Below are 57,423 nucleotides of genomic sequence, written 5' to 3'. Positions count from 1 at the left end.
ATGAGGAAAAGGAGTTGCCGGCGACCGAGGCCAAACAGGGGCATATGGGACGGCGTGTATTGGCGGTGCTTCTTGTCGCACTTGCGCTGACAGCGATCGTCTGGGCGCTGGCGGAACTATGGGGCGGCAAGCCCACGCAGACGACGCCAGTGACGACGACCCCGGTGACGACCCAAGATCAGACGGCGACACCGAAACCGCCGGCTCAAGGCAATTCCCAGCCGCAATGAATTCGGCCATCAGCCACGATCTAAGCCAATGCAGCGGATGTCTGTATCAGCGCGTTTATTTCAGTATCAATTTTCTTTCAGTGACTGGACTTTCGCTCAACATTTTTTGATAAGAGGAGCATTATACCCGCCGCCAGCGAGCTGGAGGCGCGAAGCATGACGTCCGGGGCGTAGGGAGACGGGCAGGAACGAGATGACGAAAACGGATATCGCCACCCGTGTCTATAACCATACCTGGAAGCTCGATCCGATCATCCGCAGTCTGATCGATACGGATTTCTATAAGCTTCTGATGCTGCAGATGATCTGGAAGCTTTATCCGGACGTCAATGCCACCTTCTCCTTGATCAACCGCACGAAAAGCGTCCGGCTCGCCGAAGTGATCGACGAGAAGGAGTTGCGCGAACAACTCGATCATGCGCGTACGCTCAGGCTTGCCAAGAAGGAGATGATCTGGCTAGCGGGTAACAGCTTCTACGGTCGTGCCCAGATCTTCGAGCCGGAATTCCTGGGCTGGCTGTCGAATTTCCAGCTTCCGGAATATGAGCTGTCCAAGCGTGACGGGCAGTATATTCTCGACTTCCACGGGTCGTGGAAGGAAACCACCATGTGGGAGATTCCGGCCCTCGCCATCATCAACGAGCTCCGCTCGCGTGCGGCGCTGAAGGCGTTGGGTCCTTTCACGCTCGATGTCCTCTATGCGCGAGCCAAGGCGAAGATGTGGGAAAAGGTCGAGCGGCTGAGTGAGCTGCCGAATCTGCGCATTTCCGATTTCGGCACCCGGCGACGCCATAGTTTCCTCTGGCAGCGTTGGTGCGTGGAAGCGCTGAAGGAAGGTGTCAGCCATGCTTTCACCGGCACCAGCAACGTCCTTCTCGCCATGGATTCCGATCTTGAGGCCGTCGGCACCAATGCGCACGAGCTGCCGATGGTGGCGGCGGCGCTGGCCGAGACCGATGAGGCGCTTGGAAAGGCGCCCTACAAGGTATTGCGCGACTGGAATCGCCTTTACGGCGGCAACCTGTTGGTGGTTCTGCCCGACGCCTTCGGCACGGCCTCTTTCCTGCGCAATGCGCCGGAATGGGTGGCCGACTGGACCGGCTTCCGCCCCGACAGCGCGCCTCCGATCGAAGGCGGCGAGAAGATCATCGAATGGTGGAAGAAGATGGGCCGCGACCCGCGCCAGAAACTTCTGATCTTCTCCGACGGTCTGGATGTCGACGCCATCATCGCCACCTACAAGCATTTCGAGGGCCGGGTCCGCATGGGCTTCGGTTGGGGCACCAACCTCACCAATGATTTTGCAGGCTGCGCGCCCACCGAAATCCATGGCCTCAACCCGATCTCGATCGTCTGCAAGGTGATCGAAGCCAATGGCCGCCCGGCCGTCAAACTCTCGGACAATCCGCAGAAGGCAACGGGCGAACCCGCCGAGGTCGAGCGCTATTTGAAGTTCTTCGGCGCCGAGGATCGGGTGGATCAAGAGGTGCTGGTGTAATCATCTTGTTTTCGATAGAGCATGTGACGGCTCTACCGATTGTTGTAAAGCTAGGACCCCACTACCGTTTCGACTCAAGGATCAGCCGTGGTACGAAATCATTATGGCTACGGATTGTTATTGTGCCTTGTCCTCTCGCAACCCGCTTACGCGCAAACGGATGACGGAACAGCCGCATTCGCAAAGCGTGACTATAGATCGGCACTGCTGAATTGGCAGCCACGGGCGGATCAGGGTGACGCAACGGCTCAGTACGGCCTGGGGCGCCTTTATTTCTTTGGACTAGGTGTACCGCCAGACTCTAAGCAAGGCATTTTCTGGTTCCGCAAGGCGGCCGATCAAAACAATCCCTACGCTGAACGTCGCTTGGGTCTCGTTTATTCGGTTGGCGAAGACGATGTAGCTCCGGACCCTGAACAGGCGAATATCTGGTTTCAGAAGGCAGTAGCTGGCTTGAGCAAGGTAGCCGAGGACGGCGATGTCATGGCTCAATATTTGCTTGGCGGTATGTATTCTGACGGCGAAGGCGCGGAGCCAGATGCCGCGAAGGCGAACTTCTGGTTTCAGAAGGCGATGGGTAGTTTCCGCGAGCAGGCAGAGCAGGGAACAACCTCGGCCCAATACTGGCTCGGCCAAATGTATCTTAACGGTCAAGGTGTAAGCCGAGACGTAGATCAGGCAATTATCTGGCTCTCAAAGGCTGCGGAGCAAGGCGATCTAGGCGCCCAACTCTGCCTTGGCGAGATCTACACTTATGCGCAATACGATCGCAAGGATAGCGACATGGCGATTAAGTGGCTTACGAAGGCTGCGGAACAAGGCGACCCAGGGGCGCAAAAGCGTCTTAGTGCCGTCTATGCGGAGCGTGCACATCCCGCTGATGCGTCGGCGTCGGCTTACTGGTATCGCAGGGCGACGGATACAGAAGCGTCATCTGCAGCTAAGGACAGCCCTTCCGAAGCGGTCAAGCCAATCAACCTACCATTTTCTTCCAAAAATTGAATCTGGTGTGGAGGCATTCGTACAAGTGGGCGTCTGTTGACGCTGGTCGGTATTTGTTCGCCCCAGGGGGCAAATCACATGCTACTGCACACTCCGCCCCACCCGTTTGAACAGCGACCACTTGCCGCCCTCCCAGCGATATTGATCCGGCGAGATCACATAGGGCACGTCGCTGAGATCGGCGCTGATCAGTTCGAGGAGTTGCAGTCCTTGAACGTCGTTTTCGTGAGTGAAGAAGACCTTGTCCCGTGACAGGAAGGCCGCGATCGGTGCTGCACCGCCGGATTGGTCCTGTATCTGGGCCCAGAATTTTGGCAGGAAGGCGACGCTGGATTCAAACTGGCCGTCGATCTCGACATATTGAAACCGACTGCGTTTGGCGACCTGTACGCCGGTCTTAGTGAGAAATTTATGGAGATTGGCCTGCGCCGTCTCCGCCAGTTCGCCGACGTCGATGCCCCAGTCGTCCAATGCGTTGGTCATCACATAGCTGACCGCGGTCTCGCCATTGACGACAAAAAGCCTGACAAGATTCTCGGCTTCATCGAGATAGACGAATTGCGGCGGATCGGGTTCGTCCTTKACTGCCTGTATCATCTGCCGCCGTGCGACGTCGACGAAGCTGCGCGATTTCAGCACCGGCAGCACCTTGTCGAGCTCATCGCCGCCTTCCAGGGCTTCGGTCATGTTCAGATAGTTGAGCAGAGCCTGAGCACGCGCTTGTCCCTTCTTTTCACGCAGCGCCAATAGCGCGTTGCTCAAGAATTTCGTCATTGTGTCGCCGTTGCGGCTATGCAGCGTCAGGCTGCCGGCGCCGGGATCATAGTCGACTTTGACCACTTCGCCGAAAAATGGCAGGCGCTCTTGCAGGTAGGCGGCAAAGCGGGCCTCGTCTTGCAGCGCTTCGTCTGGGATGTTGAGATCGAGGCTCTTGATCGCCGACGTCCCGGCGGGCTGTGGGGCTGGCGGCTCAATCTGCGCGTCCGGTCGTTTGGCTCCGCCGAAGAGCTTTTTCAGGAAGTTGAACACGCGAACATCCCCAAACGGTATCGCTGCAAGCCTAGCGTGCCCCCGGCTCATGCGCAATGCCAGCATCTAATTGATTGCATGACTTGCGTAAGCGACTGCTTTTCCGCACTAAAATGGCGTATAGTTTGCAAAAACGGGCCGATTGCGAGAGGGGCAGCGCATATGAGTATTGTCGGGGGTGGCAGACGGTCGATTGGCGCGCTGCTTCTATGTCTTATTGCTTTTTCAGTACCGGCCGTGGTCCACGCGCAAAGCGCGGCTGAGCCATCGGTTGCCGCGCCGCCCCCGGAAAAGGTCCGAGAACTCATTCAGTTGATGAATGAGCCTGACGTCAAGCAGTGGCTTACGTCGCAGCTCAATGCCAAGCCTGCTTCCGCGGACAAGCCTGCCTCCGGCGGCGGTCAGATGTCGGAATTGTCGGATACCCTTGGCCATACGCGGCGGCACTTGGAGCTAGTGTCTGGTGCAGCGATGACGTTGCCTTCCGAGGTGATGACGGCCACTATGAAGCTTGAAAACGAAGGTGAGGCGGCCGGCCGGCTGCGCATCGGCATCCAGGCACTGGTGCTGTTTTTCTTCGGTCTGGTGGCCGAACTGGTGGTGGCGCGCCTGATCAACGCCAAGCATATGCAGCTTACCGAAAGGGCGGCTGGGGTCGAGACCGAATTGCAGGCGGCGCGCTTTCAGTTCATGGGCGGCGTGGTGCCGGCCATCGTCCACGGCGTGGCTATGCTGGTTCCGCTGCTCATCTTCGACTGGCCGCCGATCATCGAAAGTTTTGCGATCGCCTGCGTGATCGCGATTGTCTCCATGCGGCTGGCGGTTTCGCTCGGTAGATTGTTGATGGAGTTGATCGCGATGCGTCGGGCGAGCGATGTTCTCGACGAGGATGGCGGCGCCGCGCGTATCGCCGAGCGGCGGCGGGTTGCGAAATACTGGTATAGGCGAGGCACGCTGTTCGTCATCTATTTTGCCTGCGGCTGGGCGGTGATCCAGGCCATGCTGCCGCTTGGCTTCTCCGATGGCGCCCGCGCTCTTGTCGGCTATACGCTTGGCATCGGCCTGTTCCTGATTGCCGTCGAGGCAGTCTGGGCGCGCCCTGCGCATCCTGGAGCGAACGGCAGAAAGGTCATCTCATGGCTGTTGACGATCTATTTCGCCGCGCTTTGGTGCCTGTGGGTGACCGGCTTTAATGGCCTGCTCTGGCTTGGCATCTACGCCATTCTGCTGCCGCGCGCGCTCTCTGTGTCCTCGCGGGCGGTGGAGGCGCTGCATGATGCGGCCAGCGGCGTTCTTGGTGCCGGCAAGCTTGCGACGGTGATGCTGGACCGCGGCGTCCGTGCGGTCATCATCGCGCTTGCCGCCCTCTGGCTCGGACACATGCTCGGTGTCGAGGCAGCCATGATGATGAGGCAGCCTGAATCCACGATCGACCGCGTGGCCCGCGGCATCCTCGGCGGCATCGTCATTCTGCTGGCCGCCGATTTGCTCTGGCATCTATCGAAAACCTACATCAACGGCAAACTGTCGGCATCCGCGCCGCTCGTCAACGACAGCGAGGAGATGAGGGCCCGGCGCGCCCGGCTGCACACGCTGCTGCCGATCTTCCGCAATATCCTTGCCGTTGTCATCGGCATCATCGCCATCATGATGGTGCTGTCGGGTCTCGGCATCGAGATCGGGCCGCTGATCGCCGGTGCCGGCGTGGTTGGCGTCGCTGTCGGTTTCGGCGCGCAGACCATTGTCAAGGATGTCATCAGCGGCATCTTCTATCTCTGGGACGATGCCTTCCGCATCGGCGAATATATCGAAAGCGGCAATCACAAGGGCGTGGTGGAATCCTTCAGTCTTCGCTCCGTGAAACTTCGCCATCAGCGCGGTCCGCTGGCGACGGTTCCCTTCGGTGCGCTCGGAGCGGTCAACAACATGAACCGCGACTGGGCGATCGACAAGATCATCCTGAAGGTCACCTACGACACCGATCTCGCGAAGACCAAGCGCATCATCAAGGAGATCGGCCAGCGGTTGCTCGACGATCCGGAACTGGCACCCAACATCATCCAGACACTGAAGATGAAGGGCGTCGAGCAGTTCGGCGATTTCGCGATCGAGATCAGGCTGGCGATCACCACCAAGCCCGGCGAAGTTTCCGTCATCCGCCGCAACGCCCTGGCGATGATCAAGCAGGCCTTCGATGAAAACGACATCCATTTTGCGTTCCCGACTGTGCAGGTTGCAAGCGAGAAGGATGCGGCCGCCGCGGCTGCCCGCCAGGTGATCGAGATGCGGACCGCAGGCATCGAAGGCGAACAACAGGCGGGCTAGAGCAATTCCAGGAAAAGAGAGCGGGCAAGCGATTTCGTGAAACGCTAGCCCGCTCTAGCAGTCGGCCTCAGAAGGTCTCCTTATAGGGGCGCAGGTCGATCTCCTGCGTCCAGGCGGAGGGATGCTGGCGGTGGATATGCCAGTAGGTCTCAGCGATGGCATCGATGTTGAGCAGCGTGTCGGCCTGCACGTCCGGCCGCCTTGATCGCAATCTTTCGCCGTCGATGCCGCCATCGATGATGGTGTGGGCGACATGCAGGCCGAGCGGCCCGAATTCCCGTGCCATGCTCTGGCTGATCATCCTCAAGCCTGCCTTGGCGGCGGCGAACTGCGCAAATCCGGCCTTGCCGCGCAGGCTCGCCGAGGCGCCGGTAAAGATCACCGTGCCGCGTCCGAGGGGGACGAGATGCCGGGCCGCCTCGCGCCCGACGAGGAAGCCGCCGAAGCAGCAGATGCGCCAGAATTCCTCGAACTCGGCGGCGGTGACACCGCGAAAGCCGATGTGGCGGTTAATGCCGGCGTTGAAAACGATGAAGTCGGGCGGATCAATGTCGTCCTGCGGCGCAAAGGCATGCTCGAACAGCCGCTTTACTGCCGCCTCGTCGGTCGCATCGGTTTCTATGGCTTCGGCGCTGCCGCCGGAGGCGTTGATGGCGTCGGCGATCTTGGTGATCTTTTCCAGCGTCCGGCTGGCGATGAAGACGTGGTAGCCTTTGTCGGCGAGCAGCCGGCAGAGGGCGGCACCGAGACCTTGTTCCGCTCCCACTCCAACGATGATGGCGCTTGGCGTGCTCATTCCGCTGCCTCCCTGGCGTCCAGTGTCKGATAATCCGTATAGCCCTCCGTGCCGCCGCCGTAAAAGGTCGGGCGGTGATAGGAGTTGAGGCCCGCGCCGCGGCGAATGCGTTCCGGCAGATCGGGATTGGCTATGAACAGGCGGCCGAAGGCGATGGCATCGGCATGGCCGGCGGCAAGGGCCGCCTCGGCGGTTTCGGGCTTGAAATTGCCGGCGGCGATCAAGGTTCCCGACCAGGCGGGGCGGAAGAGCTCGGCTGCCGACGGTACGTTCTTGTGGTCGACTTCGGCTTGGCCTGCACCGCTGGCGCGCGGCTCGATCAGATGCAGATAGGCAAGATGCAGACGGTCGAGCTCTCGAATGACATGACCGTAGAGCCGCAGTGGATCGTCCTCGCCGCTGTCGTTGGCAATGCCGAAGGGAGAGAGGCGGACACCGACGCGATCCGAACCCCAGAGCCTGGATACTTCTTCGATCACTTCGAGCAGCAGGCGTGTCCGGTTCTCGATCGATCCGCCATATTGGTCGGTGCGGTGGTTCGAACGGGCCTGCAGGAATTGTTCGATTAGATAGCCGTTGGCGCCATGGATTTCGACGCCGTCGAAACCGGCCTCCTTCGCATTGGCCGCGGCCTGGCCATAGACGTCGATCAGTAGCGGCATCAGATCGGTATCGATCGCCTGCGGTGTCTCAAAGGGCACGCGTTCGAATGATGCCGTGAAAGCATTTCCGGAAGCCGCGATCGCCGAGGGGGCGCATGGCGGAAGGCCACCGGGCTGATGCGAGGAATGGGAAATGCGGCCGACATGCCAGAGCTGGAGGAATATTCGGCCGCGCTTGGCATGAACCGCATCGGTGACCGCTTTCCAGCCGGCGATCTGCTCCGGCGTATGGATGCCCGGCGTTGCCGGCATGCCCTGTCCGCTCGGCGAAATCTGCGAGCCTTCGGAAATGATCAACCCACCAGGCGAGGCGCGCTGCGCATAATATTCGGCGTTCATGGCGGAAGGCACATTGCCCGGCTGGCTTGCCCGCATGCGCGTCAACGGCGCCATGACGACGCGATGCGCCAGTTCGTAAGGACCGACGGCGAGCGGCGAAAATAAGGTAGCTGTCATGAAATCTCCTGCCTGGAGCGGATTTTGCTCCCTGGGCGGACGGGCCGATCAGCGGCGGTTCGGTCGGGGGAACATTCGAAATATGATGATCATCATTTATCCGAACAATCGGACGCGCGCAACCAAATCCCGCGCAAACAAGACTCGATGGTGACGAACGCTGCCGGAGGCTACGCCGCAATCTTGCGAAGGAAAGCCAATATCGTATCGTTGAACTGTGCCGGCCGCTGCAGCGGCGCGAAATGGCTGACGCCGGAAAGCAGGATGAACTCGGCACCGGGGATGCTGCGGGCGAGATGGTCGGCATGCTCGCGCTTGATGAATTCGTCGTGTTCGCTGTGGACGATTGCGACGGGTACGTCGATCTCCGCGAGATCGGAGGCGGAATAGTTCGGCTCCGTCCGCTGCATCAGGCCGACCGCCTGAACGAAGGCGTCGAACTGATCCGGCGTCGCCGACAAGGCGGCATAATCCTTCACATGCCGGGAAAAGCAGCGGTCGATGATCGGCGTTGGCACGAATCCCTTCGTGCCGCTGGGGTCCATGTTGCATGCGAAATAGAAAACGCCGGCAATGCGCGCCGGATTGGTCCTCGCGAGGATCAAACCGGTGCACGCCCCATCGCTCCATCCGACGACGGCTGCCTTTTCGATGCGCAGCCTGTCCATCACCGCCAAGACGTCCGACGCCATCAGTTCATAGCTATAGGGCCGCACATCGCGCGTGCTGCGCCCATGGCCGCGGCTGTCGATGACGACTGCCCGGTAGCCGGCTTCGATCAAGGCCGGAACCTGGTACCCCCAATTGCCGCTGTTCCCGAGACCGCCATGCAGCAGGATCACCGGCATGCCCGCGCCATAGGCCGCATACCAGATGCGGGCGCCGTCGTGTTCGACATAACCCTGGACATCCGCGGCCGGCAGCGCCGCCGCGCCATCTGCGGCAAATTTTTCGAGATCGTCGTCCTGGAATTCCATGCTGATCCGCCTCCCTGACACCGCCCTTATATCGCATGACGCCGTGAACTCGAAACCCGGAAGAGCGGCTTTGCCGGCCGATGTTGCGCTAGAAGAACGGGCGCAGGGCCAGCTCCGCACCGAGCAGGATGAGGGCTATCAGGAACCATCGGCGAAACGTTGCGGGGCTGACCCTCCGCCGGATCGCCTGTCCCAGCCACATTCCGAGCAGCGCCGGCGCGACAGCGAGAGAGGACATCGCCAGATTGTCGAGCTGAAAAGCACCGCGCGAGGCCAAGCCGATCGCAAGCGCGATGGTCGAAACCGTGAAGGAAAGCCCGAGAGCCTGGATCAGATCGTCCTTGCCCAATCCGAGAGCCTGCAGATAGGGAACGGCGGGAATGACGAGGACACCGGTGCCCCCGGTGACAGCGCCGGTCATCAGCCCGATCAGGGGCGATAGCCAGGGCTCCGCCCGCTTCGGCACGGCCAATTGCCGGGCAAATAGGGTATAGCCGGCATAGATCATCAGGGCGGTCCCGAGCGCCATCGTGGTCCAGCGAGTATTACCGCTCGCCAGAAGCGAGGAGGTGGCAACCGTGCTGATCAGGATACCGAGCAGCATGGCCCAAAGCCTGCCGGCGAGTGCAGCAAAACGCGGTCCGGCGAATAATTGCCAGATATTGGAGACGAAGGACGGCACGATCAGCAGGGCCGCTGCCGCAACCGGCGGCATGATGGTGCCAAGCAACCCCATGGCAACCGTCGGCAAGCCCATGCCGGTGACGCCCTTGACGATGCCGGCGAGAAAAAAGGTCAAGGCGGTGGCGAGGATCAGCCAGGAGGAATGATCGAACATGCCGCCAGTTGTGCCAAGTCTGCAGGCCGCACGCAATGCGGAATGGGTCCCTAATTGAGAATACCACTTGACCTCGATCGAAGATCGTATACGTTATTCACATAAGGATATCGTATACGATATCGATAGTTGACGCCCGGGGGGAACGAAAAGAATGCCCTGCGCCCATCGCGCTACAGGCACTCGTTCCCCACGAAATCAAATGAACACTCAAGCACAGGGATCGGTCGATATGGGGTTCAAAAGAACAATTCACGCTGTTGATACGCACGCCGGCACGCCAATGCGCGTTGTCACTGGGGGCATTCCGCACATCCCTGGGAACTCGGTCTACGAGAAGATGAAATGGCTTGAAAGCAACGACGATCAGCTACGCAAGCTGCTATTGCGTGAGCCGCGCGGCTATTCGGCGCATTGCTGCAATATCATCGTGCCGCCCTCCCATCCTGAAGCGGATGCTGGCTATGTGATCATGGAGCAGATCGAATATCCCGTGATGTCTGGCGGCAATACCATTTCGGTGGTGACCGTATTGCTGGAAATGGGCATGCTTCCCATGAAAGAGCCCGTCACCGAGCTGGTTCTCGAGGCTCCCGCCGGACTGATCCGCGTCAAGGCGGAATGCAAAGACGGCAAGGTCAAGAACGTCACGTTCAAGAATGTTCCGGCATTTGCAGCCCACCTCGACGCTGTAATCGATGTGCCACATCTCGGTAAGGTCACTGTCGATGTTGGCTGGGGCGGGATGTTCTATGCCATCGCGGATGTCCGCCAGTTCCCTGGTCTTGAATTGATACCGGAGTACGGCAGAGAGATTGCGCGCGTTTCATCGATGATCAGGCAGGCAGCCATCGAACAGTTGCCGGTCATGCATCCGGACTATCCGGGCGTGGGCATCACGATCTCGCAGCTTTCCGGGCCGACAGACGACCCGAATGCCGACTGGAAAAATGCGGTGACGATGGCCTCGGGAGATTTTTCCTGGGACAATCCCGCCACCTGGACCGGAGCACTTGATCGCTGCCCCTGTGGCACTGGCACCTGCGCAAAAATGGCCGTGCTGCATGCAAAAGGTGAATTGCCGCTTAATCAGGCGTTTCGACATCAAGGCATTCTGGGCAACATTTATACCGGTCGCCTTGTCGAAGAGGCAACAATCGGGGACAAGCGCGCCGTCGTCCCGACCGTCTCCGGTACGAGCTGGATCTACGGATTGAATACAATTGTATTGGACAATGATGATCCGTTCACCGAGGGTTTCACAGTCGGAGATACCTGGGCCTAGTCTCCAGGCTGGAAGCTGATATTTCATTCTATCCGAACTGGATGCCAGCGCACCAAATGGGGTGCTGGCACAACGCCAAGGCTGCTACAGATTCTAGCCAGCCGGACAAAACGGAATTGGATATTTGACATGAATGAAGAGGTAGAACTCACTCAAGCGGAAGCCGAAGAGCTGGCGACACGAGCATGTCTCGCAGCCGGTGCCGACCCATCAAGTACCCGCTCGCTTGTGAACGCGACATTGTCCGCCGCACTCTACGGTCCAGCCACGCTCGGTTTTCCGCATATGGTGGACTACCTCAACAGCTTTCGTGAAGGGCGCATCAAGTGCGATCCAACGCCCACCCTAACGCGTCCCTTCCCTGCATTCTTTGTCTCCGACGCCGACAAGGGCATAGCGCAACTCGGCTTCGACCTCGCATTCCAGGGTTTAATCGAAGCGGCGCGAAATTTTGGAATTGCCGTCTTCACCCAAACCAATAGCTACACGGCGGGAGAACTAGGTTATTACGTCCGCAGGCTTGCCGAAGAGGGGATCGTTGGGCTCGCGGCGACGAATGCAAACGCTATGGTGGTTGCAAAGGCGGGTGGCCCGGCCGTCTACAGCACAAATCCGATGGCGTTTGGATTTCCGCTGGGGGATCGATCGCTGCCATTGATCATCGACCAGGCTTCGAGCGCGACGGCTTACGTCAACATCGTCGCTGCGGCTAACGAGGGCCGGCCGATCCCGGAAGGATGGGCGGTGGACGAAAATGGAATGGATACCCGCGATCCCGCCAAGGCACTGACCGGAGCCCTATTGCCTTTCGGCGGCCGCAAAGGCGCGAATGTAGCATTGCTGGTGGAAATGCTCTCCGCGGGCCTTTCGGGAGGGCCGTGGTCGTTGGACACGCCAGACTTCAGGTCGGGCGACGCATCTCCGGCAGTAGGATTGACGGTCATTGCCGTCATGCCAGGCCCTGATGGTGATGATCGCGTTGGCCGCGCGCATAAGCAAGCCCTCCGCCTGCAGGATCACGGCGTGTTCATTCCGGGTGTGGACGGCATTCCATACCCTCCGCCGTCGTCACAGGGGCTGAAGATGCCTCGCAGCGTATTCGAGGCGATTTGCGGCTTTTTCTCAGCGTAGGGGTCTCCCCCTACGGTCGACTGTCGCCTTGGCTTAGTCGTACTCCGCTATCACCTCGACAGCGGAGGTTTACGATTTATCGGTCGCTTTGGGTCGATGCGCCAGCAGAGATTCGCAGGCCCGCATGATGTGGGCATGAACCAGCGCAGCCGCCTCATCGACGTTACGTTTGCGGCATAGGTCCAGAATCTGCCTGTGCTCTCGGTCCGCAGTTTCCTGTCCGCTTGAGAGGGAAAGCTGGACCCTCAGATACCGCTCGATCCGGTCATTCACGGATCTGATCATGCTTAGTAGATATGGGCGATCGGCATCCTCGTAGAGGCAGGAATGGAATTGCCAGTTGAGTTCGGCCCACCTTGCGACGTTGGTTTCCAGCGCGAAGGCATCGCAGTAGGCTTGCGCTCGCTCGAACGTAGCCTCGGTCATATTCGGGATCGAAAACCGGATTGCGCTGGATTCCAATATTGCGCGGACCTCGAAAATCTGAACGATTTCGGGTTCGGAAACAGACGTTACAACGGCGCCCTTGTTCCGCTGGAATGCGACGAGCCCTTCCGCTTCAAGCCGCTTCAAAGCCTCCCGCACCGGAATTTTCGAGACGTTKAACATCCGCGCGACGTCATCTTGGCGGATGGGCTCGCCCTCGTCCAAAGTGCCGTCGATAATCGACTCGCGAATGAACTTAAGGATGATGTCGGACGCCGTCGGTGCGGCTCCGAGATTTGGAATAACCTCTGATTTTAGCGGCATTCGAACCCATTTCCACGGCTACGGCACAAGTCCACGAATATCGTAGACGATGTTGGATCTCAAGATATTGGCTTGGAGCATTTATCCTAGATCGTATCCCTTGGCTTGGATGGGTGGTCTATACGGCAATTTGCCAGGAACTGCCTTTAGCAAAATGCCTCTTGGCTCCTTACCGCAGCTCGGAGCGGGTATACGCAGGAATTGCTCCCTATCTTTGAAGTTGAAAATTTCTCGATATCAGTACGTGGATATATGAGTTGGCCGCGACTGCACGCCTATTGTTTGAGATGTACGACAGCCTAGGCGAGTTCCATGAGTCGTCGGCAACAAAATCGCTGCGTCTCCGTCGGAAATCAAGTATAACTTGATCGCTTCTTACTTAGGTTCGCCCTAAAGTTTCAGCCCAAGGTCGCCATTTTAAGCAATGCGATTTCCGACCGGGTAAGGACGGTGGAGTCACTAAACTGGAGTTCCGAGAGTGATCAACCATGTCCTGCAATCCTACGTCGTTCCCGTCTGCCTCTACGCTGAAGAGGGCAGAAAGGCCGGTCTGCGGAGGCTGGTCGGTAGTGCTTTCTTTTGTGGTTCAAAGGGATGTTTTTTAACCGCGCGACACGTAATGGATCAGGCCACCGCCGAAGCCGAAAAAGAAGGTTGGCTAATTGGTTTGTGCGCAAAAGCGGATAACGGGCAATCTGTCGATAGCGTTATCTACCCTCTTTCACTCTGGGAGTTCGCTGCCCATCCCTATGACATCGCGATAGGTCGTTTGGACTACTTTCCGGGCACGCCTTTGTTCGCGAAAAGCGCACATGTTGGTATCTTCGAGGAAGTCCGATCCCTAGGGTATCCTTCATCTGTGCATGTAAAGGACGGTGATGCCCTCTGGCTCAATTTGAGGGGGCAAAATGGACAGGTTCAACGTCTCACTCTTCCTCGGGACATGATCTCATCTCATCCTGACGGTTTCGAACTTAGCTTTCTGTTAAGTCCGGGCATGAGTGGCTGCCCTGTTTATACACTCGATGGAAATGTTATCGGAGTGGGCGTTGGCTCGTTCGGTTCCCGGATCGTAGAGCATGAGCTTTCTGAAGTAGATGACAACGGACACAAATTCACCGAGCAGCGGCTTCGGATCGAAGAATTTGGCTTTGCTCACGATCTTCGGGGGCTCCTTGATTGGACACCCGAATTGCTTGGAGGAATGAAACTCTCCGAGGCACTCGGTTCGTAGGGGCGGTTTCGACACCTACACCAAAGACAAATACATAGAGGAACGGCCCATGGCCCTTAAAGGGGGTGCGCTAAGCGCTGTTATAATCATAGCGTTACTTGTCGGCGCAAATTTTCTCTTCAAGGAGGACCCTACGCCCTCCCAGCAGAAGCTGTCAGCTAGCGAACAACTTTGCGTCAACGCCGCCGCCGAGATATTCAAGCAGACGATTGCTGCCGATGCGCAGCGCGCCAACGAGAGTGTTAACGTCTTAGAAAAATTGCCAAGTAGCACTCAAAATCCAGCGGAGTTCGCAAGTATTATTGCTTCGATGAATGCCCGCGATGTTCAGGCGGAAATTAATGAGGATGCGGCTTATTGCGAAAAACTAGCCTCGTGCTTCTCACAAGTTGACCACCAGAAGCGATTCAACGCTTGTTTTGGTGAAGCACAGAGGCAGCGAGCTTCCGATAAGAACTGACTTCGACCGGTTGTCTGCTTGGTCACAATGGATCGCTTGTTAAACCCGAGCGCTTCTTTTCGAGCGGGTGCAAAGCAGCGAAGTCACGGAATTAATTCCGTAATGAAGGTGAGCTTTGGCACGCATGGAGATTTTGACCGGCCAGGAACGCCAACGCGTTTGGTCTGACGAGCAGAGGCTGGGGATTTTGAGGAACGTTTCGGCGGGCATTGCCGCGGCCGCCGACATCGCTGTCAGCATGAAATCTGTCCAACCAAAGCGGGAAAGTTGCACAAACGAAAGGACAATAAGATGAAAAATCAACCGCTTGTTGATTTGATGGCGGACAGGGAGGGATTCGAACCCTCGGTACGCTTTCACGTACACACGCGTTCCAGGCGTGCGCCTTAAACCACTCGGCCACCTGTCCTTTGGCGTTTCGCAACCGGTCAGGAGGCAAATCGTCGGAACGGCCGCGATATATACCGATGAATTTCTTAGGATCAACCCGAATCTGACAGATTTTTGACTTCCCGACAGAAAACTCCAGACCTTTGGTCCATTGCGCTTGTCTGGCTCTCAACTTATCTAAGAAGAAGGATGGCGCAGAGTGCGGTCGGCCAGTCGTTTATGGCCGATGGAGTAATGAGTATGCGGAGGATACGATGCGCTTTTTGTTGCGTTTTGCCAGCCTTGTCGCGCTGGTCGTTGCGGTGATCGCCGGAACTATCGATTCCATTCAATCGGTTGCTGCCTCCGCCGTCGTGGTGACGCCGATGGAGGACGCTTGGAACGATGTCAGCCCATCCTCGCTTGCAACCGTCCAATCGCTGATTTCCTATTACATCCATCCGCGCCTTTATGATCTGGCCGTGCAGTGGCTGTTGTTCCAGCCGACGTTCGCGGTGTTCCTGGTGATCTCGCTGCTTCTGTGGATGATCGCCTACAAGAAGCCGCCTGTCGCAGGCCGCTTCAGCGTCTGAGACTTCGCTGACGCGTTGAATTCAGTCAACCAGGCGCCGGAGAGGGGAGAAGGAACTTGCTTGACCACGACCTCGGCCCCTTCGGCATAAAGGCAGAGCGCCGGAATTTCACTGCCGGCCTTACATACTTGCCCGCGACACCGTTTCATCGGCTTGGAATTCATATGGGAGCGCCGGTCAACTGTATGACGCCCACAATGCCGGGCGGATCGATGTCGAGCCAGGGGTTGGAGACGTAAGACGAGGCCGAACCAGCCTGCAAGAGGTTCTGGCTTCGATGACGAAAAATCTCTGATCTGGGAATTGGGATCTCGACACGACGGCCGAAGATCGAGCGATCGAGTCATGTTTCAGGCAATCGCGCTGATATAGATCGCGAGGGTATCAAGACAACTGATCGCGAGCGTGGTAAACCTTCGAGGTCGTTCCTGCGACATCTGTTGTCGGCCCTCGCTTGACTAATAAAATTGCAGTTTGAGGGCGAAAATGTTCAGAAATCAGCTCCTTTGAGCGGGTTTTTGGCAATTCCCACAAATCTTTACCAACTGAAAAATTTCTCGTGAATTTTTCCTGCAGCCATGCAAGGATGCGCGCCAGCTTGGCCTCGGGGGAGGCCGGCGGTTCCGCAGACATGTCCGGTCAACGGGCTTGCGGGAGGACCCAACAAGATAGCAACAATAGGGCTGCAACTCATGAAAAAATCCCTTTTGACCCTTTTCGCCTTGGCTGCCATGTCGGCAACGGCGCTTGCGGCCGACATCAAGCCGGCGATCGTTTATGGCACCGGCGGCAAGTTCGACAAGTCCTTCAACGAAGCTGCCTATAACGGCGCCGAAAGGTTCAAGAAGGAAACCGGCGTCGCCTATCGCGACTTCGAGCCGACGGGCGACACCCAGGGCGAACAGGCACTGCGCAACTTCGCCAGCAAGGGCTTCAATCCAGTTATCGCCGTCTCCTTCGCCTGGACGTCCGCTCTGCAGAAGGTTGCCGCTGAATATCCGAAGACCCAGTTCGTTCTGATCGACGACAGCCTCGATCTGCCGAACGTTCGCTCCGTCAAGTTCAAGGAAAACGAAGGTTCCTACCTGGCTGGCGTCATGGCTGCCATGGCTTCGAAGTCCGGCAAGATCGGCTTCGTCGGCGGCATGGACATTCCGCTGATCCGCAAGTTCGAATGTGGCTATGAGCAGGGCGCCCGCGCTGCCAATCCGAAGATCGAAGTCTTCCAGAACATGACCGGCACGACCGGTGCTGCCTGGAACGACCCRGTTCGCGGCGGCGAGCTCACCAAGAACCAGATCGACCAGGGTGCCGACGTTGTTTACGCGGCTGCCGGCGCGACCGGCCTCGGCGTGCTGCAGACGGCCGCCGACAACAAGAAGCTCTCGGTCGGCGTCGATAGCAACCAGAACTATCTGCATCCGGGTTCGGTCCTGACTTCCGTCGTCAAGCGCGTCGACCTCGCCGTCTATAACGCCTTCACCGACTCCAAGAACGGCAAGTTCACCGCCGGCACGCAGGAGCTCGGCCTCAAGGAAGAGGGCGTCGGCGCGGCCATGGACGACAACAACAAGCCGCTCGTCACGCCGGAAATGAAGGCTGCCGTCGACAAGGCGACCGCCGATATCATTGCCGGCAAGATCAAGGTCCACGACTACACGACCGACAACGCCTGCCCGAAGAGCTGATATGAAATAAGGGCGTATGACGTATCCAAAACGTCATACGCCCTTTTCTTATCCGGAAGTCTGATTTCTGGAGCTGCGTAGTGAGCCAAACGCCTGCCATCGAACTCGTGGGCATCGACAAGAAGTTCGGTGCTGTTCATGCCAACAAAGATATCAACCTGACCGTCGCCAAGGGCTCGATCCACGGGATCATCGGTGAGAACGGTGCCGGGAAGTCGACTCTGATGTCGATCATCTACGGCTTCTATCATGCCGACAGTGGCGAGATTCGCATCAACGGCAATCCTATCGCCATCCGCGACAGCCAGACGGCGATTGCCGCTGGGATCGGCATGGTGCACCAGCATTTCATGCTGGTCGACAATTTCTCCGTGCTGGAAAACGTCATGCTCGGCGCCGAGGGCGGCGCCTTGTTGGCGAAGGGTGTCACGGCCGCCCGCGCCGAACTGAGGCGCCTGGAGACGGATTACGGCCTCGATGTCGATCCGGACGCCTTGATCGAGGAGCTTCCCGTCGGTCAGCAGCAGCGCGTCGAGATCCTGAAGGCCATGTATCGTGGCGCCGAGATCCTGATCCTGGACGAGCCGACCGGCGTTTTGACGCCAGCCGAAGCCGACAATCTGTTCCGAATCCTCCGCGTGTTGCGCGACCAGGGCAAGACCATCATCCTCATCACCCATAAGCTGCGCGAAATCATGGCGATCACCGATACGGTATCGGTCATGCGCCGCGGCGAAATGGTCGCCACGCGCAAGACGGCGGAAACCACCGTCGAAGAGCTCGCCGAGCTGATGGTCGGCCGTCGCGTGTTGCTGCGCGTCGAAAAAGGCTCCGCCCATCCCGGAGAGGTCGTGCTTTCCGTTCGCAACCTGACCGTCAAGGATGGCCGTGGCGTGACCATGGTCGACAATGTTTCCTTCGATGTCCGAGCCGGCGAGATCGTCGGTATCGCCGGCGTTGCCGGCAACGGCCAGTCGGAACTGTTGGAGGCGATCGCCGGCATCCGTAAGCCGGCGTCCGGCGAAATCTACCTGCATGGCGAGCCGATCGGTATCGCCGACCCGGCAGCGCTGCGTGAGCTTGGCCTTGCCCATATCCCGGAAGACCGCCATCACATGGGCCTCGTCCTCAAGTTTGAGGAATATGAAAATTCCATTCTCGGCTATCACCGCGACACCAAATATGGGCGCGGCGGCATGCTCGATCTCGACGCCATGCGCAAGGATGCGCTGGAGAAGATCGAGAAATACGACATTCGCCCGCCGAACGCCCGGCTGAAAACAGCCAATTTTTCGGGCGGCAACCAGCAGAAGATCGTCGTTGCCCGCGAGATCKAGCGCGATCCGAAGGCCCTGCTGATCGGCCAACCGACACGCGGCGTCGATATCGGCGCCATCGAATTCATCCATCGCCGCATCATCGAAATGCGCGATGCCGGCAAGGCGATCCTGCTGGTATCGGTGGAGCTGGATGAGATCCGCGCGCTTTCGGACCGCATCCTCGTCATGTTCGCCGGCCACATCGTCGGCGAGAAAACGGCTGACGCCGGTGAACAGACACTCGGCCTGATGATGGCCGGCATTGCCGCATGAGGCCTTGATGAGCACTGCTTCCGTTCCGCTTCCCAATTGGATCAATTATGGCCTGATCCCGGTCATCAACCTCATTATCGCCTTCCTGATTTCCGGCCTCGTGGTCTGGTTCATCGGTGAAAGCCCGCTGGATGCGCTGAACCTGCTGCTGCAGGGCGCGCTCGGGAGCGGCGAGGGCATCGGCTTCACGCTGTTCTATGCCACGAGTTTCATTTTCACCGGTCTGTCGGTGGCCGTGGCCATCCATGCCGGCCTGTTCAACATCGGCTCCGAAGGTCAGGCCTATGTCGGCGGCCTCGGCTGCGCGCTGGTGGCGCTGACGCTCGATAAGTATGTGCCCTGGTACGTGACGATGCCTTTCGCGGTCATCGGTTCAGCCATTTTCGGCGCGCTCTGGGCTCTTATTCCCGCCTGGCTCCAAGCCAAGCGCGGCAGCCATGTGGTCATCACCACCATCATGTTCAACTTCATCGCCTCGGCGATGATGAATTTCATCCTGGTGCATGTGCTGATCGTGCCCGGCAAGATGGCGCCGGAAACCCGCACTTTCCTCGCGGGCGGCCAGCTTCCGAAGCTGGACTGGCTGATGGGCATCTTCGGTTCGACGATCGGTGCGGCGCCCCTTAACGTTTCCTTCCTGATCGCGCTGGTCATGTGCTTCCTCGTCTGGTTGCTCGTCTGGCGTACCAAGCTCGGCTATGAAATGCGCACGCTGGGCTTGAGCCCAACGGCTGCCGTCTATGCCGGCATTCCCTATGCCCGCACGGTCATCATCGCCATGCTGCTCTCGGGCGGTTTGGCCGGCATGATGGCGCTCAATCCGGTGATGGGCGCTTCGGCGCGCCTGCAGGTCGAGTTCGTGCTCGGCGCCGGTTTCGTCGGCATCGCCGTCTCGCTGATGGGCCGCAACCATCCGGTCGGCATCATCCTGGCGGCGATCCTGTTCGGCATTCTCTATCAGGGTGGCGATGCGCTTTCCTTCGACATGCCCAACATTACGCGCGACATGATCGTGGTCATCCAGGGTCTGGTCATCCTCTTCGCCGGCGCCCTCGAATATATGTTCCGGCCCGCGCTGGTGCGCACCTATCAAAAATTCGCCACGACGTGAGGATCGGACGATGGAATATTATGATCTCCTCATCAGCATACTTGGCTCGACCATCCGCCTGTCGATTCCGTTGATCTTCACGGCTCTTGCCGGCCTGTTTTCCGAGCGCGCCGGCATTTTCGACATCGGCCTCGAAGGCAAGATGCTGGCATCCGCCTTCGCCGCCGCCTGTGTCGCCTCCGTCTCCGGTTCGGCCTGGGCTGGTCTCGGCGCCGGCATTGTCATATCGGTCGCCTTTGGCCTGCTGCATGGCTTCGCCTCGATCACCAATCGCGGCAACCAGATCGTCTCCGGTGTTGCAATCAACTTCCTGACCGCCGGCCTGACCATCGTGCTTGGCCAGGCCTGGTTCGGCCAGGGCGGGCGCACGCCGACGCTGCCGGCCGAGGCGCGTTTCGCTTCGATCACGCTGCCGGGCGCCGCCGCCATTCATGACGTGCCCTTCATCGGGCCGCTCTATGCCAACGTCATCTCCGGCAACAATATCCTCACCTATCTCGCCTTCCTTGCTGTGCCGATTTCCTGGTGGATCCTCTATCGCACCCGTTTCGGCCTTCGCCTGCGCGCCGTCGGCGAAAATCCGGGCGCCGTCGATACGGCCGGCATCTCCGTCGAGTGGCTGCGCTATCGGTCGCTGATCGTCGCCGGCATTCTCTGCGGCTTCTCCGGCACCTATCTTGCCATTGCCCAATCGGCTGCCTTCATCAACAACATGTCGGCGGGCAAGGGCTATATCGCGCTCGCGGCGCTGATCTTCGCCAAATGGAAGCCGGTGCCGGTCATGTTCACCTGCCTGCTCTTCGGCTTTCTCGATGCTTTCGCCAATTTCATGCAGGGCAAGGCGGTGCCTGGCATCGGTGAAGTGCCGGTGCAGATTTTCCAGGCGTTGCCCTATATCTTGACCTGTATCCTGCTCGCAGGCTTCATCGGCGTCGCCAAACCGCCAAAGGCGGGCGGCGTGCCCTACACCAAGGAGCGCTGATCCATGTCGCATGATCTGTTCGAGGCCGCTCGCGGAGCGATGGCGTTTGCCCATGCCCCCTATTCGAAATTCCCTGTCGGCGCGGCGATCCGTGCCGAGGACGGCAAGGTCTACACCGGCGCCAATATCGAGAACCTGTCCTTTCCGCAGGGCTGGTGCGCCGAGCCGACCGCGATCAGCCATATGATCATGGCCGGCGCCAAGAAGATCGTCGAAATGGCCGTCATCGCCGAAAAGCTGCCGCTCTGCCCGCCCTGTGGCGGGTGCCGGCAGAAGATCGCCGAATTTGCCAGCAAGGAAACGCGCATCTATCTCTGCGACGAAACCGGGGTGAAGAAGACCATGACCATGGACGAGATGCTGCCCTTCAGCTTCGAAACCGAGATACTCGGATGACCGCCGCCGCCGACCTCTTGGCCGCAAAGCTCGGTGATCTTCAGCCGCGCTACGGCGTCGTCCTCGGCTCCGGCCTTGGTTCCCTGGTCGATCAGGTCAGGGATGCCGTGCGCATTCCCTATGCCGATCTTCCCGATTTCCCCGTCAGTGCCGTCTCTGGTCATGCCGGCACGCTGGTCGCCGGTTATCTCGGCGATGTGCCGGTCCTCATGCTGTCCGGCCGTGTGCATTATTATGAAAAGGGCGACGCCAACGCCATGCGCGTGCCGATCGAGACGCTGAAGGCTCTCGGCGTCGAGACACTGATCCTCACCAATTCGGCCGGATCGCTGCGCGAAGAAATGCCGCCGGGATCGGTGATGCAGATCACCGACCACATCAATTATTCCGGCATGAACCCGCTGATCGGCGAAGAAAGCGACAAGCGTTTCGTCGGCATGACCAATGCCTATGATACCGACCTGATCATGCGCATGCGCAAGGCGGCGGAAAAGGCCGAGATCAAGCTGTCGCATGGCGTCTATATGTGGTTCTCCGGCCCGAGCTTCGAAACCCCGGCGGAAATCCGCATGTCCCGCATTCTGGGCGCCGATGCCGTCGGCATGTCGACGGTGCCGGAAGTTATTCTTGCGCGTCTTTTCGGCCTGAGGGTTGCAGCGGCCTCCGTCATTACTAATTATGGGGCTGGCATGACCGGCGCCGAGCTCACGCATGAAGAGACGAAGGACATGGCCCCGGTCGGCGGCGCTCGCCTTGCCGCCATCTTAAAAGAAATGATTGCGGACGGAGGAAACGACCAATGACGAGCCATTCCCTCAGAGAAACGGCGGCCGTTGCGCTTTCCCTTCTCGATCTCACCAACCTTAAGGACGATTGCACGCCGGCGCAGATCGAGACGCTCTGTGCACGCGCTCAGTCGCCCTATGGCAACACCGCCGCTATCTGCATCTGGCCGCGTTTCGTCGCCCAGGCACGCGGCATTCTCGGAACCGACCATGCGGTGAGGATCGCGACCGTGGTGAATTTCCCGGCCGGCGATATGGAAGTGGCCGACGTCGCCGCCGAAGCGCGCGAGGCGATCGCCGATGGTGCCGATGAGATCGATCTCGTCATTCCCTATCGTGCACTGCTGGCCGGCAACGAGCAGGCCGTCACCGACATGGTTGCCGCAGTTAAGGCCGAATGCACGGGGCCGGTGCTACTGAAGACCATTCTCGAAACCGGCGAACTCAAGGACGTGGCGCTGATCCGCCGTGCTTCCGAACTGGCAATCGAGGCCGGCTCCGATTTCATCAAGACCTCCACCGGCAAGGTCACCGTCAACGCGACGCTGGAAGCCGCCGACATTATGCTGCGGGCGATCCGCCAGAGCGGCCGCAAGGTTGGTTTCAAGCCGGCCGGCGGCATCGGCTCCGTCGCCGATGCGGCTCTCTATCTGAGCCTTGCTGAGACCATCATGGCGCCGGATTGGGCCATGCCCTCGACGTTCCGTTTCGGCGCATCGAGCCTGCTCGACGATATCCTCAATGTGCTCGGCGGCGGGCAGTCCACCGCGGCGGCATCCGGCTACTGAGCGATGATTCCGCAGGAGATCATCCGGCGGAAGCGGGACGGCGGCACGCTTCACGTCAGCGATATCGACGCCTTCATTGCGGCCCTTGCCCGCGATGAGCTGGCCGAAAGCCAGATTGGTGCTTTCGCCATGGCCGTCTGGTACAGCGGCATGACGCGTGAGGAAACCGTGGCGCTGACGCTGGCCATGGCCCGCTCCGGCGATATGCTCTCCTGGTCCGGCATCGACAGGCCGATCGCCGACAAGCACTCGACGGGTGGCATCGGCGATAATGTGTCGCTGATGCTGGCGCCAATCGCCGCTGCCTGCGGCCTCGCCGTACCGATGATTTCCGGCCGCGGCCTCGGCCACACCGGCGGCACGCTGGATAAGCTGGAATCGATCCCAGGCTACGGCATCACCCCGCATGCGAGCCACTTCCGCAAGGTGGTGGACGAGGTGGGGTGCGCCATTATCGGCCAGACGGGAACCTTGGCGCCTGCCGACGGCAAGCTGTATGCCGTGCGCGATGTCACGTCCACGGTCGATTCCGTGCCGCTGATCACTGCTTCGATCCTGTCGAAAAAGCTGGCCGCCGGCCTCGAAACGCTGGTGCTGGACGTCAAGATCGGCAATGGCGCCTTCATGACCTCGCTGGAGGAGGCCGAGACGCTGGCCCGATCGCTAGTCGAGGTGGCGAATGGCGCCGGCGTCAAGACCTCGGCTTTGATCACCGACATGAATCAGCCGCTGGCAGATGCCGCCGGCAATGTCGTCGAACTCCGCAATTGCCTGGATTTCCTCAGGGGTGGTAAGGCGAACACGCGGCTGGAGACGGTCGTGCTGGCCTTCGCTGCCGAGATGCTGACGCAAGCCGGGATCGCAAAGACATTGCTCGAGGCGGAGGCAAAAGCGCATAAAGCACTCTCTTCCGGCAAGGCGGCCGAGCTTTTCGCTCGCATGGTCCAAGCCCTCGGCGGCCCTGCCGATCTGCTGGATCACCCGGACAAATATTTGACGGCCGCGCCGGTGCAGAAGCCTGTTCTTGCGTCTTCGGACGGTTGGCTTGTCGCCTGCGATGCCCGCGCCATCGGCATGAGCGTCATCGATCTCGGCGGTGGTCGCCGTCATCCACAGGACAAGATCGACCATCGCGTCGGCTTTAGCGATATCCTGCCGCTCGGAACAAAGGTCAGCAAAGGCGATCGCATCGCAACCGTTCATGCTGCCGACGAGACGAGCGCTGAAAAAGCCGTAGCCGATCTCAGCGCAAACTATCGGATCGGCGACGCCGCACCTGTTCTGCCGCCGGTGATCGTTGCGCGGATTTAACCGGCAATTATTGCGTCAAACGCAGTGAGCCGTTTTCGGCACTATAGGAATTGAGCTTTTTCAGAAAGCTCATGCCGATCAATGTCGTGCTCAATGCGCTGTCTTTCGCAACCACGGCGTCGACATCGCGGACCTTGATCGTGCCGATCTCGAGACGGTCGAGTTTGACGAGAGCCACCTTGGACGGGCCGTTGGCCGTCTGCGTGGTGTAGCGATAATCGAGATCGCTGCCGCTGATGCCGAGCCGGCGGGCCGTGCTCTCATTGATCGCCACATAGGTTGCGCCCGTATCGATCATGCCATGCACCGGCCGGCCATTGACTTTGAAGTCGCCCTCGTAGTGACCACCGGCGCCTGCGGGCAACAACACGCTCCCATATGCCGCCGGCGTCGCGGCAGGCTGCTGCGGCACGGCAACCTTGACTGCKGGCGCCGAGCTTTCGTTGCTTGCCGTTTGCGTGCCGAGCAACGCGGGAACCTGCGTAGCCGCAGCGGCAATGATACCGGCAAACACAAGAACGCGAACGAGCATCGGCGAGATCCTTCCCATGGGCTTCGCCATGTCGAGCCCATCGATCCAGCCAGTTTAAGACTGCTTCGCTGACAGGCCGCTAAACAGATCAATAAAAAGCCCGGCAGTTGGGGGCTGCCAGGCAAAAAAAGCAGATATGACGGCGGGATTTACTTCGTGCCGTACATCCGGTCGCCGGCGTCGCCGAGGCCGGGAACGATATAGCCCTTTTCATTCAAATGGCTGTCGATCGCCGCCGTGAAGACGGGGACGTCCGGATGCGCCTTGCAGAAATTGGCGATGCCTTCCGGGGCGGCGAGCAGGCAGAGGAAGCGGATATTATGGGCGCCGCGCTCCTTCAGCTTGTCKATCGCGGCGATCGAGGAATTGCCGGTTGCCAGCATCGGGTCGACGACGATGATCAGGCGCTCGGATATGTMGTCCGGTGCTTTGAAGTAATATTCGACCGGCTGCAGCGTCTCATGATCGCGATAGACGCCGATATGCGAGACGCGGGCCGAGGGCACGAGGTCGAGCATGCCTTCCAGCAGGCCGTTGCCGGCGCGCAGGATCGAGGCGAAGACCAGCTTCTTGCCTTCCAGGATCGGCGCGTCCATCGGCTGCAACGGCGTCTCGATGGTCTCGATCGTCAGTTCGAGGTCGCGCGTCACTTCGTAGCAAAGCAGCGTCGAAATCTCGCGCAGAAGCCGGCGAAAGCTTCCCGTCGACGTCTCCTTCTTACGCATGATGGTCAATTTATGCTGCACGAGCGGGTGATCGATGACAGTGACGCCGTCCATGGTTTCAGCCTTCCAATAATTCCGTGATATCGGATGTTTCTTTCACGGAAATCGCCTCTTGTGCAAGAAAATAGGCCGCATTTTGGAACGTCATCCCCAGTCGGCGACCTAAAAATAATGCGGTCATAATCTGGCGAGCAGGGATGCCCGCGTGGCGTCGTCCACAAATGCCGCCTCGACCGCAGTGCGGGTCATGGCATTGATCTCGTCATCGCTGAAGCCGAAGGACGTGGATGCCAGCTCGTATTCGCGTTTCAGCGAGGTGTGGAAGAAGGGTGGATCGTCGGAATTGATGGTGACGCGCACGCCCGCGTCGCGCAGCTTGCGCAGCGGATGCGACGGGAAATCCGGAAAGACATTCAACGCCACATTCGAGCCGGGGCAGACTTCCAGCACCGTGCCGAGATCGGCGAGACGCTTGACGAGGTCGGCATCCTCGATGGCGCGCACGCCATGGCCGATGCGCGATGGGCGGACCAGCTCGACCGCATCGGCGACGCTGAAGGCGCCGCAGACTTCGCCGGCATGGATGGTGAGGCCGAGGCCGGCTTCGCGGGCAATGTCGAAGGCACGCGCGTAATCGGCAACGCGGCCCATGCGCTCCTCACCCGCCATATTGAAGCCTGTAATCAGCGGGTTGTCGCTTCCGGCGGCATATTCGGCGGCCTTGATGACGCGCTCCGGCCCGAAATGGCGTTCGCCGGTAACGAGCAGCCGGGCGACGATGCCGCTCTTTTCTTGTGCCGCACGAATGCCGGCCGAGACGCCGGCCATATAGGCATCCGCGCCAAGGCCGATACGGTCGCCATGGTCCGGCGAGACGATCAGCTCGCTATAGATCGTGCCGATGCCCGCAAGCTCTTCGAGATAGGTCTCAGTCAGCAGCGCGTAATCTTCCTCGGTACGATAGACCTCGGAGACCTTGTCGTAGCAGACGAGGAATTCGGTGAAATCTTTCCAGAGGTAGATACCGTCACGCATGAAGGCGCTGGTGTCGACGTTGTATTTCCGTGCCTGCGCGAGCGTCAGCGCCGGAGGAGCAGCACCTTCCAGATGGCAGTGCAGCTCGACCTTCTTCAAATGCGATGTCACAGAAAACTCCTTCCATGCGGCCCTGCCGCTATTCCCAAATGGCGTGCAACGGTTTCGCCGATATCGGCATAGGTCTGGCGGACGCCGATCGAGCGCGAGCGAACGCCCGGTCCATAGGCGATCACAGGCACGCGCTCGCGCGTGTGGTCGGTGCCGCGCCAGGTCGGGTCGCAGCCGTGATCGGCGGTCAGGATGACGAGATCGCCGGGCTTCAGCTTCTCGTGCACCTCCGGCAGCCTTGCATCGAAGGCTTCAAGCGCGGCCGCATAGCCGGCCACATCGCGGCGATGACCATAAACCATGTCGAAATCGACGAAATTCGTAAAGACGAGATCGCCATCGGCTGCCTCGTCCATGGTTCTGAGCGTCGCATCCATCAGCTTCATGTTGCCGTTGGCCTTGATAACCTTGGAGATGCCCTGATGGGCAAAGATATCGCCGATCTTGCCGACCGCATGCACGGTGCGTTCGGCTTGGACCAGACGGTCGAGCAGGGTCGGTTCTGGCGGCAGCACGGAGAAATCGCGGCGATTGCCGGTGCGTTCGAATGTCGCCTGCGTCTCGCCGATGAACGGCCGGGCGATCACGCGGCCGATATTGTAGGGATCAAGTAGGGTGCGGACGATCTGGCAGAGAGAGATCAACCGTTCCAGGCCGAAATGACGTTCATGTGCGGCAATCTGGAAGACGGAGTCTGATGAGGTGTAGCAGATCGGCTTGCCGCTGCGGATATGTTCCTCGCCATATTTGGCGATGATCTCGGTGCCGGATGCGTGGCAGTTGCCGAGAATGCCGGGGAGATCGGCCGCCTCGCAGATGGCCGCGACCAGCTCCGGCGGAAACGCGTCGCCCTCGGTGGAAAAATAACCCCAGTCGAACATGACGGGCGTGCCGGCGATTTCCCAATGACCGGACGGCGTATCCTTACCGCGCGACACCTCATTGGCGCAGCCGTAGAGACCATAGAGCTTCTCCGGCCGTGGCATGCCGTCCGGATAGCGGCCTGTCGCCGCCTTGGCGATCTCCAGCAAGCCGAGGCCTGACATGTTCGGCAGCGACAAGGGGCCGGAACGCAGGCCCTCGCGGTCTGCGGCGCCAGCCGCGCAGAATTCGGCGATATGGCCGAGCGTATCGGCACCCTCATCGCCATAGGCGGCCGCATCCGGGCTGCCGCCGACACCAAAGGAATCAAGAACGAAGAGAAAGGCGCGCGCCATGGTCCACCCGATAGGATTGCTCAATGCGCGACGTCCAGCGTCAAGCGCATTGGACGTCACCCATATAACGGCGACGTCAACTTGGCAATTTCCAGTTCATCTGGAGAATATAGCAGGGATTCACAACGATACTGTTCAACAATCGCTGCAGGTGACCGAAGTGTCGGTGCGTGGGCGATAGAAATACTCGCGGCTGATGGTGATCTGGCTGCTGCCGGCGGGCAGGAAATCCGAGCCGAAGCTGATGAGCTGATAGGGAATGGCGAGTTCGGTGCGCACCAGAAACGTGCTTGGCAGATCGATATCGCTGGGAACGGTGACGGCGCTGCCGGTCGAATAGGGCTTGCTGCCGTCCTGCGCCCAAGACCAGGCAACGGTGGCGTTGCCGCTTGCATCGAGCTGAATACCGGTGATCTTCAGTGTCAGGCCGGTCGCGTCGTAGGGCGTGAAAATAGCGCTGGCAACCGAAGGCATAGTGGCGAGCACTGTCTTGCTGACGCTGGATTGCTGCGTCACGATATCGGCGATCGATCCGGCCGACCGGCTGGCGCGCTTTTCGACGCTGAGCGCTATGGTGAGCTCGAAGGCGCCAAGATAAAGCATCAGCAGCACGGGGAAGAGAATGGCGAATTCGATCGCGCCGACGCCCTTCTCGTCGCGAACAAAGCGCCGCAGGGGAGCGCAAAGCTTAGCTCTCAGCTCTTTTAGACCCATCGCAACCTTCCTCACGGATAATTCTCGTTTTGGAAGGCCGCCGTCGCGACGATGAGATAGGTCGTCGGCATCKAACCGTCGGATGGCCGAATAGTGGTGAGATAGGGCCGCAGCAGGTCGGTCATCACCTGCCAGCGATAGTAGGCACGCACCATGTTCTTCGACTGGGCGCCGCCGGGTGCAAAACTGAAGCCCGTCGTCTTCAGATCAGAATAGGGGTCTGACGACATGCGCGGCACGGTTGTCGGCATAGCGGCGAAGGTCGCGTAGCTTTCGACGTCGAGATAGAGATTGGTCGGCGTCGCCAACTCGGCCGCCGAACAGACGATGATCACAGAGATCTCGTTGCAGAAGGCCTGGCGGAACTGCGCCGCGGTCATATCGGTCGTCGCGTTGTGATTATAGGTGATTTGCCCGGTTCTGAGTTCGCGCGACACCGTGTCGACGGCGTTGGAAACAACTTGTTCGGCGGTGAAGGCGACGAAGGTTTCCAGAATTGCGAAGATGATCAGGAAATAGGGGATCGCCAGCAGCGCGAATTCGATGGCGGCAGTGCCGTCGCGAGAGCACACCAATTCGCGCACGCGTCCACCTGCACGGCGCCGTGCAAAAGTCTTGCCCCCAAGAATATCGTCATCTGGCATCATACCGGAATCCGTGGCGATTTAATTGGGGCTAAGCTAGAGCTGGTTTCTTGATAATCCGTTTCGCATCTCTCTTCATATTGAAGGGATGCTTGATTTATTTAAGAAAGCCGAGCTTTGTTTAAGTATAACTGAATGTAAGTGAGTCCGAAGGCATCGCCGCTATTGGCTGGTGGATGCGGCGGCTGCAGTGCTGTTCTGTTGGGCATGCTGTTCGCAATTGGGTGTGCAGGACAGCACCGAGCGGTCGGTCTGGCGGTAGACGCGGACCGTATTGCCCTCGTCGATCGAGACAAGGACACGTTCGTCGACGATGGCATTGCCGTCGGAATCGAGCAGGACGATGTTCGTCGTGCCGAAACTGCGGCCGGTCAGCACGATGGTCTTTGGATCGGCGACAGTGGCGTCTGCAACTTGCGAGTTGCCGACAATGACCTTGCTGACAGGACGATCGAGCTTCAAGACGCGCGCATGGTCCATATAGACTCGCAGCATGCCGTTATCCGCAGCCTGGGAAAACTGCGGCACTAGGCCCACTGTTGCGGCGACGCAGGCAAAGAATGCTATTTTGCCGCGGGTTGGCATGGTCTCTGGGCCTCGTAAAGCTGATGGCGAAAATGATTGCCAAATAGAATGAGAAAGATTGGTGAATGAACAATTAAGAGAAGGGCTTTTCGTTCAATTCCGATGCAGCGGCATCTCGGCCTCTCCCATTTTGGGATTTCCCTACGGGAGTTGTAATATATCGGAACAATTCGTATGCCATCCTAATATACAAGCTCCTAATCATTGCCGGGAGGCTGAAGATTTTCTTTAAAAATGCGCGGAAAGACATGAATTGACGTTAACTAGTCTATTTGGGTTTTAGTTTTTCCGATCTGTTAACCCACTTCCTTAAAGCGATGGAAACGGCCAATCGCTAGCGTGTAGCTCATCCGATCAACGGCAAACAGTTGGCGGACGTGCTGTCAACAAAGTGAGTGGAGTTTACCTATGACCAAGCTTTTTTCGCGTTTCCTGAAAGACGAATCCGGTGCGACCGCAATTGAATACGGCCTGATCGCAGCGCTGATCTCCGTCGCCATCATCGCTGGCGCAACGACCCTGGGCAACACGCTCAGCACCGTGTTCAATAATATTTCCACCAAAATGAACGCCGCTTCTACCGCACACTAATTGATTGCGGCGCCTCGGCGGCATGTTTGGATCGAAAACGGCACAGTTGGCTGGCGTGCTGCCAACTAAGTGAGCGGAGCTACCTTATGACCAAGCTTTTTTCGCGTTTCCTGAAAGACGAATCCGGTGCGACCGCAATTGAATACGGCCTCATCGCAGCGTTGATCTCCGTCGCCATCATTGCCGGTGCAACGACCCTGGGCAACACGCTCAGCACCACGTTCAATGGCATTTCCGACAAGATGAACAACGCTTCCACTGCGCATTAATCGTGCGGAAGTATAGTGATGTAAGATATTCGAAAACCGCTCCATATCGTGAGCGGTTTTTGACTTTTATAGGTTAAGCTGGGGACATCCGATGCTTGAAGCTGCAACATTGCTGATCTTCCCGCTCTGCCTTGCGGTCGCGGCCTTTTCCGACCTGTTTACGATGACGATACCAAATCGGGTGTCACTCATCCTGCTCGGCTCATTTATCGTGCTTGCGCCCTTGCTCGGCCTGGCATGGGCTGACATCGGCATGCATTTCGCCGGCGGGGCCATTGTGTTTTGTGTCTGCTTTGCGCTCTTTGCGTTGAACGTCATGGGCGGTGGCGATGCCAAGCTGCTGGCGGCATCGGCGCTCTGGTTCGGCTTCGATCCGTCGCTTCTTTCTTTCCTTGTCTATGTCGCCTTCCTCGGAGGCATGGTGACGATAGCCATTCTGGTGATACGCTCGCATTCGAGTTCTATCATGGCCATAGGCCTGCCGCTGCCGAACTCGCTGCTGGTAGCCAAAAAGATCCCTTATGGTATTGCCATCGCCATTGGCGGCTTCCTGGCTTTTCCCTCGTCGCCTATGGTCGCGGCAGCATCTTCGCACATTATCTAAATTAGATAATTCTAAGTGTTAACGGCGTATTGCCAATTTTATATTTTAGATCACTTTAATAGTTATTATTAAATAACTGTAAATGTAATATACCATTAACCATAATTACACCAATTCCTGAGCATTCTGCGGGGCGAAGAGTCGTATTCCCTAAGGAATGATCATGAAACCCGCTCGCTTAATGATACTCGCGGTAGCAGTTGTCGCGGCAGGCCTTGCCGGACTGCTGGCGATGCATCTGGCCGGCTCACGTAATGTCGTGCCGCAGATCGAAGCGGTGGTAGAGAAGGAAGCGACGGTCAATGTGCTCGTCGCCGAAGCCAATCTTCCGGTCGGCGCGCGCCTGAATGAGAAGTCGATCCACTGGATGGCCTGGCCGCAGGGCGGCGTCGTCAAAGGTTTCATCACAGAAACCGAACGTCCCGATGCACTGAAGGACCTCAGCGGTGCAGTCGTCCGTCTGCCGATCTTTGAAGGCGAACCGATTCGCGACGAGAAGGTCGCCGATTCCAATAGCCACATTCTGTCCTCGCTGCTGCCGTCGGGGAAACGTGCGGTTGCCACCGAAATTTCCGTCGCCACCGGCGCTGGCGGCTTCATTCTCCCCAATGACCGGGTCGACGTGATCATGGTGCGCAAGGGCGATACCCAGAAATTCGTCACCGAGACGGTGCTCAGCAATGTCCGCGTGCTCGCCATAGATCAGCAGGTCGAGGAAAAGCAGGATGGCACCAAGGCCGTGGTCGGCACGACCGCAACGCTTGAGCTGACGCCGGATCAATCCAAGGTGCTTGCGGTTGCTCAGCAGTTGGCCGACCGGCTGACGCTGGCGTTGCGCTCCGTTGCCGATGCCCAGCAGCCGGATACGGTCGCCGCCGATTACTTGCTGACCGGAGATAACGGCGCTGCCGTCGTTCAGGTCATCAAATCAGGCTCGATCGTCACCAACGGCACAGCCGCAGCCAAGACGCCATGAGAAGGGGCGGGATCATGTTCAAGACCAGTAAATCGATCGGCCTCCTCTCGCTTGCGGCTCTCTCCTTTTCTGTCGCTTTCGGCGGCCTGCCTTTCACAGAGGCGCCGGCCTTCCTGCGCATGGCGACGGCCAAGGCCGACGGTTCCGATAGCATCGTCACCATCGCCGGCCTCGGCACCAAGCGCACCCTGAAGCTCGGCCTCAACAAGGCGCTGGTGGTCGACCTGCCGGCGGACGCCCACGATATTCTCGTCTCCGATCCGAAGATGGCCGATGCGGTCACGCGTACCTCGCGTCGCATCTATCTCTTCGGCAAGACGGTCGGCCAGACCAATATTTTCGTCTTCGGCCCCGATGGGAAGGAGATCGTCAGCCTCGACCTCCAGATCGAGCGCGACATTTCCAGTCTTCAGGCCAATATCAAGCGCTTCATTCCGGACTCCGACATCAACGTCGAGATCGTCTCTGATAACATCGTCATGACTGGCACAGTTCGTACGCCGCAGGATTCGTCGCGCGCCGAACAGCTCGCCGAAGCCTTCCTCAAGGGCGGTGAGGCGACGACCCGTAACGAAACCGCAAGCGCTAGCGGCGGCGACAATTCCGTCGCGCTTTTTGCCGAAGCACGCCAGACGTCGCAGATCGTCAACCTTCTGCAGATCGAGGGCGAGGATCAAGTGACGCTGAAGGTCACTGTTGCCGAAATCAAGCGCAGCGTGCTGAAGCAAATCGGCTTCGACAATCTCGTCAGTAATTCCTCCGGCCTGACCGTCGCTCAACTCGGTAGTGTCAGCAGTGATGCGGCCACGGCCACGGCCGGTGGTGGTATCGCAGCCCTTTTCAAGAGTGCGATCGGCAAATACAATATCAGCAGCTATCTCACTGCCATGGAGCAGGCCGGCGCGGTACGCACATTGGCGGAACCGACGTTGACGGCAATCTCCGGGCAGGCCGCGACCTTCAATTCCGGTGGTCAGCAGCTTTACTCCACGACCAACAGCGACGGCACTGTAACGATCACGCCCTATACCTACGGCGTAAGCTTGGCCTTCACGCCGGTGGTTCTCTCGGCGGGACGCATCAGCTTGCATATCCAGACTCAGGTGTCGAATCCGGTCGGCACGGCGGGAACCGCGACGTATAACCAGCGTGCGGCCGATACCTCGGTCGAGTTGCCCTCCGGCGGTTCCATTGCGCTGGCCGGCCTTCTCAGTGATAGCGTTCAGCAAACCACGAACGGCACCCCCGGTGCCTCTAAGATCCCGATCCTCGGCGCACTCTTCCGCCAAAAAAGTTTTGAACGCGACGAAAGCGAACTTGTGATCATCGCGACGCCTTATCTGGTGCGGCCGGTAGCGCGTCCTCAACTCGCTCGTCCCGACGACAATTTCTCACCGAGCAACGATGTCGCCGCCTTCTTCATGAACCGTGTCAACAAGATCTACGGGCACAGGGATGGGCCGCCGGTTGCGGATGCCGATTTCCACGGCACCGTCGGCTTTATCTACAAGTGAGGGGAGACGGACAATGACGCACCCCTCTTCAACCGGAACAACGAGAGACCGAAAAATGGCCAGCCTCGATCGCAATGCGCCCCGCATCACCAAGCCGCGATTTGCAGCCCTGGCCCTGATCATGATGGCTGCCGCCGTCAGCGGATGTGCCGGTTCGCCGGATGGTATGACGACCAGTGCGATTTCCGACGACTATCGTCAGCGTCATCCTATCGTGCTGACCGAAAAGGAGCATCACGTCGACATTCCTGTCGTTGCGGGTGATCGCCGTATCACGACCGGCGCCCGCGACACGGTTCGCGGTTTCGTGCAGGATTATAGAGCTCATGCTTCCGGCACTATCGAAGTCCTGGCGCCCAGCGGTTCGGCCAATTCGCCTGGGGTTTCTGCGTTCCGCCGGCAGATCCGGCAGGAGCTTGTCGCAAGCGGCATTCCGTCGGCGCGCATCGTCGACAGTTATTACCAAACCAGCGGCCCGGGCGATGCAGCCCCGATCAGGCTCCGCTTCTTGGCAACGACGGCGACCACCAATGCCTGTGGCCAGTGGCCGGAAGATCTGTCCGCCAATGCCTTCGACAATCAGAACTACTACAATTTCGGCTGCGCCACTCAAAACAACCTCGCAGCACAGGTCGCCAATCCGACCGACCTCATCGCGCCGCGCGCCATGACGCCGATCGATGCCGACCAGCGCAGCAAGGTGATCGACAGCTACCGCAGCGGCACTACCCCAACGAGCACGGCTACGATCGGCGGCTTTAGCGGTTCCTGAGCATGAGGATAACTGGCCGGCGGAACAGGATAGAATCATGAGCGCTATCAATTACGATATCAGAAAGACCGAGGTGGAGGCCGAAGATGCGCCCCGCGCGGGCGATCTCGAAAACATGCGGCCATTGCCGCGCATCTCCGTGCACGCCTTTTGCGAAAGCGAGCAGATGCAGCAGGTGATGGACCGATGCGCCAATGACCGGCGCATGTCCAAGGTCAGCCTCAGGATCACCAGCGGCAGCACGGCGGCGGCGGCAAACATGTTCGCCTCKACACCGACGCCCAATCTGATCATCCTGGAAACCCGGGCCAATCCGAGTAATCTGCTGGCAGAGCTCGCGCCGCTTGCTGCCGTCTGCGATCCCAGCACAAAGGTGGTGATCGTCGGCTATCACAATGATATCGGCCTTTATCGCGAACTTATCCGCAACGGTATTTCCGAATATATGGTCCAGCCGGTTGCCATGGTCGATGTCATGGCGGCGATGACGGCCATCTTCGTCGATCCCGATGCCGAACCGATTGGCCGCAGCGTTGCCTTCATCGGCGCCAAGGGTGGGGTAGGGGCGTCCACCATCGCGCATAATTGCGCTTTCGGCATCTCCAGCCTGTTTTCGACCGAGACCATTCTCGCCGATCTCGACCTGCCGTACGGCACTGCCAATATCGATTTCGACCAGGATCCGGCCCAAGGCATCGCAGAAGCTGTCTATGCGCCGGAGCGTCTCGACGAGGTTTTCCTCGATCGTCTTTTGACCAAATGTTCGCAGCACCTGTCGTTGCTCGCTGCTCCCTCCATGCTCGACCGCGCCTATGATTTCGACGGGCAGGCATTTTTGCCCGTGCTCGACGTCCTGCAGCGCAGCGCGCCGGTGAGTGTGCTCGACCTGCCGCATCTCTGGACGGAATGGACCCGCTCTGTGCTGTCGGCCGTCGACGAAGTMGTGATTTGCGCGGCTCCCGACCTTGCCAATCTGCGCAACGCCAAGAACATGCTGGATGCGCTGCGGAAGCTCCGCCCCAATGACAAGGCACCGCATCTCATCCTCAATCAGGTCGGCATGCCGAAGCGTCCGGAAATCGGTCCCTCCGAGTTCTGCGAGCCGCTGGAGACCGATCCGATCGCCATCATTCCCTTCGATATCAATCTGTTCGGCAACGCCGCCAACAGCGGCCGCATGATTTCGGAGACCGACCCGAGATCACCGGTCGCCGAGACCTTCTCGCAGATATCGCACATCGTTACCGGGCGCGTTGCGCTGAAGAAGACGAAGAAGGGCGGCCTGCTCGGCCTCCTGAAGCGGAAGTAATCGTTTGATGTCGCATGATCTTGTTCGAAGGCCGGTTCGGATTTTTGAGATCATGCTCTAGCGTAGAATTGGATCGACGGCATGTTTGGCAGACGCGGAAATGAAGGTCCTGCAAAAAGCGGCGGCGTAACGCCCCCGCCGTCGCCGCCGCGTGCACCGTCCGCGGCTGCGCCTGCGGCATCGACCGTGCTGGTAGAGCCGGCGCGCGAGGGGTCGCAACAACGCCAGCAAGTGGCGCCGCCTTCGATGCAGACGCCGACCCGCCGCCGGCCGGCGCGCACCGAAGAATATTACGATACCAAGTCGCAGGTCTTTTCCGCGCTGATCGATACGATCGACCTGTCGCAGCTCGCCAAGCTCGATGCCGAGGCAGCGCGCGAGGAAATCCGCGACATCGTCAATGACATCATCACCATCAAGAATTTCGCGATGTCGATTTCCGAGCAGGAGGAACTGCTCGATGACATCTGCAACGACGTGCTCGGTTACGGTCCGCTCGAGCCGCTGCTTGCCCGCGACGATATCGCCGACATCATGGTCAATGGCGCAGGCCAGACATTCATCGAAGTCGGCGGCAAGACGGTGGAATCGGAAATCCGCTTCCGAGACAATGCCCAGCTCCTTTCCATCTGCCAGCGCATCGTCAGCCAGGTCGGCCGCCGCGTCGACGAATCCAGCCCGATCTGCGACGCCCGCTTGCCGGACGGATCGCGCGTCAACGTCATCGCCCCGCCGCTGTCGATCGACGGCCCGGCGCTCACCATTCGTAAATTCAAGAAGGACAAGCTGACGCTCGACCAGCTCGTCCGCTTCGGCGCCATCACGCCGGAGGGCGCTACGCTGCTGCAGATCATCGGCCGCGTTCGTTGCAATGTCGTCATTTCCGGCGGTACGGGTTCGGGCAAGACGACGCTTTTGAACTGCCTCACCAACTACATCGATCGCGACGAGCGCGTCATCACCTGCGAAGACACGGCCGAATTGCAACTGCAGCAGCCGCATGTCGTCCGCCTCGAAACGCGCCCGCCAAACATCGAAGGCGAGGGCGAGATCACCATGCGCGATCTCGTCAAGAACTGCCTGCGTATGCGCCCTGAACGCATCATCGTCGGCGAAGTGCGCGGACCGGAAGTCTTCGACCTGTTGCAGGCGATGAATACCGGCCATGACGGTTCGATGGGCACGATCCACGCCAACACGCCGCGCGAGTGCCTGAGCCGTATGGAATCGATGATCGCCATGGGCGGCTTCAGCCTGCCGGCAAAGACGGTGCGCGAGATCATCTCAACTTCCGTCGACGTCGTCATCCAGGCTGCCCGCCTGCGCGACGGTTCGCGCCGCATTACCCAGATCACCGAGGTGATGGGCATGGAAGGCGATGTGATTATCACGCAGGATCTGATGCGGTACGAAATCGAAGGCGAAGATGCGAGCGGCCGCATCATCGGACGGCATATGTCGACCGGCATCGGCAAGCCGAATTTCTGGGACCGCGCCCGCTATTACAACGAGGAAAAGCGCCTGGCGACTGCCCTCGACGAAATGGAAAACAAGTCGAAATAGGACTTTCCCGATGTTCGGTGTCGATCCGATGGTGCTTCTGATTGTGGTGCTTGCAGCCGTCTCCGCGGCGGCTGTCTGTTACGGCATTCTCTATTCCCGGATCGAGGTGCAGAAGAAAACCGACGGTCGCGTCAACCGCATCAAATCGGCCGAGACCGACCGCGCGAAGGTCAAGGCGGCGCGCGACCGCGTACAGGAATTGTCGAAACGGCGCAAATCGATGCAGGATTCGCTGAAGGAGCTGGAAAAGCGCCAGTTGGAGAACACCAAACAGAAGCAGTCGCTGAAAATGCGCCTCGGGCAAGCCGGCCTCTCCGTGACGCCAGGGCGTTTCTATCTCTTCAGCGTCCTGTTCGGCTTCTTCGTCATGCTTGTCGTCCTCTTGGTCGGCGCGCCGCTCGCCGTCATACTCGGCCTTCCCTTCGCCGCGGCCTTCGGCCTGCCGCGTTGGGTCATCGGTTTCCTCATCAAGCGCCGGCAGAACAAGTTTCTGGATGAATTCCCCAATGCGCTGGATCTCATCACCCGTTCGATCCGCTCGGGCCTGCCGCTCAATGACGCCGTACGGCTCGTGGCGAGCGAGGCTCGCGAGCCGGTGAGGTCCGAATTCCGTCGCGTCGTCGAAGCCCAACAAGTCGGCCTCAGCATGCCCGACGCCTGCGCGCGCATGAGGAACCATATGCCGTTGCAGGAGGTGAACTTTTTCTCCATCGTCATCTCCATCCAGGCGCAGGCCGGCGGCAACCTGTCCGAAGCGCTGGGCAACCTTGCGCGCGTGCTGCGCGAACGTAAGAAGATGAAGGCGAAAGTCACCGCGCTATCGATGGAAGCAAAAGCCTCGGCCGTCATCATCGGCTCGCTGCCCTTCATTGTCGCGACGCTCGTCTATCTGACCTCGCCGCAATACATGATCATCCTTTTCACCGATCCGCGCGGCCATTTGATCCTGGGGGGCGCCGGCATCTGGATGTCGGTCGGCATCTATATCATGCGCAACATGGTCAATTTCGAGATTTAACCGGAAGGAGACGCCGAGCCATGTCCTCCGATTTAGCCAGTAAATTGACCGATCCCGGCATGATTCTTGCCGTTTTCGTCGCGATTGCGGTCTTTGCTACCTTCTACACGATCGCCGTGCCCTTCCTGGAGCGCGGTGATCTCAACAAGCGCATGAAGGCCGTTTCCACCGAGCGCGAACAAATCCGCGCCCGGGAACGCGCCCGCTTGACGGCCGACGGCGGCAAGGCGTCGCTGCGCAGCCAGAACAACCGCAATGTCCGTCAGATCGTCGAGCGCTTCAATCTCCGCACGGCCTTGGTCGATACCAACACGGTCAATCGGTTGCGGGCGGCCGGTCTGCGCTCGGAAAATGCGTTGAACATATTCCTGGTGGCGCGTTTTCTGCTGCCGTTCCTGTTTTTGATGGTTGCCGTCATTTTCGTTTTCGTCCTTGGCTACTTCGCTGCCAAGCCGTTCGCGTTTCGCCTTCTTGGCGTCATCGGCACCGCCTATCTCGGCTTTTATGCGCCGAATATCTATATTTCCAATCGCATGACCAAACGGCAGAAATCCATCAAGCGCGCCTGGCCGGATGGGCTCGACCTGATGCTGATCTGCGTGGAATCGGGCATTTCCATCGAAGCAGGCATGCGTCGCGTCTCCGAGGAAATGGCGGAGCAGTCGGCACCGCTCGCCGAAGAAATGGTGTTGACCACGGCGGAACTCTCGTTCCTGCAGGATCGCCGTAGCGCCTTCGACAACCTCGCCAGCCGTACGCAGATCGAAATCGTCAAATCGGTGACGCAGGCTCTGATCCAGGCCGAGCGTTACGGCACGCCCATCTCGCAGGCGCTGCGCGTGCTGGCGCAGGAAGGCCGCGACGAACGCATGAACGAAGCGGAAAAGAAGGCGGCCGCCCTGCCGCCAAAGCTGACCGTGCCGATGATCGTCTTCTTCCTGCCCGTCCTCATGGCCGTTATCCTCGGCCCGGCGGCTATCCAGGTGATGGATAAATTCTGACATACAAACTTGCCGCCGGCGTAGGACGTGACTAGTTTCCAATCCTGCGTCACGGGCGATGAGATGGATGGTATCGGCGCGGGAGGAAAGCGCCGCTCGCCCGGACGCTAGTCCGGGAGGATTTGCATGTMGTCCATAGCCATCTTTTTCAGCATCATCGCTGCGGTTTTCATTGGGGCGGTCAGTCCCGGCCCGAGTTTCGTTCTCGTTTCCCGCATCGCCGTTTCCCGGTCGCGCAAGGCGGGCCTTGCCGCCGCTCTCGGCATGGGCGTGGGCAGTGTTACCTTCGCGACCTTGGCCTTGTTCGGCTTGAATGCGCTTCTGATGCAAGTCGAATGGCTGTATCTCTCGCTGAAGGTCGCCGGCGGCCTGTATCTGATCTATATCGGCATTCGCATTTGGCGCGGCGCGGCACATGACGTCGCTATCGACACCCCTGCCACCCCGAGCGGCGGGAGTATCCGGCGCAATTTCTGGTTCGCGCTTGGAACGCAGCTCAGCAATCCGAAGACGGCCATCTTCTACGGCAGCATCTTTGCCGCGCTTCTCCCCGCGCAGCCCGTTGCATGGCTGATTTTCGCTTTGCCGCCGGCCGTCTTCGCCATCGAGGTGGGCTGGTACACGGTGGTGACCATCGCCTTTTCATCGAACCGTCCACGCGCGCTCTATCTCGGGGCGAAGCTCTGGATCGACAGGGTCGCAGGCGCCGTCATGGGAGCGCTCGGCGCCCGGCTAGTCACGGAAGGCCTGCCGCGTCACATCTGGCGCTAAAAGGTTTAGTTGACCGCTTTCTTGGCGTCGCCGGCAGCGAGCTTCTGCCAGGAATTCTGCTGCGCCAGCATGGAGCGCAGATAAGCGACATTGGCGTTGGCCTGCTGCGCTGTCAGTTCCTGGCGGGCGATCTGCTCGGCTTCGGCGAAGCGGCCCTGCAGCCCGACCACGAGAGCCAGGTTCTGGCGGACGCGGCTGTCGGCCGCCGGCTGAGCGACGGCGGAGCGAAGATAGGTCTCGGCGGACTTCAGATCGCCGGTCAGCACGTAGGACATGCCGAGATTGGAAAGGATCGACGGCTCGTTCGGCTGCAACACCAGGGCGTCGCGATATTTGCCGCGCGCCTCGGTCGAGCGCCCGAGCTGATCGAGGATCGCGCCTTCGGCCGAAACCAGCCGCCAATCCGGCCGGTCCGGCGTCTGCGCGCGATCGATGGTCGCGAGCGCGTCCTGGAGCTGCCCGGCGGCGGCTTGGGCCTTGCCGTAGGCAGCCAGCACGCCACGATCATTCGGATGTGCGATCGCCACCTGCTGCATGACCGCGAGCGCCTGATCGTTGCGGCCGCTCATGCGCAGCGCGTTGGCGTAGTTGACGCCGGTATCGCGGTCTTTCGGATTGGCGTCATAGGCTTTGCCAAGGCTAAGGGTCGCCTGCGCGAGATCCGAGCCGTTCATCTCTTCGACTGGCTTCTTCGACATCGTCGGGATGGAGCCGGTCGTCATTTTGTCTTTGCCGGTCGTCGAGCAGCCGGCGAGGGCAAGCGCCACGAGCGCTGCCGAAGCACTGTGGAGCAGGAAGGTCTTGAATGTAGACGAGGTTGACGAAGTGGCCATGGCGCCTATTCCCGGAATGCTTGAGTCCTGCGCCTGGCCTCAAATCGGAACAGGGAAAGGTTTGACGCAATGTTCGCTCCAGCAATAATCTGTTAACCCTAACAGACAGTTAATCTGCGATTCTCGGAAATCATTGCCAAAGGATAGTTATGGCCCCCTATCAATTCATCGAGCGTGCAAGTCCCTTCAACTCGAAGGGCGGTGCGACGTTGCCGATCTTTGCCGTCACTCCGGCGCATATCGAGACCGGCACCATCGATCCCATCGCGCTCGATTGGGCGCGTAAGGCCGGCTACAAGGCCGATAGCGGTTCGTTGCTATTGATTCCGACCGAGGAAGGCCATCTCGGCGGCGCATTGTTCGGCCTTGGCTCCAACCCTTCGGAACAGCCCTTCCTGACTGGCAGGCTGGCGCGCAACCTGCCGGCCGGCGATTGGCATATCGAGACCGCACCGCTCACGGCAAACCGGCTTTCGCTCGGCTTCGGCCTCGGCAGCTACCGGTTCGAGCGTTACAAATCGGAAAAGGCAACTCCGCCGACGCTGATGATCCCGCGCGACACGGACGCGACCGACATCAAGCGCCAGCTCGCCGGCGTCTTCCTTGCCCGCGACCTCATCAATACGCCGACGAACGATATGGGGCCGKAACAGCTAGAAGCAGCCTTCCGGGCACTCGCCGCACATTATAAGGCGGATGTGTCCGTCATCGTCGGCGATGACCTCCTGAAGGAGAATTTCCCGCTGGTTCATACAGTCGGCCGCGCCAGCGCCGATGCGCCGCGCCTGCTGGAGCTGCGCTGGGGCAAAAAGGGTCATCGCCGCATTACCTTAGTCGGCAAGGGCGTCTGCTTCGACACCGGCGGCCTCGATATCAAGCCTGCATCTTCCATGCTGCTGATGAAAAAGGATATGGGCGGCGCCGCCAACGTCATGGGCCTGGCGCTGATGATCATGGACGCCAAGCTGAAGGTCGATCTGCGCGTCATCATTCCGGTCGTCGAAAACTCGATTTCGTCCAATGCCTTCCGTCCCGGCGACATCTACAAGAGCCGCAAGGGCCTGACCGTGCAGATCGACAATACCGACGCCGAAGGCCGTCTGATCCTCGCCGACGCACTGTCCTATGCCGACGAAGAAGTGCCCGATCTGTTGATCGACATGGCGACGCTGACCGGTGCAGCCCGTGTCGCGCTTGGCCCGGACCTGCCACCCTTCTTTACGGATGATGACGATCTCGCCCGCGATCTCACCGAAGCGAGCCTCGAGACCGACGACCCGCTGTGGCGCATGCCGCTCTATATGGGCTACGACAAGGATATCCGTGCCAAATTCGCCGATATCACCAACGCCCCCGCCGGTGGCATGGCAGGCTCGATCACCGCTGCCCTGTTCCTCAAGCGCTTCGTGACGAAAACGCCGAGCTGGGCGCATTTCGACATCTTCGGCTGGGCACAGAGCGAACGCCCGCATTCGCCGGGCGGCGGCGAGGCGCAGGCGATCCGGGCGCTGTATCATCATATCCGGCAGAGTGTGCGGTAGAGGCCTATAGTCCCCTCTCCCCGCATCGCGGGGAGAGGGTTAGGGTGAGGGGCCAGGCACAAAAGCACGACAACGGCGGACTGGCCTGACCATCACCGATAACCGGTCCGAAAAGACGGAGATTCCCGTTTTGGGGTTGCTTTCGAGAAAGCCCCTCATCCGAGCCCTCGACCTTTCGCTCCGCTCTATGTCTCGGTCCCACCTTCTCCCCGCATCGCGGGGCGAAGGTTGGCGAATTCCCCTTGAAACCGCCATGATCTTGGCCGAGACTGAAACGGTAGCGTAACGATCTCCGAGGTTGCCCTTGCCGCTTGAACTCTCTGCCTCGCAGGCTCTTGGCCTCTGGCAAGGCGTGGCGCTCGAGCAGGTGCGTCGCGAGGGTCATGATCTGACGCTTCGGCAGATGGCGATCCTCCTGCAGATCTATCTCGTGCCGCCACCGCATACGGTGCGGGGGCTCGCCGCAACGCTTGGCGTAACCAAGCCGGTCATCACCCGTGCCCTGGACACGATGGGTGAGATGGGGCTGGTCGACCGCGTCCGCGACGAGCGTGATCGCCGCAATGTCATCATCAAGCGTACTGTCTCAGGCGCGCTCTATCTGGAAAAGCTCGGTGATCTCGTCATCGAGCAAGGCCGCAAACTATCAGTCTAGAGCAGTTCAGCGCTTCACGGAATCGCTGAACTGCTCTATCTCTTTGTTTTCACGCAATTACGGACGGAAAGCGGCTCACGCACTTTTCCTGGAATTGCTCTAGAGGACCATGCTCATGATGCTCGACCGCCGCCTCAACGCCTTTCGGCCCGATCTTGCCGAAGCCTCTCTGCGGGGCAAGGTCGAGGCCGACCGTTTTGTCGAGGGTACCAGGGCGCAGGTCGTCGCTCCCGTCGTCGCGCTTCGCCAGCAGCCGGATCTGGCGCGCGGCATCGATACCGAACTCTTGTTTGGCGAAGAGGTCGATGTCTTCGAGCGAAAGGATGGCTGGTGCTGGGTGAAAGCGTTGTCGGATGGTTATGTCGGCTATCTTCCCGAAAATACGATCCGGAGTGAACAGGCGCCACCCACTCATGTCGTTGTGACACAGCGGACGTTTCTCTATCCCGAGCCGGAGCTGCGCAAGCCCCATACCGATATCCTGTCCATGGGCAGCCGTGTGCGCGTCACCGGCACGGCCGAGACGCGGGGGAACCACTATGTCGTCCTCGAAGACGGCACGGCCATCTTCGCCAAGCATGTACAGCCGATCGGTTACAATGACGGCGGCGATTATGTCGATGTCGCCTTGCGGTTCCTGGAAACCCCCTATCTCTGGGGCGGTCGGTCCGGCCTCGGCATCGATTGCTCCGCACTGGTGCAGCTCGCATTGCTGATGACGGGCCGCGCCTCGCTGCGCGATACGGACATGCAGGCGGCTGGCCTCGGCGAACCGATCAGCCGCGAGGAATTGCGCCGCGGCGATTTCGTCTTCTGGAAAGGCCATGTCGCCATCATGGAAGACGAGAAAACCATCGTGCATGCCAACGGCCATACCATGACCACGGCGCGTGAAGATTTTGCCGCCGCCGTCGAGCGCATCGGCTGGCTCTATGAGCAGCCGACAGGCTACCGCCGCCTGGCGGGTTGAGAGCCGGCCGGAACCAGCCTGAATCTAAACCGTTATTTCCTCGATTGAACACCCGTCTTGTTCGAGAGGAGAAGCATCATGCCAATTACGGCGATGGAACAGGTGGTCAGGGATATCCTGCGCGACGCTCATCTGAGGCATAGTCGCAAGATCGATCGGCTCCGTGAGCTGCAAAGCGAAGCGTGCTGCATCCAGCGTGCCGGCAGCAAACGCATGATGAGCATAGATGATGGCCTTCAGGACGACCTACGCGTCATCGAAAAGGCGCTGCGCGATCTCAATGCCGACATGCCCGAAAAGGATGCCACCACCCGGTAGGCGATGGCACCCTCAGCTCGCTTCGAATAGGTATTTTTAGGGTGTGCGTGGCCGCGCGATCCAGATCCCGGCGATAATGACGATACCGCCGAGGGCCTGTATCAGCGTGACGTTTTCGCTGAACAGGAACCAGGCGAAAAGCGCGGCTGCGATCGATTCCAGGAAAATGACGAGCGAGGAAAAGACGGTTGGCAGCTTTCCAAGCGCCACCGAGAGCAGCCCCTGTCCGCCGGCATGGCTGATAAGGCCGAGCGCCAGAAGCACGCACCATCCCGAGATCGACTGCGGCAATATCCGCGGTTCGAAGAAGAAGGCGGCGAGGAATAGGATCGCCGAGGTCATGATGCTGAGCTCGAAGGTGACGCGCGCGGCATTTGTGTTTGGACGCGCCGTGCCGACCGCCAGAAAATAGAGGCCGAAAAAGGCGCCGGTAATGATAGCCAGCGCATCGCCGACGGCGCGGCTTGGATTGAATGCAAGGCTTTGCGCCACAAGCGCCGCACCGCCTGCAAGGCAGACCAGAAGGCCAACAAGCGTGGCACGATCAACCCTCTGCCGCAGTAGAAGCCAGCCGAAAATGACGACCCACAGCGGCGCCATGGTTGCGAAGAACGTCGCATTGGCAATGGTCGTCTGCATGATGGCGAGGTGCCAGAAGAGCAGGTCACCCGTAAAGGCGATGGCGGCGAGAATGGTCGGTATCGTAAAGCTGGCGCGAGGCGCCGTGACGTCCGCAACCTCCGCATATCGCATCCAGATCCAAAGGATCGGCAAGGCCAGGAAGACACGCCAGAATGCGCTGGCGAAAGGTCCGACGTCGGCCAGACGGACGAGGCTTGGGGAGATGCTCATGGCGAGCGCCGCAAGGAGCATCGCCACGACGCCGAAAAAGAACTCTTTCGAGCCGTCGGAACCTGCCTTGCCGGCGGCAGAGTGGTTTGCATTCGCCGTCTCGCCAAGATCTGCGGCGCGCATATCGTATTCAGTGTCCGGTTGTGACATTCTCGTGCCTTTGCAAGTCAGGTAATTTGTGGCGCAAAGCTAATACAGGCGGAAAGAGGATTTGGCTCCATTTTGATGGTTTTCATGCAATTTTGTTTCTTCTTTGCGGTAAGGATGTTTTGAAATGCGCAAACCCGTCGATCTCGATGAATTCGACCTGGCGATTCTCGAAATCCTCCAAAAGGACAACGCTGTTCCGCAGCGCAAGATTGGTGAACTGGTCAATCTGTCTGCGCCTGCCGTGCAGCGGCGCATCAAGCGCATGCAGGCGAGTGGCGTCATTCAGGCTGACATCGTCGTTGTCGATCCGGCAGCCGTGGGTTTGCCGATTACCATCATCGTCGAGGTCCATATCGCAAACGAGCGTTATGACCTTGTCAATGCGATAAAGCGCAGCTTCCTGGAGGCGCCGGAAGTTCAGCAATGCTATCAGGTCACCGGCGAAGCGGATTTCGTGCTTGTCGTCGTCGTGGCCAGCATGTCCGACTACGAGGCGCTGACGCGGCGTCTGTTCTACGACAATCCGAATGTCACGAAGTTCAAATCGCTCGTCACCATGGACCGGGTGAAGATCGGTCTTTCCGTGCCATTGGTGCGGGATTAGCCGACTATCTATGCCTGCTGTTCATCCCGGCCGCTTCGGCCAGTTCGTGACCCCGCCGGTCCATGTCTCATAGGCATTCGACAGTTTCAGCACCAACAGATCGCCGAAGCGCGGGCCGATGATCTGCAGGCCGATCGGCATGCCGGAGCGGGAGAAGCCGCAATTGATCGACGCGGCCGGCTGCTCCGACATGTTCCAGGGAACAGTAAAGCCGATATGCTCGAAGGGCAGGGCAGGGTCGTTGGTGGGCGAGGCCCATTCGGCGGAATAGGAGACGATCGGGTTGGTCGGCGAAAGCACGACGTCCACCTCTGCGAAGAGCCTTCCGCAACTCCTACGCATCTCGATGGTCTGATTAAAGCCGCGCACGGCATCGACGCCACTGATATCGGCGCCACCCTTCGCCCAGCTATGGATATAGGGCAGGATGCTGTTGCGGCGTTCCTCGCTCAATCCGACGATATCGCCCCAGAAACGCGCGCGCCAGAAGGCATCAAGCCCGTCCAGCATCTGCCGGGTCAGCACCGGCGCGACGTCGATGATGATGGCGCCGGCCGCCTCGAAACGCTTGGCGGCGGCAACGACCGCGTCGCGCACTTCGTCCTCGACGGGCAGGCCGCAGCCTGCCTCCAGCATCAAGCCGATCTTCATGCCACGGATATCGATGCCGAGATCCATCCAGTCGATCTCGTTTGGCGGCAGGCTGGTGCAGTCGCGCCAGTCGGGACGCGAGAGCGTCGCCATGGAAAAGGCGGCATCCTCGACGGTGCGGGTCATCGGTCCGGCGCATCGCCCGAGATAATAGGGATCGATCGGAATGCGGCCATGGCTCGGCTTGAAGCCGAAAATGCCGGTCCAGCCCGCCGGCAGGCGTATCGAGCCGCCGATATCGGTGCCGATATGCAGCGGTCCATAGCCGGCTGCGGCTGCGGCGGATGCGCCGGCGCTGGAGCCGCCCGGATTCCGCGAGGGGTCCCACGGATTGCGGCTGAGCTGGTGGAAGCTGGAAAGGCCGGAGGAGAGCATGCCGTAATCCGGGCAGGTGGTCTTGGCGAAAATCACTGCGCCATCCTCGCGCAGGCGCGCGGCGATCGGCGCATCCTCGGCGGCGGGAATGAGCTCGACCGCGGCCGTGCCAAGCGGTACCGGCTGCCCCTTGGTGGCGATCAGTTCCTTCAGCGTCACCGGAATGCCGTCGAGAGGTCCAAGCGGCGCGCCCTTTGCCCAGCGCTCCGTGGACGCGGCCGCCTGCCTGCGCGCATCCTCGGGATCATAGGCATAGAGAGCCGATATTGTCGGTTCCCACGCCTCGATATGCTTTTCGAGTGCAAGCCAATATTCGGTGGGAGACAGGCTCTTCTCAGTGAATTTGCCTTTGAGTTCGTGGATGGAAAGATCGGTCGCTTCGGTCATGATCTATACTCTTTATGTCTCAATCAGCGTGTCGCTTCGCGGGGGTCGAGGAGATCGCGTAGCCCGTCGCCAAGCAGGTTGAAGCCGAGGACGGAGAGCGCGATGGCAAGGCCTGGCAGCAGGGCCAGCCACGGCGCGGCCTGGAAATAGGTCTGCGCGTCAGCAAGCATCCGCCCCCAGGTCGGCGCCGGCGGCGGCACGCTGAGGCCCAGGTAGGCAAGCCCGGCCTCGGTCAGGATCGCGAGGCCAAGCTGGATCGTCGCCTGAACGATGATGCTACCCATGATGTTCGGCAGGACATGGCGGACCGTAATGGCAAGCTGCGTATTGCCGATGGCGCGCGCCGCCAGCACATAATCCCGGCTCCAGGCCTGCAGCGCCGAAGCGAGTGCGCCGCGGGCAAATACGGGCACCATGAAGACGGCAATCGCGATAATGGCGGTTTCGCGCCCGGTTCCGAGAAATGCGCCGAGGATCATCGCCGAGAGGATTGGCGGCAATGCGAAGATCACGTCACAGGCCCGCATGACGAGCGCTTCGAGCAGGCCCCGTTGCGCAGCGACGGTAACGCCGATGATTGTTCCGAGCGTCCCGCCGATCGCAACGGCAGAAACGGAGATCGACAGCGAATTCCAGCAGCCGGCCATCAGCATCGACAATACGTCGTGGCCAAGCTGATCGGTGCCGAGAAGGCCGAAGCCGAAAGGTGGTAGCAGCTTGTGGATGATCTGCATCTTCGCCGGCGGTACAGGCGTCCAGAACAGCGAGACGATGGCGACGCAGACGAGGGCGACGATGATCAGGGCGCCGAGCATGAGGTTCGTGCGCCGCAGCACCCGAAAACGGGAGCGACGTGGCAGGGCAGGGGCGACGGTTTCGACGATGTTCATCGTGCCCCTCCGGCGCGCAGTCTGGGGTCGATGGCGAGATAGGAGAGATCCACCAGAAAGTTCACGACGATGACGAGGCCGGCAAAGAACAGCACGACGTCCTGAAGCACGATGACATCACGCTGGCTGAGCGCCTGATAGGCGAGGCGACCGAGGCCAGGCAGGGTGAAGACATTCTCGATCAGCACGGCGCCTGCAACCAGAAAGGTGAACTGCAGCCCGAGGATGGTGAGCACCGGCACCAGCGCATTCGGCACCACATGCCCCCAGAGCACGCCGCTGCGCGACAGGCCCTTGGCGACTGCCGTGCGGGCAAAATCCTCATGCAGCGTGTCGAGTACGGCCGAGCGAGTAACCCTGGTCAATACCGCCGCCTGCGGCAGAGCCAGCGCGACAGCCGGCAGCACGAGCGATTTCAAGGCGGGCCAAACTCCGTTGCTCCAGCCAGGAAAGCCGCCGGCCGGCGCCAAGCCGAGCGAGGTGGCAAACAGGAGGATCAGCAGCAGGCCGACCCAGAAGCCCGGAACGGCGATACCCATCTGTGAAAACAAGGTGGCGACCATGTCGAAGAAGCCGCCGCGTCTTGCGGCGGCGGCGGCGCCAAGCGGCACGGCGACGAGCATGGAAAGGATGATGGCGAGGATGGCAAGCGGCAACGTTACGGCCAGCCGCTCGATGATGAGACCGGCGACCGGCACGCCGTAAGTATAGGATTTGCCGAGATCGCCCGTCAGCGCGCCGGCAAGCCATTGGCCGTAGCGAATGAACAATAGTCGATCGAGGCCCATGTCGTGCCGCAGCGCCGCAAGCGTCTCCGGCGTCGCCGAGGTGCCGAGCGTGATGGCGGCGGGATCGCCCGGCAGCAGGGCCATCACCGTAAAGACCAGCAACGAAACGGCGATCAGGGTCAGGATAAGACCTATGATCCGGCGGGTAAGAAGTACGATCATTGCATGTCCACCGCCGGATCAGGTCCGGCATCGAAACATTTCACGGCGGGCGAAGGGGTCCGCCCTGCCGTGTGTGCGGGAGTGAAAGAGATCAGTCTTCCCAGGAGACGTTGGCCAAGACATTCGAGGGGATCGGCTCGTTCTCCCAGAGCCCTTTCAGCTTCTTGTCCCAGACCCCGAGTTTCGGCATGACGAAGAGGAAGAGCGCGGGGGCATCCTCGGCAAGAATGCTTTGCGCCTCGCCATAGAGCTTGTTCTGCACAGCAGGATCGGCGGTTAGCTGGATCTTCTTCATCAGCTCGTTGAAGACCGGGTTCTTATAATTGAAATAATAGGGTTCGCGCGAATAKATGTCGATGTCCAGTGGCTCGGCATGGGCTACGATGGTCATGTCGTAGTCGCGGCCGGTGAAGACGTCCTGCACCCATTTTGCCGGGAATTCCGTCGGCTCAATATTCATGGTGACGCCGATATCGGCAAACATCGCCTGCATCACCTGGGCGCTACGGGGCGCATAGGCCATCTGCGGCGTCTTGATGGTGAAGGTGAAGCCGTTGGGATAGCCTGCCTCGGCAAGCAGCGCCTTGGCCTTGGCTGGGTCATAGGGCAATGTCCCCGTCAGGTCCTGATATCCCGGGTCGTTCGGCGTGTAGTGGCTGCCGATCGCCGTGCCGAAACCGGACCAGGCGCCCTCGATGATCGTCTTGCGATCGAGCGCTATCATCAGGGCTTGGCGCACGCGCTTATCGTCGAAGGGTTTGCGCGTGTTGTTCATGCCGGCGACGACTTTGAGTTCGGTATTGCCGACCTTGGTCATCAGTCGCGCATCGCCGTCGAAAGAGCTCATCAGCTCGGGTGCGGCGAATTCCGGAAATGCATCGAGGTCGCCGGCCTTCAGGGCTGCGGCTTCCGCCTGCGGATCGGAAATGAAGCGGAAGGTCACCTTGTCGAGCTTCACGTCGACGGATTTGTTCCAGTAGTCCGGATTCTTTACGAGCTCCACATGGTCGCCCTTGCCCCAGGCCGAGAATTTAAATGGGCCGGTGCCGACAGGCGTCGTCTTGTCGTCGGCAGCAGATTTCGAGCCGACCATGACCGAAGACGGCCAGCCGAGCCAATAGAGCAGGCTGCCGGTCGGAGACGAGAGATGCAGCACCAGCGTTTCGGGGTCCGGCGTGTCGATCGAGGCGATGGTGGCGAAGAACCGTTTCTGCGGATTGACGGACTTGGCGTCGCGAGCGCGGTCGAGTGCGAATTTCGCCGTTGTTGCATCGAACGCCTCGCCGTCATGGAATTTGACGCCGGTCTGCAGCTTGAATGTATAGGTGAGGCCGTCGGGAGAAATATCCCAGCTTTTCGCGAGCTGCGGAACGATCTTGCCGCTTTCGTCGATGGCGACCAGCCCTTCGAAGATATTTTGCCAGGTGACTTGGCCGATCGCGACAGGCGCAGCGATCGTCGGATCGAGGCCTGTGGGTTCGACGCTCATGCCGATGTTCAGCGTCGTCTTGGCTGCTTCCGCCGGCGCCATGCCGAGCATCAGCAGCCCAGCAGACATCGCGGCACCATAGGCAAGACGGCGTGCAAAATCGCTGAGCCTCAGACGTAAAATTTTGGTCATCTCAGTTCCCTTGCTGCGGCTCGCGATACCGATTTTCCCTTCGGCATACGGCCAATTTTTCAAAATAGCGTCATCTTGCAGGGTCGAAATAGATCAGCGCCCGGGTCTACGTGGGCAAAACTCCGGTTAGGTCACGCGATCCGGAAAGCGGTCCCGCCAGGCCGGCAGCGCGCCCTGGACCGGCAGCGCCGTCGCCTCATAGACGCCCCGGGCAACGGCGCGCGCCATGACGATGGCGGCGAGATGGCAGAGTTCCATGAAGCTTTGCAGGTCAGCTCTTTCGTGCTTGCCCGTCGACGCGGCGAAAACCGTGTCGCCGTCGAGCGGCAGATGCGCGGGCAACAGCGCACGGGCAAAGCCGTCATGGCCGCAGATCGACAGCCGGTGCGCTTCCGCCTTGGTCAATGCAGCGTCGGTAACGATGGCGCCGATCGTTGTTGCAGTAACATTCGCTCCCTTCAGCCTGAGGCGCGAGTCGATGGTTTCGGGCATGCCGAGGCCGCCGAATTCGCCGTCGATCTCGAAGGGTGCGGCCCAGAAATGCGGTCCTTCGCCTATGGTGGCAGAACCCAGCGCATTGACGGCGACGATGGCCGCGATCCTATGTCCCTGGCTGCTGACGGCGCTGGCTGAGCCGAGGCCGCCCTTGACCATCGCCGTCGTCGCGCCCGTGCCGGCACCCACGGTGCCGAGCGGGAAGGCGCCCTTGCCTGCCGCCTTGAAGGCGGCGTAACCCATATCGCGATAGGGCGAATGCAGGCCCCAATCCTTGTTGCCGCCATTGATGAGGTCGAAGAGGATCGCCTGCGGCACCAGCGGCACGCGGGCGGTGCCAACCTGCAGGCCGCGGCCGATATCGCGCAAGCCTGCCTGCACGCCGCCCGCCGCATCGAGCCCGAAGGCCGAGCCGCCCGACAGCACCAGCCCGTCGACCACACTGACCGTCATCGCCGGATCGAGCAATGCCGTGTCGCGTCCGCCCGGCGCGCCGCCGAGCACGGAGCAGGAGGCGACCGCAGGTTCCTCGAAGATGATGGCGGTGACACCGGAGCCCAGCGCAGGATCGGTGCAATGACCGACGGAGACGCCTTCGATATCGGTCAGAAGATTGAGGAGATCAGCCAATGAAAAATCCTTCGCCTTTCAAAGCGCGAGGTCGTCATGGCGATAGGATCGCAAAGAAAGGGAAAAGACAAGATGGGGTTGTCGAATGGGGGTACTGCTCGGGCCGACCCTCGTGGTTCGAGGCTCCGGCTTTCAGCCTGCGCACCTCGCCATGAGTGCGGAGCAAATGCGGCGATCGGACGAAGAGGCGTGCGAAAGATCGGCCAAAAAGATCAGCCCCCGCTCCGGGAGCGAAGCGTCCCTAAAAGAGCGAGGGCTGGTGATGTGATGAACTTGTGAAACAGCTAAACCGATCCATCAAACGTGGATCGGCTTGGCCTGTTGGCGGATGAGGAGATCGCGGATGGCGAGCTTGACCTCGTCCGCGCTTCTGAAACGCTGCTCGTCCAGATCGTGGACGTGGTATTTCACTGCGATAAACTTCAGCCGGTCTTCATCCGGAATGACGATGCCGACGGGAACGCCAGCATATTCGATGACTTGTTTCTTCATAAAAAATACTCCCTCCGCGCCCTAGCGGCGCAGACATGGCGAATTGACTGTTTGAATCCGATAAGGGGACGAACGTCACATTCGACAGCGCGGGCGGGAGAGTACGCCCGAGCGGTCATGGCCAAGCACGGACCGCCCAAGGATCGAAGCGATGACTACAGAGTTCAGCATGTCACTTCCTTAGTTGGCGTTGCACTTGTGTGAGCTCCGAGTGCGGAACCCGCGATCTGGTATGCTATTATCTACAAACTTAGTAGAGAATAACAATTTCATCTTCAGAAACATATTCCGAAAGATGTCAAAATGTCGGCGACCAGGAAAATAAAATTCCGTATCAGGCTGAATTGCGAGAAAGACTATATCAACTTCTCGCGACCCTCCCGTCCCGGAGCGGCATTGCCGATCACCGTCAGACAGATAGGAATTGCGATGAGATTCGACAATGCCCTCGGAGGATTAAAATCGCTCCGTCACCAAATCACCTCAATGGTTAACGCGGGGAATAACGGGCCTAAAAGCCGTCATTCAGCGCCTTTTCCAGGGCGTTGACGAAGAAATCGGCGCTTTCCGCCGAGAGGCAAAGCGGCGGTTTTATCTTCAACACATTCAGGTGATCGCCGGTCGGCTGCATGATGACGCCAAGCCCGAGCATCCGTTCGCAGATAGCGGCCGTCTCTTCCGTCGCGGGTGTCAGCGTCTCGTGATCGCGGACGAATTCGACGCCGAGATAGAGGCCCATGCCGTGCACGGCACCGATCAGCGGGAAATGGTCCATCAGCGCGATCAGCCCTGCCTTCAGGTGGTCGCCGATGATTCGGGCATTCTCCTGCAGGCCTTCGTCCGTCATGATGTCCAGCACGGTCAGGCCGACCACCGAGCTCACCGGACTGCCGCCGGCGGAGGAGAAGAAATAGCCCTCTTTCTCCAGTGATTCGGCAATCTCCCGCCTCGTGATAACGGCGCCGAGCGGATGGCCGTTGCCCATGCCCTTGGCGATGGTGATGATATCGGGCACGACGTCCTGGCTCTCGAAGCCCCAGAAATGATGGCCGAGCCGGCCGTAACCCACCTGCACCTCGTCGGCGATGCAAAGGCCGCCGCGCTGACGCACGGCCGCGTAGACATCGGCGAGATAGCCGCGCGGCAGGGCGATGCCCCCGGCGTTGCCGTAGACCGGTTCTGCGATGAAGCCGGCAAGACCCTCGCCCTTCTCGTCCACGCCCTCCAGCAGGGTCGTGACGCCAGCCATGTAGTCCACAGCCGAATCCGGACCGCGGAACGGGCCGCGATAGGTATTGGGCGAAACGAGCGGATGCACCCAGTCCGGACGCGTCGTCAACGCCCGTGGATTATCGGCAATGGAGGTGGAGACGGCATCGCTTGCCAGCGTCCAGCCGTGATAGGCCTCCAGCAGGCAAAGCATGTTTTTCTTGGCCGTATGCGCCCAGGCAAGCCGGATGGCGAGATCGTTGGCCTCTGAACCGCTGTTGACAAGGAAGACGCTGTCGAGAGCATCCGGCGCCAAGGCTGCCAGGCGCTCCGAAAATTCAGCAACGGCTGCGTAATGGAAGCGGGAATTGGTGTTGAGCCGTGACCATTGCCGCTCGATAGCCGCCGTCAGCCGTGGATGCGCATGGCCGAGCATGGTCACGTTGTTGACCATGTCGAGATAGGCGCGCCCTTCCGTGTCGAACACGAATTCATGCCAGCCACGCTCGATCTGCGGTGGAGCGTCGTAATAATGCTTTTGCGGCTTGGCAAAATGCGCTTCGCGTTGCGTAAGAAGTGCGGCGCTATCCAGTCGCGGCGCTTCGCAGGCCTGGCTGAGAAGCATGGCGGGCGAGGGGCAGAGGGTCGACCAGCCATCGGCCTGATCGGCGGTGGCAAAAAGCGGCGGCACCAGCCCCGGGACGCGGCAGAGCTGCACGCGCAGTCCCCCGATGGCCGAGCCCTCGCTGCCGATGGTGCCGACGATCGCCCCTTGCTCCACACCGGCGCCCTCTTCCAGAGTACACTCGACGCCATCAAGATGCAGGCTGACGGCTTCGCCGACCAGAACGAGATGTTGGCCGTTCCACTGGATGCGCCCGGCAAAGGGGGCTGTGACGGTAGTGCCGGCTGGCAGGCAGATATCGTTATGCAACGCGAAATTCTGCGGCGGCGTCATGCTGAGGAGATCGGCATGCGATAGACGGAATTCGCCGTAGCGGGTTGCAGCCGAGCCGGAGGCGATAGCCGCTTTGGCAAGCAACCGCCAGTCCATGTCGGGCTTCAGCCAGTTGCCGTCGAAAAAATGCGGGCTGGTCGCGGAAAGATCGACGGCGGCAATATGATCCGATGCGATATCCGGCAGCAATGCGGACCAGCCTTCGGTGGCGATTGGAGCGAGATCGATGCCTGCGGCCCGCAGGATCGCCGCTTCCATCACGTCCGGCTGCGCGCCGGTAGCGACGTCGAAAATCTCGCGCTCGAGTTCCAGATTGCCGCGTACATAGTCGTTGTCGGGGTCGATGGCGAGCTGCTTCTCGCCGCTGGCGGCAAGAATCACCGCGCGGGCGACGATCAGCGGCCAGAGCGCCTTCAATTCGGCCTCCCCGAGCGGATAGATCGCGTGATAGGCCTTGATGGCGGGGAGGATGTAGAAGGGATCGCCTTCTGCATGGTGGAGCAGCGAGGCGCAGGTGACGGCGAGGTCGCCCACCAGCCAGCCCTGGATGATGTCCCCGAAATCAATCACCCCATCCGGGATAGGCTGCCCATGCGCATCCGGGTGGCTGACGACATTGTCGCCAGTGACGTCGTGATGCACGGGCTGCACGCGTAGCCCGCTTGCAAGCGGCTGGATGCGCTTGACGGCCGCAACCATTGCCTTGGCGATGCGGTCGCGCGCTTCGTGATCGGTGATGGCCGACAAGAGCTGCACGGCAATCGGCCCGGCGCGGCGCAGGTCCCATTGCAGGCTGCGATGGAGGCCGGGATGTTCGAAATCAGCGAGATCGCGGGCGAGCCGCCCCGCGAGCGCACCCAGCGCGGAAACGGAGGCGGTGGGCAGGTGCTTGCGCCGCGTCAGCGATTGGCCGGGGAGATAGCTGAGCAGCCGGACGAGATAATCCTGCTCGCGAATGGTGACGACAAGAATGTCCCGGCCGTTCAGCGAGGGGATGATATTGGGTACGCGCGGCGCATCCGGTTTGGCATGCAGATGCCGGATGGCGGCGTTCTGCGCCTCCAGCTCGACCGTGTCGTATTCCGTCCGACAGATCTTCAGAACGTAGCTATTGTTACCGGCGTCGATGCGATAGTTGCGGTCCTGCTGGCTGCCGAGTTCGGTGATCGTTCCGGCCAGGCCATAATGCGTCTGCAAGATCTCCGCCGCCGCCTCCGGCGTGGTATCCGGTCTTGGCAGTTGCATACGATTGACGAGCGCGGCGTCGGTCATGGCACCCCCGGATGGTTCATCTGCATCGACACTAAACCATTCCGTCCAAAAGAAAATCACCGAAAGCGAATAGGATGATCTAACGTTAATACGGAAGATAGGCTCCCGATTGCGCTCGCCTAGAGTGCCATGCGTTCATTTGAACGCAGACTTCACTCAACCTCGATTGAATAGCTGCAGCCGGCGAGCGTCTTGCCGGGATGGTTGATATCGGTCGAGACATCGAGGGCAATGCGCGAGTGCAGGACCGTATCGGAATTCTCCAATTGCTCCTTTTTGGAGAATATCTCCCTTTCGGCAAGGAATTTGTCGAACCTGTCGACCGCGGCGGTGACATCCAATTGCTTGGCAATAGGATGTGGATCGGACTCGTTGAGCAGGGCAAGCGGGCCGGAGGAGGCAAAAGCGATCCTGTCGGTCTGTCGCCCGAAAACGCTAATCGGCTTTGCCAGCTTGAATTCCCGCAGCAGAAGGCTGTTTGAGGGCTGTTCGGTAATGCCGAACTGTCTCATCGCATCTTCGCTTTCCGGTCCGGTCAGCCACATGGCAAAGCTGTTATAGCTTTGCACGTCGTATGTCGTGCATTCGATCAGTTTAGTGAGATCGATCTTCGTAGGGTCTTCTTCCGAGGTCATCGCGGCAGTCGACACCTGTGTGCTCACAAGGATAGCAAGGGCCGAAAGCGGCAGGATTCTATCCAGATATGATCGCATTTTCCTCCTCCGCAACTTCCAAGCGACTCGATACCGGTCGCATTAAATCGCAATTTGGCGGGAAAAGGAAATAGTGGTCCTTCGGACCAAATCGCGCGCTTGCGAATGCCGCGTCATCGGGCGGCTTGAAACAGTCCGCCGGAACATCCGCCTGCAGGTGGACTGACCTGCAAGCGGATAGAATGCTTTGTCTTCAAAAAACTAAGGCGAGCGTTGCGCGTCTCAGCCCATGCGTTCCGACGCATAGCTTCCGGGGCTTGCCGGGAAGACGATGGTGCGGTTGCCGTTGAGGAAGGTGCGGTAGTGGATATGGGCATGGATGGCGCGGGCCAGCACCTGGCTTTCGACATCGCGGCCGATCGACACATAGTCTTCCGCCGACTGCGCATGCGTGATGCGCGCCGTGTCCTGCTCGATGATCGGGCCTTCGTCGAGATCGCCGGTGACGTAATGCGCCGTGGCCCCGATCAGCTTGACGCCGCGCTCATAGGCCTGCTTGTACGGATTGGCGCCCTTGAAGCTCGGCAGGAAGGAATGGTGGATGTTGATGATCTTGCCCGACATCTTCTTGCACAGCGCATCCGACAGCACCTGCATGTAGCGGGCAAGCACGATCAG

At 59.9% G+C, this 57,423-nt stretch carries 58 protein-coding genes and 1 tRNA gene (1 of these 59 only partly in view); 33 read left to right on the top strand and 26 right to left on the bottom strand.

All coding sequences use genetic code 11. The features are described from left to right. The 3 genes from QD357_RS20290 to QD357_RS20280 form a co-directional block, all read left to right on the top strand. On the top strand, positions 1-230 hold the 3' portion of the coding sequence (locus tag QD357_RS20290; protein WP_107106554.1) for a hypothetical protein. Its footprint begins 55 nt before the window's first position; 230 of the gene's 285 nt are visible here — the last part of the coding sequence; the start codon falls outside the window, past its left edge; the stop codon is at positions 228-230. A 193-nt stretch (positions 231-423) separates the two neighbouring features. Next, positions 424-1,728, top strand: a complete 1,305-nt coding sequence (pncB, locus tag QD357_RS20285) for a nicotinate phosphoribosyltransferase (protein ID WP_107106555.1) — start codon at positions 424-426, stop codon at positions 1,726-1,728. Positions 1,729-1,815: 87 nt separating this feature from the next. After that, on the top strand, positions 1,816-2,730 hold the full coding sequence (locus QD357_RS20280) for a tetratricopeptide repeat protein (RefSeq protein ID WP_107106556.1): 915 nt from the start codon (positions 1,816-1,818) through the stop codon (positions 2,728-2,730). A gap of 81 nt (positions 2,731-2,811) precedes the next feature. Here QD357_RS20280 and QD357_RS20275 read toward each other — a convergent pair whose 3' ends face one another. Next, a complete protein-coding gene (locus QD357_RS20275) occupies positions 2,812-3,759 on the bottom strand; it encodes a hypothetical protein (RefSeq protein ID WP_107106557.1) in 948 nt (315 codons plus the stop codon). Between the two features lie 162 nt (positions 3,760-3,921). Between QD357_RS20275 and QD357_RS20270 the strand changes: the two genes are divergently transcribed. Next, positions 3,922-6,084, top strand: coding sequence for a mechanosensitive ion channel family protein (locus QD357_RS20270; RefSeq protein ID WP_107106558.1), 2,163 nt, complete (start codon positions 3,922-3,924; stop codon positions 6,082-6,084). Between the two features lie 67 nt (positions 6,085-6,151). Here QD357_RS20270 and QD357_RS20265 read toward each other — a convergent pair whose 3' ends face one another. The 4 genes from QD357_RS20265 to QD357_RS20250 form a co-directional block, all read right to left on the bottom strand. Next, positions 6,152-6,880: an SDR family NAD(P)-dependent oxidoreductase gene (locus QD357_RS20265; protein ID WP_107106559.1), complete on the bottom strand. Its 729-nt coding sequence runs from the start codon at positions 6,878-6,880 to the stop codon at positions 6,152-6,154. Then, a complete protein-coding gene (locus QD357_RS20260; protein WP_414124896.1) occupies positions 6,877-7,998 on the bottom strand; it encodes an alkene reductase in 1,122 nt (373 codons plus the stop codon). Before QD357_RS20260 ends, QD357_RS20265 begins: the two co-directional genes overlap by 4 nt. A 170-nt stretch (positions 7,999-8,168) precedes the next feature. After that, a complete protein-coding gene (locus QD357_RS20255) occupies positions 8,169-8,975 on the bottom strand; it encodes an alpha/beta fold hydrolase (protein ID WP_107106561.1) in 807 nt (268 codons plus the stop codon). Between the two features lie 88 nt (positions 8,976-9,063). Further along, positions 9,064-9,813 carry a sulfite exporter TauE/SafE family protein gene (locus QD357_RS20250; protein ID WP_107106562.1) on the bottom strand — a complete coding sequence of 250 codons (750 nt, stop codon included), beginning with the start codon at positions 9,811-9,813 and terminating at the stop codon, positions 9,064-9,066. Between the two features lie 202 nt (positions 9,814-10,015). Between QD357_RS20250 and QD357_RS20245 the strand changes: the two genes are divergently transcribed. Together QD357_RS20245 and QD357_RS20240 are read left to right on the top strand one after the other, a co-directional pair. Continuing rightward, positions 10,016-11,098: a proline racemase family protein gene (locus QD357_RS20245; RefSeq protein WP_245407397.1), complete on the top strand. Its 1,083-nt coding sequence runs from the start codon at positions 10,016-10,018 to the stop codon at positions 11,096-11,098. 129 nt (positions 11,099-11,227) lie between these two features. After that, on the top strand, positions 11,228-12,229 hold the full coding sequence (locus QD357_RS20240; RefSeq protein ID WP_107106563.1) for an Ldh family oxidoreductase: 1,002 nt from the start codon (positions 11,228-11,230) through the stop codon (positions 12,227-12,229). A 69-nt stretch (positions 12,230-12,298) separates the two neighbouring features. Here the strand turns inward: QD357_RS20240 and QD357_RS20235 are convergent, their stop codons facing one another. After that, positions 12,299-12,979, bottom strand: coding sequence for a GntR family transcriptional regulator (locus QD357_RS20235; RefSeq protein ID WP_414124895.1), 681 nt, complete (start codon positions 12,977-12,979; stop codon positions 12,299-12,301). 478 nt (positions 12,980-13,457) lie between these two features. Here QD357_RS20235 and QD357_RS20230 point away from each other — a divergent pair, with 478 nt between their 5' ends. Next, on the top strand, positions 13,458-14,213 hold the full coding sequence (locus tag QD357_RS20230; protein ID WP_107106565.1) for a S1 family peptidase: 756 nt from the start codon (positions 13,458-13,460) through the stop codon (positions 14,211-14,213). A gap of 49 nt (positions 14,214-14,262) precedes the next feature. Further along, entirely contained in the window at positions 14,263-14,673 is a 411-nt protein-coding gene (locus tag QD357_RS20225; protein ID WP_107106566.1) for a hypothetical protein, read from the top strand. Between the two features lie 319 nt (positions 14,674-14,992). Here the strand turns inward: QD357_RS20225 and QD357_RS20220 are convergent. Continuing rightward, positions 14,993-15,082: transfer RNA gene (locus QD357_RS20220), tRNA-Ser, on the bottom strand. 235 nt (positions 15,083-15,317) lie between these two features. On the opposite strand from QD357_RS20220, the gene QD357_RS20215 reads away from it, so the two are divergent. Then, positions 15,318-15,635, top strand: a complete 318-nt coding sequence (locus QD357_RS20215) for a hypothetical protein (protein WP_107106567.1) — start codon at positions 15,318-15,320, stop codon at positions 15,633-15,635. Positions 15,636-16,019: 384 nt separating this feature from the next. On the opposite strand, the gene QD357_RS20210 is transcribed toward QD357_RS20215, so the two are convergent. Further along, positions 16,020-16,268, bottom strand: coding sequence for a hypothetical protein (locus QD357_RS20210; RefSeq protein ID WP_146143967.1), 249 nt, complete (start codon positions 16,266-16,268; stop codon positions 16,020-16,022). Between the two features lie 59 nt (positions 16,269-16,327). Between QD357_RS20210 and QD357_RS20205 the strand changes: the two genes are divergently transcribed. The 8 genes from QD357_RS20205 to deoA all read left to right on the top strand — a co-directional run bounded on the left by QD357_RS20205 (position 16,328) and on the right by deoA (position 24,288). Continuing rightward, positions 16,328-17,323, top strand: a complete 996-nt coding sequence (locus tag QD357_RS20205) for a BMP family lipoprotein (protein ID WP_107106568.1) — start codon at positions 16,328-16,330, stop codon at positions 17,321-17,323. A gap of 80 nt (positions 17,324-17,403) precedes the next feature. Next, the gene (locus QD357_RS20200) at positions 17,404-18,915 is read left to right on the top strand and encodes an ABC transporter ATP-binding protein (protein WP_414124894.1); all 1,512 of its coding nucleotides are present in this window, start codon (positions 17,404-17,406) and stop codon (positions 18,913-18,915) included. A gap of 7 nt (positions 18,916-18,922) precedes the next feature. Beyond that, positions 18,923-20,026, top strand: a complete 1,104-nt coding sequence (locus QD357_RS20195; protein WP_107106570.1) for an ABC transporter permease — start codon at positions 18,923-18,925, stop codon at positions 20,024-20,026. Positions 20,027-20,036: 10 nt separating this feature from the next. Next, a complete protein-coding gene (locus QD357_RS20190) occupies positions 20,037-21,008 on the top strand; it encodes an ABC transporter permease (RefSeq protein ID WP_107106571.1) in 972 nt (323 codons plus the stop codon). 3 nt (positions 21,009-21,011) lie between these two features. Further along, the gene (locus QD357_RS20185) at positions 21,012-21,404 is read left to right on the top strand and encodes a cytidine deaminase (protein WP_104821630.1); all 393 of its coding nucleotides are present in this window, start codon (positions 21,012-21,014) and stop codon (positions 21,402-21,404) included. Then, the gene (locus tag QD357_RS20180; RefSeq protein WP_107106572.1) at positions 21,401-22,207 is read left to right on the top strand and encodes a purine-nucleoside phosphorylase; all 807 of its coding nucleotides are present in this window, start codon (positions 21,401-21,403) and stop codon (positions 22,205-22,207) included. The genes QD357_RS20185 and QD357_RS20180 overlap by 4 nt, the downstream gene beginning before the upstream one ends. After that, a complete protein-coding gene (deoC, locus tag QD357_RS20175; protein WP_107106573.1) occupies positions 22,204-22,977 on the top strand; it encodes a deoxyribose-phosphate aldolase in 774 nt (257 codons plus the stop codon). The genes QD357_RS20180 and deoC overlap by 4 nt, the downstream gene beginning before the upstream one ends. Before the next feature lie 3 nt (positions 22,978-22,980). Next, positions 22,981-24,288, top strand: coding sequence for a thymidine phosphorylase (deoA, locus tag QD357_RS20170; protein ID WP_107106574.1), 1,308 nt, complete (start codon positions 22,981-22,983; stop codon positions 24,286-24,288). 7 nt (positions 24,289-24,295) lie between these two features. Here the strand turns inward: deoA and QD357_RS20165 are convergent, their stop codons facing one another. The 7 genes from QD357_RS20165 to QD357_RS20135 form a co-directional block, all read right to left on the bottom strand. Then, positions 24,296-24,820, bottom strand: coding sequence for a TIGR02281 family clan AA aspartic protease (locus tag QD357_RS20165; RefSeq protein WP_107106624.1), 525 nt, complete (start codon positions 24,818-24,820; stop codon positions 24,296-24,298). A gap of 149 nt (positions 24,821-24,969) precedes the next feature. Then, positions 24,970-25,599 (bottom strand): uracil phosphoribosyltransferase, encoded by a 630-nt coding sequence (upp, locus tag QD357_RS20160; RefSeq protein ID WP_414124893.1) that lies wholly within the window; start codon positions 25,597-25,599, stop codon positions 24,970-24,972. A gap of 123 nt (positions 25,600-25,722) precedes the next feature. Next, entirely contained in the window at positions 25,723-26,691 is a 969-nt protein-coding gene (locus QD357_RS20155; protein WP_107106575.1) for an adenosine deaminase, read from the bottom strand. Beyond that, positions 26,688-27,908: a phosphopentomutase gene (locus tag QD357_RS20150; protein ID WP_107106576.1), complete on the bottom strand. Its 1,221-nt coding sequence runs from the start codon at positions 27,906-27,908 to the stop codon at positions 26,688-26,690. Before QD357_RS20150 ends, QD357_RS20155 begins: the two co-directional genes overlap by 4 nt. A 135-nt stretch (positions 27,909-28,043) precedes the next feature. After that, positions 28,044-28,622, bottom strand: a complete 579-nt coding sequence (locus tag QD357_RS20145) for a TadE/TadG family type IV pilus assembly protein (RefSeq protein WP_107106577.1) — start codon at positions 28,620-28,622, stop codon at positions 28,044-28,046. 11 nt (positions 28,623-28,633) lie between these two features. Next, positions 28,634-29,269, bottom strand: coding sequence for a TadE/TadG family type IV pilus assembly protein (locus QD357_RS20140; protein ID WP_414124892.1), 636 nt, complete (start codon positions 29,267-29,269; stop codon positions 28,634-28,636). 159 nt (positions 29,270-29,428) lie between these two features. Further along, on the bottom strand, positions 29,429-29,851 hold the full coding sequence (locus QD357_RS20135) for a pilus assembly protein N-terminal domain-containing protein (RefSeq protein WP_107106579.1): 423 nt from the start codon (positions 29,849-29,851) through the stop codon (positions 29,429-29,431). Positions 29,852-30,259: 408 nt separating this feature from the next. Between QD357_RS20135 and QD357_RS20130 the strand changes: the two genes are divergently transcribed. The 11 genes from QD357_RS20130 (at position 30,260) to QD357_RS20080 (ending at position 40,239) form a co-directional block, all read left to right on the top strand. Then, entirely contained in the window at positions 30,260-30,442 is a 183-nt protein-coding gene (locus QD357_RS20130; protein ID WP_107106580.1) for a Flp family type IVb pilin, read from the top strand. An 86-nt stretch (positions 30,443-30,528) separates the two neighbouring features. Continuing rightward, positions 30,529-30,711: a Flp family type IVb pilin gene (locus QD357_RS20125; RefSeq protein ID WP_107106581.1), complete on the top strand. Its 183-nt coding sequence runs from the start codon at positions 30,529-30,531 to the stop codon at positions 30,709-30,711. Between the two features lie 91 nt (positions 30,712-30,802). Beyond that, positions 30,803-31,315, top strand: coding sequence for a prepilin peptidase (locus QD357_RS20120; RefSeq protein WP_107106582.1), 513 nt, complete (start codon positions 30,803-30,805; stop codon positions 31,313-31,315). 163 nt (positions 31,316-31,478) lie between these two features. Further along, complete coding sequence (gene cpaB, locus QD357_RS20115) at positions 31,479-32,291, top strand: Flp pilus assembly protein CpaB (RefSeq protein WP_107106583.1); 813 nt, start codon at positions 31,479-31,481, stop codon at positions 32,289-32,291. A 14-nt stretch (positions 32,292-32,305) separates the two neighbouring features. Next, positions 32,306-33,805, top strand: coding sequence for a type II and III secretion system protein family protein (locus tag QD357_RS20110; RefSeq protein WP_107106584.1), 1,500 nt, complete (start codon positions 32,306-32,308; stop codon positions 33,803-33,805). Between the two features lie 55 nt (positions 33,806-33,860). Then, positions 33,861-34,577, top strand: a complete 717-nt coding sequence (locus QD357_RS20105) for a CpaD family pilus assembly protein (RefSeq protein WP_107106585.1) — start codon at positions 33,861-33,863, stop codon at positions 34,575-34,577. A 37-nt stretch (positions 34,578-34,614) separates the two neighbouring features. Next, positions 34,615-35,886: an AAA family ATPase gene (locus tag QD357_RS20100; RefSeq protein ID WP_107106586.1), complete on the top strand. Its 1,272-nt coding sequence runs from the start codon at positions 34,615-34,617 to the stop codon at positions 35,884-35,886. Positions 35,887-35,967: 81 nt separating this feature from the next. After that, positions 35,968-37,449, top strand: a complete 1,482-nt coding sequence (locus tag QD357_RS20095) for a CpaF family protein (protein WP_107106587.1) — start codon at positions 35,968-35,970, stop codon at positions 37,447-37,449. A 10-nt stretch (positions 37,450-37,459) separates the two neighbouring features. Continuing rightward, positions 37,460-38,467, top strand: a complete 1,008-nt coding sequence (locus QD357_RS20090; RefSeq protein WP_107106588.1) for a type II secretion system F family protein — start codon at positions 37,460-37,462, stop codon at positions 38,465-38,467. 20 nt (positions 38,468-38,487) lie between these two features. Then, a complete protein-coding gene (locus QD357_RS20085) occupies positions 38,488-39,468 on the top strand; it encodes a type II secretion system F family protein (RefSeq protein WP_107106589.1) in 981 nt (326 codons plus the stop codon). A 126-nt stretch (positions 39,469-39,594) separates the two neighbouring features. After that, on the top strand, positions 39,595-40,239 hold the full coding sequence (locus QD357_RS20080) for a LysE family translocator (protein ID WP_414124891.1): 645 nt from the start codon (positions 39,595-39,597) through the stop codon (positions 40,237-40,239). Between the two features lie 5 nt (positions 40,240-40,244). Here QD357_RS20080 and QD357_RS20075 read toward each other — a convergent pair whose 3' ends face one another. Next, the gene (locus tag QD357_RS20075) at positions 40,245-41,072 is read right to left on the bottom strand and encodes a tetratricopeptide repeat protein (protein ID WP_107106591.1); all 828 of its coding nucleotides are present in this window, start codon (positions 41,070-41,072) and stop codon (positions 40,245-40,247) included. 149 nt (positions 41,073-41,221) lie between these two features. Here QD357_RS20075 and QD357_RS20070 point away from each other — a divergent pair, with 149 nt between their 5' ends. The 4 genes from QD357_RS20070 (at position 41,222) to QD357_RS20055 (ending at position 44,556) form a co-directional block, all read left to right on the top strand. Further along, positions 41,222-42,613 carry a leucyl aminopeptidase family protein gene (locus tag QD357_RS20070; protein WP_414124890.1) on the top strand — a complete coding sequence of 464 codons (1,392 nt, stop codon included), beginning with the start codon at positions 41,222-41,224 and terminating at the stop codon, positions 42,611-42,613. 304 nt (positions 42,614-42,917) lie between these two features. Next, positions 42,918-43,268 (top strand): MarR family transcriptional regulator, encoded by a 351-nt coding sequence (locus QD357_RS20065; protein ID WP_107106593.1) that lies wholly within the window; start codon positions 42,918-42,920, stop codon positions 43,266-43,268. A 115-nt stretch (positions 43,269-43,383) separates the two neighbouring features. Beyond that, positions 43,384-44,238 carry an NlpC/P60 family protein gene (locus tag QD357_RS20060; protein WP_107106625.1) on the top strand — a complete coding sequence of 285 codons (855 nt, stop codon included), beginning with the start codon at positions 43,384-43,386 and terminating at the stop codon, positions 44,236-44,238. 78 nt (positions 44,239-44,316) lie between these two features. Next, a complete protein-coding gene (locus QD357_RS20055) occupies positions 44,317-44,556 on the top strand; it encodes a hypothetical protein (protein ID WP_107106594.1) in 240 nt (79 codons plus the stop codon). 36 nt (positions 44,557-44,592) lie between these two features. Here QD357_RS20055 and QD357_RS20050 read toward each other — a convergent pair whose 3' ends face one another. Further along, positions 44,593-45,558 carry a DMT family transporter gene (locus QD357_RS20050; RefSeq protein WP_107106595.1) on the bottom strand — a complete coding sequence of 322 codons (966 nt, stop codon included), beginning with the start codon at positions 45,556-45,558 and terminating at the stop codon, positions 44,593-44,595. Positions 45,559-45,682: 124 nt separating this feature from the next. On the opposite strand from QD357_RS20050, the gene QD357_RS20045 reads away from it, so the two are divergent. Further along, positions 45,683-46,162 carry an Lrp/AsnC family transcriptional regulator gene (locus QD357_RS20045; RefSeq protein ID WP_107106596.1) on the top strand — a complete coding sequence of 160 codons (480 nt, stop codon included), beginning with the start codon at positions 45,683-45,685 and terminating at the stop codon, positions 46,160-46,162. 21 nt (positions 46,163-46,183) lie between these two features. Here the strand turns inward: QD357_RS20045 and QD357_RS20040 are convergent, their stop codons facing one another. The 9 genes from QD357_RS20040 to QD357_RS20000 form a co-directional block, all read right to left on the bottom strand. Further along, positions 46,184-47,575 (bottom strand): amidase, encoded by a 1,392-nt coding sequence (locus QD357_RS20040; RefSeq protein ID WP_107106597.1) that lies wholly within the window; start codon positions 47,573-47,575, stop codon positions 46,184-46,186. 23 nt (positions 47,576-47,598) lie between these two features. Beyond that, positions 47,599-48,465: an ABC transporter permease gene (locus tag QD357_RS20035; protein ID WP_107106598.1), complete on the bottom strand. Its 867-nt coding sequence runs from the start codon at positions 48,463-48,465 to the stop codon at positions 47,599-47,601. Continuing rightward, positions 48,462-49,415, bottom strand: coding sequence for an ABC transporter permease (locus QD357_RS20030; RefSeq protein WP_107106599.1), 954 nt, complete (start codon positions 49,413-49,415; stop codon positions 48,462-48,464). Before QD357_RS20030 ends, QD357_RS20035 begins: the two co-directional genes overlap by 4 nt. A 91-nt stretch (positions 49,416-49,506) precedes the next feature. Beyond that, on the bottom strand, positions 49,507-51,036 hold the full coding sequence (locus tag QD357_RS20025; protein WP_107106600.1) for an ABC transporter substrate-binding protein: 1,530 nt from the start codon (positions 51,034-51,036) through the stop codon (positions 49,507-49,509). A gap of 126 nt (positions 51,037-51,162) precedes the next feature. Continuing rightward, the gene (locus tag QD357_RS20020; RefSeq protein ID WP_107106601.1) at positions 51,163-52,161 is read right to left on the bottom strand and encodes a P1 family peptidase; all 999 of its coding nucleotides are present in this window, start codon (positions 52,159-52,161) and stop codon (positions 51,163-51,165) included. Positions 52,162-52,458: 297 nt separating this feature from the next. Further along, positions 52,459-52,653 carry a hypothetical protein gene (locus tag QD357_RS20015; protein ID WP_107106603.1) on the bottom strand — a complete coding sequence of 65 codons (195 nt, stop codon included), beginning with the start codon at positions 52,651-52,653 and terminating at the stop codon, positions 52,459-52,461. A 511-nt stretch (positions 52,654-53,164) separates the two neighbouring features. Then, a complete protein-coding gene (locus tag QD357_RS20010; RefSeq protein ID WP_107106604.1) occupies positions 53,165-56,092 on the bottom strand; it encodes an aminotransferase in 2,928 nt (975 codons plus the stop codon). A 152-nt stretch (positions 56,093-56,244) separates the two neighbouring features. Beyond that, complete coding sequence (locus QD357_RS20005) at positions 56,245-56,805, bottom strand: hypothetical protein (RefSeq protein ID WP_107106605.1); 561 nt, start codon at positions 56,803-56,805, stop codon at positions 56,245-56,247. A 222-nt stretch (positions 56,806-57,027) separates the two neighbouring features. Continuing rightward, the coding region (locus QD357_RS20000) for a formyltetrahydrofolate deformylase (RefSeq protein ID WP_414124889.1) at positions 57,028-57,423 on the bottom strand (396 nt) is incomplete at its 5' end.

Origin of the sequence: Rhizobium sp. BR 317 (assembly GCF_047445835.1) — a bacterium.
In the GTDB taxonomy this organism is placed as follows: domain Bacteria; phylum Pseudomonadota; class Alphaproteobacteria; order Rhizobiales; family Rhizobiaceae; genus Rhizobium; species Rhizobium paranaense.
The sequence above is the reverse complement of the archived record's forward strand: the minus strand, read 5'-3'. Positions and strand labels throughout refer to the sequence as shown.

Coding starts and splice junctions, on each gene's coding strand:
- QD357_RS20195 (WP_107106570.1), top strand. CDS start 18,923: ATGAGCACTGCTTCCGTTCCGCTTCCCAATTGGATCAATTATGGCCTG.
- QD357_RS20050 (WP_107106595.1), bottom strand. CDS start 45,558: ATGTCACAACCGGACACTGAATACGATATGCGCGCCGCAGATCTTGGC.
- QD357_RS20040 (WP_107106597.1), bottom strand. CDS start 47,575: ATGACCGAAGCGACCGATCTTTCCATCCACGAACTCAAAGGCAAATTC.
- pncB (WP_107106555.1), top strand. CDS start 424: ATGACGAAAACGGATATCGCCACCCGTGTCTATAACCATACCTGGAAG.
- QD357_RS20120 (WP_107106582.1), top strand. CDS start 30,803: ATGCTTGAAGCTGCAACATTGCTGATCTTCCCGCTCTGCCTTGCGGTC.
- QD357_RS20105 (WP_107106585.1), top strand. CDS start 33,861: ATGGCCAGCCTCGATCGCAATGCGCCCCGCATCACCAAGCCGCGATTT.
- QD357_RS20030 (WP_107106599.1), bottom strand. CDS start 49,415: ATGATCGTACTTCTTACCCGCCGGATCATAGGTCTTATCCTGACCCTG.
- QD357_RS20075 (WP_107106591.1), bottom strand. CDS start 41,072: ATGGCCACTTCGTCAACCTCGTCTACATTCAAGACCTTCCTGCTCCAC.
- QD357_RS20245 (WP_245407397.1), top strand. CDS start 10,016: ATGAACACTCAAGCACAGGGATCGGTCGATATGGGGTTCAAAAGAACA.
- QD357_RS20035 (WP_107106598.1), bottom strand. CDS start 48,465: ATGAACATCGTCGAAACCGTCGCCCCTGCCCTGCCACGTCGCTCCCGT.
- QD357_RS20015 (WP_107106603.1), bottom strand. CDS start 52,653: ATGAAGAAACAAGTCATCGAATATGCTGGCGTTCCCGTCGGCATCGTC.
- QD357_RS20240 (WP_107106563.1), top strand. CDS start 11,228: ATGAATGAAGAGGTAGAACTCACTCAAGCGGAAGCCGAAGAGCTGGCG.
- QD357_RS20150 (WP_107106576.1), bottom strand. CDS start 27,908: ATGGCGCGCGCCTTTCTCTTCGTTCTTGATTCCTTTGGTGTCGGCGGC.
- QD357_RS20090 (WP_107106588.1), top strand. CDS start 37,460: ATGTTCGGTGTCGATCCGATGGTGCTTCTGATTGTGGTGCTTGCAGCC.
- QD357_RS20270 (WP_107106558.1), top strand. CDS start 3,922: ATGAGTATTGTCGGGGGTGGCAGACGGTCGATTGGCGCGCTGCTTCTA.
- QD357_RS20225 (WP_107106566.1), top strand. CDS start 14,263: ATGGCCCTTAAAGGGGGTGCGCTAAGCGCTGTTATAATCATAGCGTTA.
- QD357_RS20255 (WP_107106561.1), bottom strand. CDS start 8,975: ATGGAATTCCAGGACGACGATCTCGAAAAATTTGCCGCAGATGGCGCG.
- QD357_RS20085 (WP_107106589.1), top strand. CDS start 38,488: ATGTCCTCCGATTTAGCCAGTAAATTGACCGATCCCGGCATGATTCTT.
- QD357_RS20265 (WP_107106559.1), bottom strand. CDS start 6,880: ATGAGCACGCCAAGCGCCATCATCGTTGGAGTGGGAGCGGAACAAGGT.
- QD357_RS20185 (WP_104821630.1), top strand. CDS start 21,012: ATGTCGCATGATCTGTTCGAGGCCGCTCGCGGAGCGATGGCGTTTGCC.
- QD357_RS20045 (WP_107106596.1), top strand. CDS start 45,683: ATGCGCAAACCCGTCGATCTCGATGAATTCGACCTGGCGATTCTCGAA.
- QD357_RS20125 (WP_107106581.1), top strand. CDS start 30,529: ATGACCAAGCTTTTTTCGCGTTTCCTGAAAGACGAATCCGGTGCGACC.
- QD357_RS20145 (WP_107106577.1), bottom strand. CDS start 28,622: ATGGGTCTAAAAGAGCTGAGAGCTAAGCTTTGCGCTCCCCTGCGGCGC.
- QD357_RS20010 (WP_107106604.1), bottom strand. CDS start 56,092: ATGACCGACGCCGCGCTCGTCAATCGTATGCAACTGCCAAGACCGGAT.
- QD357_RS20190 (WP_107106571.1), top strand. CDS start 20,037: ATGGAATATTATGATCTCCTCATCAGCATACTTGGCTCGACCATCCGC.
- cpaB (WP_107106583.1), top strand. CDS start 31,479: ATGAAACCCGCTCGCTTAATGATACTCGCGGTAGCAGTTGTCGCGGCA.
- QD357_RS20005 (WP_107106605.1), bottom strand. CDS start 56,805: ATGCGATCATATCTGGATAGAATCCTGCCGCTTTCGGCCCTTGCTATC.
- QD357_RS20215 (WP_107106567.1), top strand. CDS start 15,318: ATGCGCTTTTTGTTGCGTTTTGCCAGCCTTGTCGCGCTGGTCGTTGCG.
- QD357_RS20130 (WP_107106580.1), top strand. CDS start 30,260: ATGACCAAGCTTTTTTCGCGTTTCCTGAAAGACGAATCCGGTGCGACC.
- QD357_RS20060 (WP_107106625.1), top strand. CDS start 43,384: ATGATGCTCGACCGCCGCCTCAACGCCTTTCGGCCCGATCTTGCCGAA.
- QD357_RS20250 (WP_107106562.1), bottom strand. CDS start 9,813: ATGTTCGATCATTCCTCCTGGCTGATCCTCGCCACCGCCTTGACCTTT.
- deoC (WP_107106573.1), top strand. CDS start 22,204: ATGACGAGCCATTCCCTCAGAGAAACGGCGGCCGTTGCGCTTTCCCTT.
- QD357_RS20135 (WP_107106579.1), bottom strand. CDS start 29,851: ATGCCAACCCGCGGCAAAATAGCATTCTTTGCCTGCGTCGCCGCAACA.
- deoA (WP_107106574.1), top strand. CDS start 22,981: ATGATTCCGCAGGAGATCATCCGGCGGAAGCGGGACGGCGGCACGCTT.
- QD357_RS20180 (WP_107106572.1), top strand. CDS start 21,401: ATGACCGCCGCCGCCGACCTCTTGGCCGCAAAGCTCGGTGATCTTCAG.
- QD357_RS20095 (WP_107106587.1), top strand. CDS start 35,968: ATGTTTGGCAGACGCGGAAATGAAGGTCCTGCAAAAAGCGGCGGCGTA.
- QD357_RS20055 (WP_107106594.1), top strand. CDS start 44,317: ATGCCAATTACGGCGATGGAACAGGTGGTCAGGGATATCCTGCGCGAC.
- QD357_RS20110 (WP_107106584.1), top strand. CDS start 32,306: ATGTTCAAGACCAGTAAATCGATCGGCCTCCTCTCGCTTGCGGCTCTC.
- QD357_RS20210 (WP_146143967.1), bottom strand. CDS start 16,268: ATGTCTGCGGAACCGCCGGCCTCCCCCGAGGCCAAGCTGGCGCGCATC.